The sequence below is a fragment of the Streptomyces antioxidans genome, assembly GCF_000968685.2.
Classification (GTDB): Bacteria; Actinomycetota; Actinomycetes; order Streptomycetales; family Streptomycetaceae; genus Streptomyces; species Streptomyces antioxidans.
This window is the reverse complement of sequence record NZ_LAKD02000053.1, coordinates 1-46,040: the sequence shown is the minus strand read 5'-3', so window position 1 is coordinate 46,040 and position 46,040 is coordinate 1. Positions and strand designations below refer to the sequence as shown.

At 72.3% G+C, this 46,040-nt stretch carries 35 protein-coding genes; 7 read left to right on the top strand and 28 right to left on the bottom strand.

The genetic code is table 11. The features are described 5' to 3' along the window. From VT50_RS38550 to VT50_RS21525, 26 genes are all read right to left on the bottom strand, one after another. On the bottom strand, positions 1–179 hold a 179-nt coding region (locus tag VT50_RS38550; RefSeq protein WP_476714337.1), incomplete at its 3' end, for a flavodoxin-dependent (E)-4-hydroxy-3-methylbut-2-enyl-diphosphate synthase. 4 nt (positions 180–183) lie between these two features. After that, on the bottom strand, positions 184–1,206 hold the full coding sequence (gene hpnH / locus VT50_RS21645; RefSeq protein WP_046086065.1) for an adenosyl-hopene transferase HpnH: 1,023 nt from the start codon (positions 1,204–1,206) through the stop codon (positions 184–186). Continuing rightward, the gene (locus VT50_RS21640; protein ID WP_046086066.1) at positions 1,157–1,897 is read right to left on the bottom strand and encodes a phosphorylase family protein; all 741 of its coding nucleotides are present in this window, start codon (positions 1,895–1,897) and stop codon (positions 1,157–1,159) included. Before VT50_RS21640 ends, hpnH begins: the two co-directional genes overlap by 50 nt. Further along, positions 1,897–3,843, bottom strand: a complete 1,947-nt coding sequence (shc, locus tag VT50_RS21635) for a squalene--hopene cyclase (protein ID WP_046086067.1) — start codon at positions 3,841–3,843, stop codon at positions 1,897–1,899. Before shc ends, VT50_RS21640 begins: the two co-directional genes overlap by 1 nt. 110 nt (positions 3,844–3,953) lie before the next feature. Continuing rightward, positions 3,954–5,051, bottom strand: coding sequence for a polyprenyl synthetase family protein (locus VT50_RS21630; RefSeq protein ID WP_046086068.1), 1,098 nt, complete (start codon positions 5,049–5,051; stop codon positions 3,954–3,956). After that, a complete protein-coding gene (gene hpnE / locus VT50_RS21625; protein ID WP_078840699.1) occupies positions 5,048–6,532 on the bottom strand; it encodes a hydroxysqualene dehydroxylase HpnE in 1,485 nt (494 codons plus the stop codon). The genes VT50_RS21630 and hpnE overlap by 4 nt, the downstream gene beginning before the upstream one ends. Further along, positions 6,529–7,491, bottom strand: coding sequence for a presqualene diphosphate synthase HpnD (hpnD, locus tag VT50_RS21620; protein WP_206269453.1), 963 nt, complete (start codon positions 7,489–7,491; stop codon positions 6,529–6,531). Before hpnD ends, hpnE begins: the two co-directional genes overlap by 4 nt. Beyond that, positions 7,488–8,351, bottom strand: coding sequence for a squalene synthase HpnC (gene hpnC / locus VT50_RS21615; protein WP_046086069.1), 864 nt, complete (start codon positions 8,349–8,351; stop codon positions 7,488–7,490). Before hpnC ends, hpnD begins: the two co-directional genes overlap by 4 nt. A 436-nt stretch (positions 8,352–8,787) precedes the next feature. Next, complete coding sequence (locus VT50_RS21610) at positions 8,788–9,528, bottom strand: TetR/AcrR family transcriptional regulator (RefSeq protein ID WP_044568732.1); 741 nt, start codon at positions 9,526–9,528, stop codon at positions 8,788–8,790. 732 nt (positions 9,529–10,260) lie between these two features. Further along, positions 10,261–11,685, bottom strand: a complete 1,425-nt coding sequence (locus VT50_RS21605) for a cytochrome P450 (RefSeq protein ID WP_053048550.1) — start codon at positions 11,683–11,685, stop codon at positions 10,261–10,263. Beyond that, on the bottom strand, positions 11,682–12,608 hold the full coding sequence (locus tag VT50_RS21600) for an SDR family NAD(P)-dependent oxidoreductase (RefSeq protein WP_046086070.1): 927 nt from the start codon (positions 12,606–12,608) through the stop codon (positions 11,682–11,684). Before VT50_RS21600 ends, VT50_RS21605 begins: the two co-directional genes overlap by 4 nt. Continuing rightward, on the bottom strand, positions 12,605–13,042 hold the full coding sequence (locus tag VT50_RS21595; protein ID WP_046086071.1) for an ester cyclase: 438 nt from the start codon (positions 13,040–13,042) through the stop codon (positions 12,605–12,607). Before VT50_RS21595 ends, VT50_RS21600 begins: the two co-directional genes overlap by 4 nt. Next, positions 12,985–15,477 carry an SDR family NAD(P)-dependent oxidoreductase gene (locus VT50_RS21590; protein ID WP_053048551.1) on the bottom strand — a complete coding sequence of 831 codons (2,493 nt, stop codon included), beginning with the start codon at positions 15,475–15,477 and terminating at the stop codon, positions 12,985–12,987. Before VT50_RS21590 ends, VT50_RS21595 begins: the two co-directional genes overlap by 58 nt. Beyond that, on the bottom strand, positions 15,474–21,548 hold the full coding sequence (locus VT50_RS21585) for an SDR family oxidoreductase (protein ID WP_046086072.1): 6,075 nt from the start codon (positions 21,546–21,548) through the stop codon (positions 15,474–15,476). The genes VT50_RS21590 and VT50_RS21585 overlap by 4 nt, the downstream gene beginning before the upstream one ends. A gap of 48 nt (positions 21,549–21,596) precedes the next feature. Continuing rightward, complete coding sequence (locus VT50_RS21580; protein WP_046086073.1) at positions 21,597–23,147, bottom strand: acyltransferase domain-containing protein; 1,551 nt, start codon at positions 23,145–23,147, stop codon at positions 21,597–21,599. Positions 23,148–23,557: 410 nt separating this feature from the next. Then, positions 23,558–24,931 (bottom strand): NAD(P)/FAD-dependent oxidoreductase, encoded by a 1,374-nt coding sequence (locus tag VT50_RS21575; protein ID WP_075200333.1) that lies wholly within the window; start codon positions 24,929–24,931, stop codon positions 23,558–23,560. 81 nt (positions 24,932–25,012) lie between these two features. Then, positions 25,013–26,479, bottom strand: a complete 1,467-nt coding sequence (locus VT50_RS21570) for an MFS transporter (protein WP_046086074.1) — start codon at positions 26,477–26,479, stop codon at positions 25,013–25,015. A gap of 91 nt (positions 26,480–26,570) precedes the next feature. Beyond that, entirely contained in the window at positions 26,571–26,873 is a 303-nt protein-coding gene (locus tag VT50_RS21565) for a response regulator transcription factor (protein ID WP_240529247.1), read from the bottom strand. Positions 26,874–27,063: 190 nt separating this feature from the next. Then, positions 27,064–27,837: an IclR family transcriptional regulator gene (locus VT50_RS41010; protein WP_276207317.1), complete on the bottom strand. Its 774-nt coding sequence runs from the start codon at positions 27,835–27,837 to the stop codon at positions 27,064–27,066. 227 nt (positions 27,838–28,064) lie between these two features. Further along, positions 28,065–28,898 (bottom strand): ABC transporter ATP-binding protein, encoded by an 834-nt coding sequence (locus VT50_RS21555; RefSeq protein ID WP_046086076.1) that lies wholly within the window; start codon positions 28,896–28,898, stop codon positions 28,065–28,067. Further along, positions 28,891–29,826: an ABC transporter permease gene (locus tag VT50_RS21550; protein WP_046086077.1), complete on the bottom strand. Its 936-nt coding sequence runs from the start codon at positions 29,824–29,826 to the stop codon at positions 28,891–28,893. The genes VT50_RS21555 and VT50_RS21550 overlap by 8 nt, the downstream gene beginning before the upstream one ends. A 79-nt stretch (positions 29,827–29,905) precedes the next feature. Further along, the gene (locus tag VT50_RS21545) at positions 29,906–30,778 is read right to left on the bottom strand and encodes a glycosyltransferase family 2 protein (protein ID WP_046086093.1); all 873 of its coding nucleotides are present in this window, start codon (positions 30,776–30,778) and stop codon (positions 29,906–29,908) included. Positions 30,779–30,792: 14 nt separating this feature from the next. Continuing rightward, positions 30,793–31,584, bottom strand: a complete 792-nt coding sequence (locus VT50_RS21540; RefSeq protein WP_075200335.1) for a CDP-alcohol phosphatidyltransferase family protein — start codon at positions 31,582–31,584, stop codon at positions 30,793–30,795. Next, positions 31,550–32,623: an iron-containing alcohol dehydrogenase family protein gene (locus tag VT50_RS21535; RefSeq protein ID WP_046086079.1), complete on the bottom strand. Its 1,074-nt coding sequence runs from the start codon at positions 32,621–32,623 to the stop codon at positions 31,550–31,552. Before VT50_RS21535 ends, VT50_RS21540 begins: the two co-directional genes overlap by 35 nt. After that, positions 32,611–33,348 (bottom strand): phosphocholine cytidylyltransferase family protein, encoded by a 738-nt coding sequence (locus VT50_RS21530; protein ID WP_046086080.1) that lies wholly within the window; start codon positions 33,346–33,348, stop codon positions 32,611–32,613. The genes VT50_RS21535 and VT50_RS21530 overlap by 13 nt, the downstream gene beginning before the upstream one ends. Beyond that, positions 33,345–35,288 (bottom strand): DUF5941 domain-containing protein, encoded by a 1,944-nt coding sequence (locus tag VT50_RS21525; protein WP_063893215.1) that lies wholly within the window; start codon positions 35,286–35,288, stop codon positions 33,345–33,347. Before VT50_RS21525 ends, VT50_RS21530 begins: the two co-directional genes overlap by 4 nt. Positions 35,289–35,694: 406 nt before the next feature. Here VT50_RS21525 and galE point away from each other — a divergent pair, with 406 nt between their 5' ends. From galE to idi, 3 genes are all read left to right on the top strand, one after another. After that, positions 35,695–36,681 carry a UDP-glucose 4-epimerase GalE gene (galE, locus tag VT50_RS21520; protein ID WP_046086082.1) on the top strand — a complete coding sequence of 329 codons (987 nt, stop codon included), beginning with the start codon at positions 35,695–35,697 and terminating at the stop codon, positions 36,679–36,681. Between the two features lie 170 nt (positions 36,682–36,851). Continuing rightward, positions 36,852–37,775 carry a cation diffusion facilitator family transporter gene (locus VT50_RS21515; RefSeq protein WP_046086083.1) on the top strand — a complete coding sequence of 308 codons (924 nt, stop codon included), beginning with the start codon at positions 36,852–36,854 and terminating at the stop codon, positions 37,773–37,775. 64 nt (positions 37,776–37,839) lie between these two features. Then, the gene (idi, locus tag VT50_RS21510; protein ID WP_046086094.1) at positions 37,840–38,451 is read left to right on the top strand and encodes an isopentenyl-diphosphate Delta-isomerase; all 612 of its coding nucleotides are present in this window, start codon (positions 37,840–37,842) and stop codon (positions 38,449–38,451) included. Here the strand turns inward: idi and VT50_RS21505 are convergent. Next, positions 38,426–38,932 carry an ATP-binding protein gene (locus tag VT50_RS21505; RefSeq protein ID WP_046086084.1) on the bottom strand — a complete coding sequence of 169 codons (507 nt, stop codon included), beginning with the start codon at positions 38,930–38,932 and terminating at the stop codon, positions 38,426–38,428. The two genes, idi and VT50_RS21505, sit on opposite strands and share 26 nt — an antisense overlap. A gap of 277 nt (positions 38,933–39,209) precedes the next feature. Between VT50_RS21505 and VT50_RS21500 the strand changes: the two genes are divergently transcribed. The 4 genes from VT50_RS21500 (at position 39,210) to VT50_RS21490 (ending at position 43,907) form a co-directional block, all read left to right on the top strand. After that, complete coding sequence (locus tag VT50_RS21500; RefSeq protein ID WP_046086085.1) at positions 39,210–39,968, top strand: enoyl-CoA hydratase/isomerase family protein; 759 nt, start codon at positions 39,210–39,212, stop codon at positions 39,966–39,968. 148 nt (positions 39,969–40,116) lie between these two features. Further along, a complete protein-coding gene (locus tag VT50_RS21495) occupies positions 40,117–40,980 on the top strand; it encodes an SCO6745 family protein (protein ID WP_046086086.1) in 864 nt (287 codons plus the stop codon). Between the two features lie 257 nt (positions 40,981–41,237). Next, positions 41,238–41,378 (top strand): LPFR motif small protein, encoded by a 141-nt coding sequence (locus tag VT50_RS39340; protein WP_020867265.1) that lies wholly within the window; start codon positions 41,238–41,240, stop codon positions 41,376–41,378. A gap of 141 nt (positions 41,379–41,519) precedes the next feature. Beyond that, complete coding sequence (locus VT50_RS21490) at positions 41,520–43,907, top strand: Tex family protein (protein WP_046086095.1); 2,388 nt, start codon at positions 41,520–41,522, stop codon at positions 43,905–43,907. Between the two features lie 204 nt (positions 43,908–44,111). Here the strand turns inward: VT50_RS21490 and VT50_RS21485 are convergent, their stop codons facing one another. Next, positions 44,112–45,749 (bottom strand): ABC-F family ATP-binding cassette domain-containing protein, encoded by a 1,638-nt coding sequence (locus VT50_RS21485; RefSeq protein WP_079343869.1) that lies wholly within the window; start codon positions 45,747–45,749, stop codon positions 44,112–44,114. Between the last annotated feature and the right edge of the window lie 291 nt (positions 45,750–46,040).

Here is a 46,040-nt window from a genome sequence, read left to right as displayed (position 1 = left end):
TGCTGCAACGTCGCACCGATGTCCGCCGTCACCGCCGTCGTCATCGACTGCACCGAGATCGGCGCATCACCACCCACGGCCACCGACCCGACCTGGATCTTCCGGCTGACCCGGCGCCGCGCGAGGGGCCTGCCCGGCACGGCGGGCAGGCCGAGTGCGACAGGTTCCGCTGCGCTCATCACGTCACCTGCCTCCGGCCGCGGTCTCGCGCGCGGCGCGCAGCGACTCCTTGAGGGAGCCCATGGTCGCCAGGACCGCGGTGGGCTCATAGCCGCAGTGGGCCATGCAGTTGTCGCAGCGCGGGTCCTTGCCGCGGCCGTAAGCGTCCCAGTCGGTCTCCTCCACCAGCTGGCGGTAGGTCGGGACATAGCCGTCGCTCATCAGATAGCAGGGGCGCTGCCAGCCGAAGAGGGAGTAGTTGGGAATTCCCCACGCGGTGCACGGGAAGTCCGTCTTGCCCTCGAGGAAGTCGAGGAAGAGCGGGCTGTGGTTGAGCCGCCAGCGGCGCCGGTTGCCCCCGGCGAACGCCTTGCGGAACAGCTCCCGGGTCTGCTGGACGCCCAGGAAGTGCTCCTGGTCGGGCGCCTTCTCGTACGCGTAGGCGGGCGAGATCATCATCTCGTCCACCTTGAGTTCGTCATTGAGGAAGTCGAGCACGTCAATGACGGTCTGCGGGGTGTCGGTATTGAAGAACGTGGAATTGGTGGTGACCCGGAAGCCGCGCCGCTTGGCCTCCTTGATGGCCTCCACCGCCTCGTCGAACACCCCCTCCTTCGCCACCGATTCATCGTGCCGCTCCCGCAGCCCGTCGATGTGCACCGCGAAGGCGAAGTACGGAGAGGGCGTGAACAGGTGCATCTTCTTCCGCAACAGCATCGCGTTGGTGCAGAGGAAGACGTACTTCTTCCGCGCCACCAGCTGCCGTACGATCTCGTCGATCTGCGGGTGCATCAGGGGTTCGCCGCCCGCGATGGACACCATCGGCGCGCCCGACTCCAGCACCGCGCCCACGGCCTGGGCGACCGGCATGCGCTGCTTGAGCACTCCGGCCGGATGCTGGATCTTCCCGCAGCCCTCGCACTTGAGGTTGCACGCGAACAGCGGCTCGAGCTCGACGATCAGCGGGAACTTGTCCCGCCGCTTGATCATCTTCTGTTCAAAGAGATACGTCGCGACCCGGATGGTCTGGCGGAGAGGCATGGCCATCTAGCTCACCTCCTGGGAGCAGCGAAGAATGGTGCCAGTGAAAGAAAGCAGGAAGAACGGTCCGAAGAACCCGGAAAGCCGATATTCCACCGCGTAGTGTGCCGATGCGGACGAGTTCATGTTCAGGAGCGTCCACGACCACCCGGACGGCCGCAACCGGACGGACGCCGTGGCCCACGGCGGTGCGCAGGGTCGCGGCGGACTCCATGTCCACCGCGATGGCACCGGTGCTGTGCAGCGCGGCCCGCTCCGCGCCGCGCACCACATGGTCCGAGCCCACGACCGGGCCGGTGTGGACCGCCCGGCGGGGACCGCCGGGGAGGGGGTGTGACAGGGCGTCGGCGAGGATCCGGGTGCCGGTGCACATAGTGCGGCCCGCCCGGTCGCGGGTCTCGTCGGCGACAACGATGTCCCCCGGATGCATCCCGGGGGCGAGACCGGCGCAGAAGCCGGTGGCGATGACGGCGGTGCGCCGCCCCCCGGGCTCCCCGGGCCCACCGGACGACCGCGCCGTCAGCGCCCGGGTCACCGCGCGCTCGGCCGACTGCGGCCCCATGCCCGTGCGCAGCACGGTCACGGCCCCGGCGGCGGCACCGAGACCGGCGCCGCGCAGGGCGAACCGCTCGATGCCGAGCGCACAGGCGATCAGCAGCGACTCACCTCCGGCCGCCGCGGCCGGATCGGCGGACATCAACCGCTCCGCGGTCGCGCCCCGGTGGGCTCGCCGTGGATGTACCGGCCCAGTGCCGTCACCGGGAAGACCTGCCGGTAGAGGTGGTAGTTGATGGAGAAGTCCCAGGGGAATCCGGTGCCGGTGAAGTACGGCTCGTCCCAGGAGCCGTCCGGCCGCTGGGTCCCGGCGAGCCAGGTGACCGCCCGCTCGACGGCCTCGCCGTCCCGCTCCCCCGCCGCCAGCAGCGCGAGCAGCGCCCACGCCGTCTGCGAGGCGGTGGAGGCGCCCCGGCCCATCCACTCGGCGTCGAGGTAGGAGCGCTGGTCCTCGCCCCAGCCGCCGTCCTCGTTCTGAACGCTCTCCAGCCAGCGGACGGCCCGGCGGACCGCCGGATGGGAGGCGGGGACGCCCGCGGCGATCAGCGCGGGGACGACCGAGCCGGTGCCGTAGACGTAGTTGGTGCCCCAGCGGCCGAACCAGGCGCCGCTCGGCTCCTGCTCGGCCAGCAGCCAGGAGATGCCGCGCCGGGTGCGGGCGTCGTACGTCCGCCCCTCGTGCGCCAGCATCTCCACCACATGCGCGGTGACATCGGCCGACGGCGGGTCGATCACCTCGCCGAAGTCGCAGAACGGCAGCTTGTTGGGGAGCGGGCTGGTGTTGTCGACGTCGAACGCGCCCCACGCCCCGTTCTTCGACTGCATGCCCAGCGTCCAGCGCATGGCGCGCCGCACGGCCGCCTCGATCCGCTCGGGCTCGGGGTGGTCGACCCGGCGCAGCGCCAGGATGACCTCGGCGGTGTCGTCGATGTCGGGGTAATTGTCGTTGTGGAATTCGAACGCCCAGCCGCCGGAGGGCAGCCCGGGCCGCCGGACCGACCAGTCGCCCGGCCGGTCGATCTGCTCGGTCAGCATCCAGTCGGCGGCCTTGACCAGCGCCGGGTGGTCCGGGGCGAGACCGGCGTCGGCGAGCGCGATGGCGGCCAGACAGGTGTCCCAGACCGGGGACTGACAGGCTTCGATCATCCGGCTGCCGTCCTCGCGCCACACCGCGAACCGGTCCAGCGACTCCAGACCGGCGCGCATCACGGGGTGGTCGAGGTCGTAGCCGAGCAGATGGAGGGCGATGACGGAGTAGACGGCGGGTGGCTGGATGCCGCCCCAGCAGCCGTCGTTCTCCTGCCGCTCCACGATCCAGCGGGCGCAGGAGCGCAGCGCGGCCCGGCGCAGCGGGCGGAAGGCGACCTTGTGGTAGGCGTGCAGCGCCCGGTCCAACCGTTGGAAGGCGCCGTCCCAGGAGGCAACGGGGGCGAGCGGGCGCGGCGGATGGGGTCTGCGGGGGTCGGTGTGGAGCTCGCCGAGGGGGAAGGGGGCCGGGCGCACGGGGCGTTTGGCCGAGACGACGGTGAGGGGCACGATGGTCTGCCGGGCCCAGCAGCCGAAGTCGTAGATGTTGAGCGGAAGCCACTTCGGGAAGTAGATGATCTCCGGTGGCAGTTCGGGCAGGTCCTCCCAGCGCCACCAGCCGAACAGGGCCAGCCAGATCCGGGTGAACACCCGACTGCTGGCGATCCCGCCGCGGGAGCGCACCCAGGCGGAGGCGGCGGCCATATGGGGCGCGTCGGGCTCGTCGCCGGCCAGCCGCAGCGCGACGTACGCCTCGATGGTGGTGGAGAGCTCGGGCGGACCGCCGTGGAAGGTGGCCCAGGTGCCGTCGGTGGCCTGCTGGGAACGGAGGTAGCGGGCCGCGGCGTCGAGGGTGTCGGGGTCCTGGACGCCGAGGAACTGACGGAGCATCAGGTCCTCGGCGTCCATGGTGACGTTGGTCTCCAGGTCGCCCTTCCACCAGCCACGCTCGTCCTGTTGGGACAGCAGGTGGTCCACCGCGCGGGCCGTCGCCTCACGGGCGACGGTCAGGGTCTTGGGCTCGGATGACTCGGAGGGTTGGACGGTCGGTGTCGCTGTCATGGCTTCCCCTCTGCAGTGTGCTCAGCTGCCGTCTTTGGGGCTTCCGTCGGCCGGCACCCCGGCTGGGTGCCGGCCGGCGACTGCGAACGCGAACTAGCGGTCCATGGCGATCATCTCTCTCGTACGACGACGAAGTCGGCGAGCGCCACGAACCGGGCCCGGATCTCGGCGGGCATGTCCACCGAGTCCAGCGCCGCCATGGCGGTCGCATGCTGTCTGCGGGCCTCCTGGGAGGTCCAGTCCCGGCCACCCGCCTGCTCGATCAACGCGGCGCGGACGGCGAACTCCTCCTCCGAGAAGTCGGCGAACTCCTCCTCCGGCTTGTGCGCGTCCGCCGCGAGGATCTGAGCCAGCCGCTCGGAGTCGGGGCCGCCGGCGTCGAGCGCGGCGACCACGGGGAGGGACTTCTTGCGCTGGCGCAGATCGCTCCAGGTCCGCTTGCCGGTCGCCTCCGGGTCGCCCCAGATGCCGAGCAGGTCGTCGACGGCCTGGAAGGCGAGGCCCAGGTGGTGGCCGTAGCGCTCCAGGGTGTCGGCGGTGCGGTCGTCGGCGCCGCCGAGCACGGCGCCGATGGAGGCGGCGCAGGCGAGCAGGGCGCCGGTCTTGTTGCCCTCCATCTCCAGGCACTCCTCGACGGTGACCCGCTCGCGGTGCTCGTAGGAGATGTCCTGGGCCTGACCGTCGATCAGCTTCCGGGTGGCGGCGGTGAGCCGCCGGGTGGCCCGTCCGGCCTCGACGGTGCCGATCTCCAGCAGTATCTCGTTGGCCAGCGCGAACAGGGCGTCACCGACCAGGATGGCCTGGGCCGGGCCGTGCACCTTCCAGACGGTGTCGCGGTGGCGGCGCTGCTCGTCCCCGTCCATGAGGTCGTCGTGGAGCAGCGAGAAGTTGTGCACCAGCTCGACCGCGACCGCGCCGGGCACCCCGGCCTCCGGGGCGGCGCCCGCCGCCTCGGCGGACAGCAGGGCGAGCGCGGGGCGGACGGCCTTGCCGCCGTCGCCCTCGGCCGGGTTGCCCTCGGCGTCGATCCAGCCGAAGTGGTACGCGGCGACGGTGTTCATGGGCGGGGCCAGCCGGTCCACGGCGGCGCGCAGCACCGGCGTGGCGAGCGTACGGCCGCGCTCCAGCAGCGCCATGACGCCTGCCGTGTCGACACCTGGGGTCGCCGGGGTCACGGTCTCTCCTCTGTTTTTGGTGGTGGTGCTCATGCCGCCTCCTTGGGCGTCCCCCCGCCCGCGGCGGGGAGAGGGTTCACATGCGGGCGGCCGAGGCCGGTGAGGGCCGCGCGGGCGGCGGAAAGGCCGCTGCGCACGGCGCCCTCCATGGTCGCGGGCCAGCCGGTGGCGGTCCACGCACCGGCCAGGTAGAGGCCGGGCGCGTCGGTCGGCGCGGACGGCCGAAGGAGCCCGACGCCGGGGACGGGGGCGAAGGTGGCGGTGCGCTCCCGGGTGACGAAGAAGTCGCGCACCCGCGCCCCGCGGGCGACCGGGAGCAGCCGCTCCAGCTCGGGCAGATAGCGGGCGCGCAGCTCGGCCACCGGGCGGTCGATGTCGTCGTACGCGGCGGACTGGGACACCGCCAGGTACTGGCTGTCCCCGGCCCCGGGCGCGTCCCTGAGCCCCGAGGCGTCCGTACGGTCGAAGACCCACTGGACGGGGGAGCCGATCGCGGCGAAGAAGGGGCGGCGCAGCACCGTGCGGTCGTAGATCACATGCAGGTTGAGGATGGGCGCGGTGGACATGCGCAGCAGCCGGCCGGGGTCCTCCAGGGCGCCGTCGGGCAGCAGGGCGTGCGCCTCGCGCTGCGGTACGGCGAGCACGAGTACGTCCGCCTCGGCCCGGGGCTCCTCCCCCGGCCGCCCGGCGGTGGCCATGCTCCAACGGCCCCCGGGGGTACGGAGGACGGCGGTCACCCGGGTACGCAGATCGGTCCGCACACCCGCCGCGTCCAGGGCGCGCTGGGCGTGGGTGTGGTGCAGCTCGCCGAGCGGGGCGCGGGCCCAGCCGATGTCGGCGGCGCCGGGCCGGGAGAGCAGCCCGGTCTTGAAGACCATCGCGGCCAGGCCGAGCGAGGCGTCGGCGGCGGTGGCGTTGAGGGTGGCCACGCCGACCAGGTCCCACAGCGCCTCGACGGCGCGCGGCGACTGGCCGTGGCGGCGCAGCCAGCCGGCGAAGTCCACCCCGTCAAGCGCCGGGTCCTCGGGGTCAAGACGCCCCAGGGCGAGCGCGGCGCGGCCCACCTGGGCGCGCTCGGCGAGGGAGAGATGGGGGTAGGTGGCCAGGCTCGCGGACAGATGGAGCGGCACCGGCAGGGCGGTGCGGCGCAGCCGTCCGAGCCGCCGCCCGTCGCGCCCCCGGGCGTCGAGGACGGGGACGTCCAACCGGCCCTGGAGCGGGGCGAGTCGGGCCGCGCCGACCCGCTCGAGGAACCACTGGTAGGCGGTGCAGCAGCGCAGATACACATGCTGGCCGTTGTCGACGCTGAGCACGCCCGCCGGGGAGGAGCGGTGGAAGGAGAAGGCGAGGCCGCCGAGGCGGGGGCGGCCCTCGACCAGGGTGACCCGCAGCCCGGCGTCGGCCAGCGCGAGCGCGGCCGTCGTACCGGCGAGCCCGCCGCCGATCACCAGGGCGCTGCGCCCGGCGGGGCGTGGCTCGGCGGCCGGGGCCGGGTCCAGGGTCGAGTGGGTCACACCGGCCTCCCGGTGCCGCGGCGCTCGACGGCGCGGGCGTCGAGACCGGCGAGACCCCGCAGCGCCACATACGCCTTCTCGTGGCCGGGCAGCGAGACGCGGCCGCGCAGGACGGCCGCGGGATCCCTGGCGATCCGGTCCAGCAGTCTGCGGTAGATGCCCGCCATGGCGGACACGCACGCGCCGCTGCGCCGGTCCAGCAGCGGCAGCAGCCGGAAGCCCTCGGCGAACAGGGCCCTGGCCCGGCGCACCTCGAAGTGGACCAGCCCGGTGAAGTCGGCGTCCGGCGGAGGGGTGGAGCTGCGGAACGCGGCGGTGCAGCCGAATTTGGCCAGGTCGTCGGCGGGCAGATAGGTGCGCCCGGTGGCGGCGTCCTCACGGACGTCGCGCAGGATGTTGGTCAGCTGCAGGGCGAGCCCGAGGGTGTCGGCGTAGGCCGGGGCGTGTTCCAGCTCGTCCTCGCTGTGGCCGGTGCCGGGGGCGGTCCCGAAGACGCCGAGCGAGAGCCGGCCGATGGCGCCCGCCACGCAGCGGCAGTAGACCTTCAGGTCGTCCCAGGTCTCGTAGGTCTGCCCGGCCACGTCCATCAGCACGCCGTCGATCAGCTCGTCCAGCGCGTCCAGCGGGATCGGGAAGCGCTGTGCGGCATGGGCGAGGGCGACGGCGACCGGGTCGGTGTCGTCCTCCTCGATGCCGCCGCCCCGCATCCGGTCCAGCAGGGCGCGGGTGTCCGCCAGCCGGGTGCGCTTGGCCTCCGGGTCCAGGGGGCCGTCGCCGATGTCGTCGATCCGGCGGGAGAAGGCGTACAGGGCCGACATCGCATGGCGCTTCTCCGTCGGCAGCAGCCTGATGCCGTAGGCGAAGTTGCGGGCCTGGTGGCCGGTCACGGCCTCGCAGTAGCGGTACGCCGCGAGCACTGGTGCGGACGCGTGCGGAGATCCCTTCACGGTCCGGCTCACCCCTCTCTTCGCAGTGTCGCCCCCACCTCGCGCAGCAGGCTGAGCTTGGTGGGCCTGGGCGGTCCAGGGAGTACGTCATGTCCCGCGGCCGCGACCGCCCGCAAGGCGGCCCGCCCCCCGGCCACGAATCCGGCGAGCAGCACCTTGAGCCTGCCGTGGACGCTACCCACCAGGGGGGTGCCTTCATTCAGCAGGGCAGCGGCGCGTTCCGCCTCCTTCGCGACCAGCGCGCGCAACCGCACGCCGCTCCTGGGGGCGGCGAGGTCGGCCTCGGTCACGCCGAAGCGTTCCATGTCCTCGGCGGGCAGGTAGACGCGGTCCCTGCGGAGGTCCTCGGCCACGTCCTGAAGGTGCTCGACGATCTGCAGGGCGGTGCAGATGGCGTCCGAGTGGCGGATCCGCTCGGGGCTCGCGGTGCCGGTGATGCCGAGGACGAGCCGGCCGACCGGGTTGGCGGACAGCTCGCAGTATTCGAGGAGTTCCTGGTAGGTGGCGTACCGCCGGATCCGCTGGTCCTGGCGGTTGGCCTCGATCAGCCCCAGGAAGGGCCCTTGGTCAAGCCCATGGCGGTGGACGGTGGGGCGCAGGGCCCGCAGCAGCGGATGGCGCGGCTCCGCTCCGGGCCGGAAGACCCGGTGGAGGTCGGCCTCGAACGCGTCCAGCATCGCGAGCGCGTCGTCCGCCCGGTCGCGGTCGAGACCGAGCAGTTCGGCGTCGGCGCCTCCGGGGGCCAGATCGCCGTCGCCGATGTCGTCGACCAGCCGGGCGTAGCCGTAGATGGCCATCAGATCGGTGCGCCAGGCGCGGGGGAGGAAGAAGGGAGCCACGGGGAAGTTCTCGTGGGCGGCCTTGTCGAGCACGGTGCGAGCGGCTTCCTGCCCGCCGCTCCGGCTGCTCGACGTGGTATGGGACCCGCTGCGCTCGTCCTCGACGGTCACCGTGGACAGCCAGGCGTACGGGCGAGACCCAGGACGCCACGTGGGTCCCGGCGACCGGGCCCCTCGGGAGCGCTGGAGATGGGCCGTGTAGCCAATGCCGTCACATCCCCCGTTCTACACCGGTTACCAGGGTCCGCACGATCCGGACACGCCGCTCCGTCTTGTCAACGGGCCCCGGCCCCTAGCCCCCGAACAGGCGACAAGGGCCCGGCTCCGGCATGATCCGGACGGGCATTGCCTCAGCTTACGCCTGTCGGTGTACATGTACGGAGCGATATCCCGATGTGACCTTCGACGGGGCGCGGGGCGTGGACCGGCGAACGCCCCCGGGCCGGTGGCCGGGGGCCTTCGGATGGCGTCAGACGACCTCTTCGTAGAACTCCGAGATGTCCAGCACCCGGCACAGGTCGCGGAGCTCGAACTCGAAGAAGTGCTGGCCCTCGGAGAGCGCGAAGGACATATGGCCAAGCGCCTCCATGGAGATCACCCCGTACAGCCGCACCCAGCAGCGGAGCATGACCGCGATGGCTCCGGGGGGCATGTCCACGTCCTGGTCCTCGCTGAGCGCGGTGAGGGTCCGCGCGAGGCCGGGGTCAAGCTCCTCGACCTCGGGGGCCGGGAAGCCCCGCACCCGCCACAGATCGGCGACCAGATCCGAGAAGACGGAGCCGAAGACCCAGCTCATATGGCGCTCGGGCTTGGTCTCCTCGCGGCCGAGCCCCGGGGCCCACGGGCCGAGGATGAGCCCGAACTCATGGGGGTGCTTGATCGCCCAGACCCGCAGCGCACGGGCGCCGCTGATCCACCGGCGGCCCGGCTCCTCCTCGGGGTGCTGTCCGAGGACGCCCCGCATAAAGCGGGCCATCTCCTCGAAAATGTCCACGCGCAGCTGAAGGATCAGCGCATCCCGGCTACTGAAGTAGCGGTAGACGGCCGGTGCGGTCATGCCCATCTCGCGGGCGATGGCCCGGATGGTCACATTCTCCGGGCCCTCCTGAACCAGGAGCGTCCGGGCGACGTCCTTGATTTCACGGATGGTCGCGATGCGCAGCCGCTCGCGCCGTGAGTACGGTGCGACGTGCGCTTCCCCTGGCGACACGCGTCCCCCTCCCTGATGCTGCGCCGCTCGACAACCCGGCGTACACGCACACGATACAGCGCCTCCGTTTAGTGAACAGCGGCGGTGACAGTGCCTCTGGTTCAACTGCTAGCCCCCTGACCCTGCCACAGATCCGCGGGGATGCCCCGCCAGATGGCTCAGCGACCACCATCCGGGTCACCCGCAGGCGTAGGGGAGCGTCCGTACGTGCGTCGGACATTCATTCGGGGACATTGTGCGCGAGTGGTCCCGGGAGCGGACGGGGGGCGGTGGACGGCCGCACTCGGCGCGACCTGGGAGTAAACGGCCGTAGCGATCGTGAAATGACGTTCTCGCATGCCCCGGCGCTCCTGGGGAAAGGGGCCGTCCCACCCCTTCCACCAGGAGCGTCAAGAAAACCGACCGGTCGGCGCGGTGGATTCTCCGATCCGGCCCGGGGACGGATTCCACGGCTCGCCGCAGGGCGCCGCCCCGGTGCCGGAGCGCTGCCGCGCGGTCGGCCCGGGCCTCGCCCTTCGCGTCCCGCCGCACATCTTCCGCATTCTCGTCCGCACCGTCGCCGGACGCGAATTCCCTCAAATGGGCCCGCGTCCCGTGGATAATGATCCACCACCACGAACCGCTGCTTCCGGCGGTGTGCCGGGTTTCCCCGACCGGGCGCCGGGGACGAAATCGGGAAAGGCGATGGCGCCGTTCCGGGGCGGAACTCCCATTCCGCTTCCGCCCCGCGGGCTACGGATGGTGGGGGCAGGCGGCGGGGGCGGTCCGGCGGGACGGGCGGGGCGCGCCGGTGGACCGCTCGCGCGGAGTCACCGTCACCATCACGTCCTTGAGCGGCCGCAGCGAGATCACCGGTGAGCCGTACCGCAGTTCGGTCCCCGGGATCCGGCTGATCCGGAAGCGCTGGTTCACCATGGCCACGATGATGCGCAGCTCCAGCAGCGCCATGAAGTTGCCGACGCACTGCCGGGGCCCCGAGCCGAACGGGAGGTACGCCATCCGCGGCCGTTCCCTGATGGCCTGCGGGGTGAACCGGTACGGGTCGAAGGCCAGCGGGTTGTCCCAGTGGCGCGGGTTGTGGTGGGAGACCAGCGGGGACAGCAGGACGGAGGAGCCCGGCTCGATGTCATAGCCGCCGAGGGCGTCCGCCTCGACCGCCGCCCGGGGGAAGATCCAGATGGGCGGGTGCATCCGCAGGCTCTCGTCGACGACCATCTTGGTGTACGTAAGCCCCTCGGCGCTCCGCGCGTCCGGCGCCCCACCGCCGAGCACCGTGGCGATCTCGGCGTCCAGCTCCTCCTGGACCCCGGGGTGGGCGGCGATCGACAGCAGCGTCCAGCACAGCGAGACCGCGGTGGTCTCGTGACCGGCCAGATAGACCGTCAGCAGCTCGTCCTTGATCTGCTGGTCGGTCCAGGGCTCACCGGTGGCCGGGTCGGTGGCCCGCTCCATCAGCCCGATCAACGGCCCCTCCCCGGTCTCGGCGTAACTCCGCCGCACATCGGCCACGATGCGGTCGAAGACCCGGTGGATCCTGAGGATCTTGCGCTGACGGTCCGTCGGCACCCAGGAGGGCAGCATCTCGGTGGCGGTGCCGCGACGGAACATCACCTCCACCACATCGTCCACGATCGTCTTCAGCAGCGCCGAGTCCGGCTTGATGTCATAGGCGAACAGCGAGCGGGAGAGGGTGACCAGGGTCAGCCGCAGCATGTCGGTCATCAGGTCGACCGGCTCACCGGCGGCGGCCTTGCGCTCCCAGGTCTCCAGCATCTCCTCGGTGGCCCGGATGATGTTGGGGATGATGTCGGTGATGGCGTTCTTGAGGAAGACCGGCTGCACCGCCCGCCGGTGGGCCCGCCAGAACTCGCCGTCGGTGGTGAGCAGCCCCTTGCCCATGACGACGCCGAACTGCTCGTAGAGCGGGCCGCGGACGTAGTTGCCGTTGTTCTCCACCAGCACCCGGCGCACCGCCTCGGGCTCGGTCACCTGGTGCACCAGGAACGGGCCGAGCCGCATCCGGACGATCTCGCCGTGGTCACGCTGCAGACCGAGCAGGAATTCGGCGGTGTTCCGCTTCCAGGGGCCCAGACTGCCCAGCAGCGGGGCGCCCTTGGGGCCGGGTGCGAGGTGCGGTGCGGAGGTCGCTGTGGTCATCGGTGGTCTCCTTGCTTTCGCGGCCGCGGTCCGCGGGGCACCGGAAACAGGCGGCGCACGAAGAGATGGTCGAAGAGGACGTCGGAGGTGAGGCGCCGCAGGGCGATCGTGCTGTGGGCGAGGAGTCCGACGGGGTAGCGGGCGCGCGGCCGGGCGCCGCGGGCTCCCTTGGCCACCACCTTCGCCACCCGGCGGGCCACATCGTCCGACTGGATCGCGAAGGTGCCCGCCAGGGTCCGGCGGCTGCCGGTGTAGATCGCCTCGAAGTACTCGGCGCTCTCCCGGCGGAAGGTCTCGTAACTCCGGCTCACCGGCCGCAGATTGGCCACGTAGGTGGCGCCGAAGCGGGTGGTGCGCACCGGGCCCGGCTCGACGAGGACGACCCGCACCCCGAAGTCGGCCACCTCGTTCCGCAGCGAGTCGCTCAAGCCCTCCACGGCGTGCTTGGTGGCGTTGTAGAAGCCCGAGCCGGGGACGGCGTAACGGCCGAAGATGGAGGAGATGTTGACGATGGTGCCGCCGCCGTGGGCGCGCATCGCGGGCAGCACCAGCTGGCTGAGCCGGACCAGGCCGTACACATTGGTCTCGAACTGCTCCCGCACCTCGGCCAGGGCGGCCTCCTCGATACAGCCCGACATGGCGTAGCCCGCGCTGTTGACCAGCGCTCCGACCGCCCCGTGCGCCGCCTCGACCTTGGCGACCGCGGTGGCCATGGACTCCTCGTCGGTGACGTCGAGCGCCATGGTGTGGACGCCGAGCGCCGCGAGCTCCGTCAGCGTCTCGGGCCGCCGCGCGGTGGCGTACACCGTGTGCCCGGCCCGGTGCAGCCGCAGCGCGCAGGCGCGGCCGATCCCGGACGAGCAGCCGGTGATGAGGACCGGGATGCCGGCCCCGGAGCCCGGGGCCGGCTCACGGCCGGTCACGCGGGGGGCGCGTCGAACGCCCCGAGCTGGGTGGCGAGGTCATAGGAGTCCATGGAGAACCAGCTCTCCACGATCTTGCCCTCGTCGTTGAACTCGTCGATGACGATGCCGGGGATCTCCAGCTTGCGGCCCTGCGCCGGGATGAGACCCGCGTAGTCGTCACCGGTGTGGGTGCCGCGCGCGGTGAAACGGCTGACGACCTTGTTCCCCTCCAGGATCCAGTCCTCCACGGTGACGTGGAGGTCGGGGAAGGAGGCGCGCTGGAGCCGCACCCACTCCTTCAGGTGCTCCACGCCCTCCTTGCCGTTGGCGGCGGTGCCGTGGCTGATGTGGTCCTCGGTGGCGCCCTCGTAGATGACGTCGAGATTGCCCTTGTTCAGGCACTCCTCGTAGTAGCGCTCGAGGACGGCCTTGTTCTGCTCGGGAGTGGACATGAACTGCCTTTCTCTTCCGTGGTGTTTCCCAGTGGGCCGGGGAGTCCCGAGACGGTCGCCACGGGGTCCCCGGAGTCCGCGTCGGTGATCCGCCAGACGCCGAGCGAGGGATCGCCCTCGACACGGGTGGGTCCGCGCTCGGCGGAGTGCGGTGCGATCCGGCCGAGGATCAGGGGGTCGGCGGTGACCGAGAGGCCGTCGCCCGGGGTGGTGCACCGCCGCACCACGTTCTCCAGCGCGGCGACCGGAAGCGCCGTCCCGGGTACGTACGGCGCCGCCCACAGGTCGGTCGGCGGGCAGCGCGGGACCTCGGCCACCAGGCGCCCCTCCGGCCCGGCCGTCCACATGGAGAGCGGCAGCACGGCGCCGCGCCAGTGCAGGAAGGGCGGCCCGGAGCGGAGGGTGGTGGTCTGCCGGACGCCGGGGCGCGGCGGTACGGGCGGGCGTGGCGCGCCGGTCTCATGGACGATGCGCAGGCTGGCCTCCGGGCCGTCCCCGCGGCCCTCGTGGCGGTAGCGGACCTCCACGATCCAGTCGTGCCCCTCGTGGAAGCCGCGGATCTCGCGGACCAGCCGGATCGCGGGGCCGTCGAGGCGCAGCAGCGCCAGCGGCACCACGATCTCCTCCAGCGCACCGGCCCGCAGCGCGGGGAAGTCCTCGGGGACGATCCACTCGGCGGCCCGCAGCGCGTTCTCCAGCAGCAGCGAAGGCGGCAGCGCGGGAACGCCGTCGATACGGAAGTCACCGAGCGCGGGGGTGTGTTGGGGGTCGAGGACGATACGCGCGGTCAGCTGGGCGTGCGGCTGGTAGGAGGTCACCTCGCCGAGGTGGAAGACCTTCGGATAGGCGGTGGCGAAGCCGGGCAGCGCGGGCACCACGGGATAGCCGATGGCCTGTCCCGGGTCGATGGCCTGGCCCAGCGGCCCGACGAAGGTGACCTCGCCCTCCGACCCCGCCAGCAGCTCGGCCCGCCAGCGCTCGAGGCCGTCCGCCACGTCGATCGCGGCCATGTAGCGCAGCGTGGCGGCGAAGTTGGCGATCAGCCCGATGCGGTCCCAGGTGGGCCAGGCGAGGGTCATCACGGGGAACGCGGCCCGGCGGGCGGCCCACTGGCCCAGCCGGGCGAGGCCGTCGTTGGCCGCCGCGTATTCGAGCTGGCCGACCATGCCGCCGAGCCGTCCGGTGAGGGAGCCGACGCTGCAGAAGAACTTCAGGTCGCGGTCCCGCACCTCCTCGAAGACGTTGAGGAAGCCCTCGATCTTGACCTCGACGGTGCGCAGGATCTCCTCGTCGGTCTTCTTCGGCAGCCGGGCGGAGGTGTCCACCCCGGCGTTGTGCACCACCCCGGCGAGCCTCCCGCCCGCCAGCGCGTCCTCGCGCCGGACGAGCCCGCGCACCTGGGCGCGGTCGGTGAAGTCGCAGCGCGCGTACTCGATGCGCAACCCCTCGCGGTGGGCGGAGGTCACATGGGTGGCGAGCTCCCACAGCCTGCGGGTACGGGCCAGCCGGCCGCGGACCACGGCGGGCGACTCGCCCTTGGTGCGGCCCGCCCAGACCTGCTTCTCGTAACGCTTCCACCCGGCCTCGTCCACGCCGTACCAGGGCTCGTCCCCGCTGGGGAACGGCTCCCGGCCGGTCACCACGACCCGTACGCCGTGCCGTGCGGCCAGCGAACGGGCCAGCTCCCAGCCGATGCCCCGGCCGCCGCCGGAGATCAGCACGGTGTCCCCGGGGCCGAGGGTGAGGGCCGGCGCGGCCACGGGCCGGTCCTCGGGGGTGAGGGTGTAGCGGCGGCCGTCGCGGTAGCCGACCTCGATCTCACCGGTGCGGCCGAGCTCGGCGGCGACGATGCCGGGCAGTTCGGCGGAGGCGGCCAGGTCGATGTCGACGACGCGGGCGGCCACATTGGGGAACTCCCGGTGCAGGGTCTTGGCGAGCCCCGCCCAGATGCCGCCGAGCGGCTGCTCCAGTCCGTCCCGCGGATGCTGGCCCATCCCGCCGCCGAGGTAGCTGACGGCGAGGTAGCACAGCCGGTCCGCGGCGGTCTCGGCCGCCCAGTCGTCGTAGCTGCCGCGCAGCGCGGTCACGGTCTCGGTCAGCGCCCGCCGCCAGGACCCGGCGGAGTCGGCCCGGTCCGGGTGGTACGCCCGGCCCACGGTGAGGTCGACGATGGCGTCCACGGGGCCGGGTCCCTCCGGCTCCCGGCGCACCAGGGCGCCGTGCTCCTTCAGCTCGCGCTCCACCCCGGCGGCGACGGCCTCCTCGCCGCCGATCAGCAGCACCCGCAGTCCGGCAAGCCGGGGGCGCGGCCCGGCGGGGCGGGGCAGCTCGGTGAGCCGCCACACCATCCGGGCCACCGGCTGGACGGGGGCGTCCTCCCGGGCCGCGGCGGTGTCCGGCTGAGGTGTGGTCATGTCCGGCTGGGGTGTGGTCATTCCCGGTCCTCCCCCGCCGGTGGCTGTTCCAGGGGAACGGCCTCGCCGGTCTCGGCGTCGACATGGCCGATGAGGGTCGCCCGCATGTCCTTCATCTGGAGCAGCATCCGGCCGTCGGGCCGGACCGCCACAAAGCGGTTGCTGATGGTGTCGGCCGTCAGATCGAAGCCGGGCGGGGTGACGAAGAGGTCGATGTCCTCCCCGGACGCGGCCAGGTCGTGGTCGCTGATCTCCTCGTACAGGTCGATCCGGCGGATCGACAGCGGGGCGGCCACCGGCACCAGCTGCCCGTCGACCAGGTCCAGCACCCCCACCCGGGCCAGCCCGTCGAGCAGGATGCTCGGCACGGTGAAGCGGGACCACACCGGGTCGCCGGACGGGACGTCGGGCACGTAGCGGGCGCGCTTGCCCCGGGGGTGGATCCGGGTGTCGGTGGTGGAGACGAAGGGGCCGGTCAGCCGCACCGGGGAGCCGGGCTGGTGGTACGGGTCGGGCACCGGGGTCTCCTCCCCCGCGGGCCACTCCTCCCAGCGCGGCGCGGTGGGCGCCTCGGTGTCGAGCAGCACCCGGGCCAGGAAGTGCACCCGGTCCTTGACCAGGACCACTCCGCTGGGCGCGACCACGTCCTCGGTGATCCGCACCTGGACGACGGTCACCTCCCCGGGGCTGTCCACCAGTTCGGCGCGGATGCGCCGGGGACCGGCCGGGATGTCCCGGTAGACCCGCAGGAAGTGCTCGAACCGCAGATCCTCGAAGGCGATCACCCGCTTGCCGGGGACCAGGGCCCGGGCGGCCTCGGCGGCCAGTTCGGTGACGAAGGTGCCGGGCAGGGTGGCCTCGCCGCGCACGGTGTGGTGTTCCAGGTAGCCGTCGGTGTCCAGGTCGAAGGGGCACTCGTAGACCACGGACCGCTCATCGGAGGCCACCAGTCGGCGCAGGAAGAACCCGGGCCGCTGGTCCAGGTAGCCGGGGTAGAAGCGCTCCACCGTGGCGCGTTCGGCGTCGCCGAGGTGGACCACGGAGGGGCGCCGCACGGGGGCGTGGAGCTCCTGGACGAAGTGGTGGATGCCCTCGGCGATGGCCATGTTGCTGTACGAGCCCGCGCGCTCGTAGTACGCCTTGGTGAGCTCGTTGGCGCCCATGCCGACGCCTTCCCACAGCGTCCAGCCGATGGTGAACTCCTCCGTCCGCCGGTCGGTGGCGCCGGTGTGGGTCGCGGCGGCGGCCAGGTAGTCGTTGGCCGCGGCGTAGTCGGCCTCCCCCAGCTGCCCGAAGTAGCCGAGCAGCGAGCCGAAGTTGCACCACAGCCGGGGCGGTGCGGTGCGCAGGGCGCGCTTGAGGTGGAGGTAGGAGTCCAGCTTCAGATCGCGGATGGAGGTGAACTCGGCGAAGCTCTTGTCCTTGATCAGCCCGGAGCGCTGCAGCCCGGCGGCGTTGACCAGCAGGTCGATCCGGCCCGGCCCGTCCAGGACCCGGCCGATCGCCCGGTCCACCGCCGCGCCGTCGCGCATGTCGCAGGCGAGGTAGGTGATCCGGCCCGTGCCGCTGTGGGCGGCCATCTCGTCCAGGTTCCGCTTCGCCCGGCGGGCGTTGACCATCCGGTCGAAGGCGCGGTTGATGTCGGCCACGGTGCGGCCGTCGCGGCGGGCGAGCTCCGTCCTGATGTATCCGGCGCGGCGGGCGGCGAACTCCTCGTCGCTGCCCTGGTACGTCTCCGGCGGATGGTCGTCGAGGGAGTTGCTGCCCAGGACGTAGATCCGGGGCCGGAAGTGCTCGGCCACCGCCTTGACCACCTCGGCGGTGATGCCCCGGGCGCCCCCGGCGACCACCACGACCGAGTCCGGGCCGAGGACGGCGGGCGCCCCCGCGCCCGGGTCGTTCGGCTCGTCGGTGAGCAGATACGCCTTCCGCACGCCGTCGAGGTCGAACACCGCGGGGAAGACCCGCTCGGCCGCGCTCTCCTCCTCGGCGCGGGCCATCGCCTCGGTGAGGTCGGTGGCCGAGGTGCACAGCGCGAAGGCGAGGCAGGCGTCGCGCTCCAGGGCCGCGGTCTTCCACAGCCCGGTGAAGAGCCCGGTGTACGGGTGCGGAGTGCCGCCGGGCGCGGCGCCCAGCAGCAGCGCCACGGCCGAGGAGCCGGGGTCACCCAGATCGTCGTAGAGGTGCTGGAGGGCCAGATAGGCCGCGTCGTGCAGGGCGGTGAGGGCGGGCACGGGGCGGTCCGTGGACACGGGGCCGTCCAGGGGCACGGGGCCGTCCAGGGGCACGGGGCCTTCTGTGGCCGCCCGGCCGAGGTCACCCACCACCCTGAGGTGGGTGACCCCGGGGCCCGCGCCCGCCAGGGCCCGGCGGACCGACTCCTCGGTGACCTCGGGCAGGTGGTGCCAGCCGGGGCGCGGGGCCGGGAGCGGCGCCGTGGACAGGACGGTGAGGTCCGCGTCCGGCGGCGCGGCGGCGGCGAGCGGTTCGGGGGCATCGGTGAGCACCACGGCCCCGGCGGGCAGGAACGGGACACGCTCGCGTACGGTGCGCGCGGGCAGCTCGGTCAGGACGGGCACCTGGCGGCGCACCCGCAGCGGGGTGCCGTCCGCCAGCCGTCCGTCGGTGGTGAACGCGGCGGGCAGCGCGGCCGGAACCGCCTCCCGGGCCTCGGACTTCCGGCCCCGCGACTCCCGGTCCTGGGACTCCGGGGCTTGGGACCTCGGGGCCTCGGACTCCCGGCCGTGGGGCTCGGGGCCGTCGCCCGGGATGGTCAGCCGGAGCCGGGCCCCGGCGGCGCCCTCGCTCTCGTCGGTGGCGATCTCCACCGTCCCCGCGGGCCGGTGCAGCGCCCTGAGGACGGCGAGGCCCCCCGCCGCGCCCAGGTAGCGGGCGTGTTCGGGCGCGGGCGCACCGCACAGCAGGATCTCGTCCGCGACCGCGTCCCCGCGCCCCGCCTCGACGGCGCCGAGCGGTTCGTCCACGTACGCGAGCACTTCGAGCCCGGCGGCGCGGGCCCGCTCCTCGGTGGTCAGGGCGAACAGGAAGGCGCCCTCGGCGAGTTCGCGGGCCTCCGGCGGCAGCAGTCCGCCGATCAGCGTCCGGTACTCCGGGAGGCTGTTGCCGTTGATCCCGCCCGCGAGCGCGAAGTCCAGCTCGCCGGTGCGCAGATAGCGGCCCGCGGAGGTGATGGAGGAGACGGCGGAGGCGAAGCCGGAGTCCATCGTCATGTTGGGGCCGTTGAGATCGAAGTAGTTCGCCACCCGGGCCGAGATGATGTTGGGCATCTGGCCGGGGAAGGAGTCCTCATTGGAGGCCGGGATCATGCCGCGCACACGGTCGCCCAGCCGCTCCAGGACCCCGGGCAGGGCGTCGGAGTCCAGCTCGCCCAGCGCCTCGGCGATGTCGTCGAGATAGCAGCGGTTGGCGTAGAGCATCGCGGCGCGGGTCGGGCCCATGTGGCCGACGAACACCCCGGTCTTGAGCGCCCGCTCCTGCCAGAAGTCCGGCATCTGGTCGCGCAGTTGATGGGCGCACTCCACGATCATCAGCTGGCAGCGGTCCAGGGCGCGGATGGTCTTGGGAGGCAGTCGCACCTTGCTGAACGGCGGCGCCGGGTACTCGTCGCCGAAGCTGTCGCGGGGGCGCGGACCGCCGCCCAGCCAGCGGGTGACCTCCTCGCGGCCCGCCAGCCCCGGCAGATGGGCCGACCAGCCGACGATCGCCACCCGGCTGCCGGTGTCCGGGACCTTGGTGACGGTCGCGGGGGCCCGGTCGGTGGCATGGGCGGTGGCGTTCGCGGCGGCAGGGCGTGCCCGGTGCTCGGAGACGATCAGATGGGCGTTGGTGCCGCCGAAGCCGAAGCCGGACACCGCGGCCAGCCGTGGGCCACCGGGCCGCTCCGGCCAGCCCTTGTGCTCGGGAGTGATCTCCAGTCCGGTCTCGGCGAGCCGGAAGTCCTCGCGGGGCCTGGAGAAGCGGAACTGACCGGGGATGGTGTGCTCGGCCAGGCCCAGCAGGTTCTCGATGAGCGAGACCACGCCCGCCGCCCAGCCGGTGTGGCCGATCAGGGACTTGTTGGAGGTCACCGCGGCGGGCCCGGCGGTGCCGTAGTACTCCCGCAGCGTGGTGAACTCGGCGAGGTCACCGGCCGGGGTGCCGGTGGCGTGGGCGTTGACCCAGCTCACCGCGGCGCCCTCGACCTCGCCCGCCTCCAGGGCGCGGCGCACCGCGAGGCTCTGACCGGCGGCGTTGGGAGCGTAGATGGCCTTGCCCTTGCCGTCGGACGACGAGCCGAAGGCGCGGAGCACCCCCAGTACCTCATCGCCGTCGGCACGCGCCCGGCTGAGCCGCTTGAGGACGACCAGCGCGGCGCCGTCGGCGAAGATCACGCCATCGGCGTCCTCGTCCAGCGCGTGCACCTCACCGCGCTTGGAGAGCCCCTGGAGCTTGGAGAAGAGCACGGTGCCGCGCGGCGCGAGCGCGAAGGCGCCGCCGCAGACGGCGATGTCCTGCTTGCCCATCAGCAGGCCCTTGGCCGCGATGTCGATCGCGTACAGCGACGAGGAGCAGGCGGTGTCCACCATGTGCAGCTCGGTGGAGGGCGGCAGCAGACCGCGCATCGCCAGCTCTCCGACGCGGTGCGGCAGGAAGCGCGAGCGGTCCTGACCGGCGCGCCAGTAACGGCGGTTCAGGGCCGCCTCGATGTCGCCGCCGAGGGCGGTGCGCTCGCCGTCGTCCAGCGGCAGGTCCCCGAGGATGTCGTGGGTCATCCGGGTGACGCTGTCCAGCACCCCGGCCTCTTCCAGGTGCTGGCTGCCGTCGGGGGTGTAGCCGACGACGAAGGAGCAGCGGTCGGAGTCCTGGTGGTGCACTCCGTCCAGGGCCTGGACCAGGCTGTGGCGCAGCCACATGGTGGTCAGCTCGTGGTCGCCCTCGGCCTCGGCCCCGGCCATGCTGTCGACGGAGCCGGGGGCGGCCTGGAAGCCGGTGATGAACACGCAGCGGTCGGCGTACGCCTTGTCCTCGGCGGCGGTGTCGGCGGCGTGGAAGTTCTCGTGCCGCCAGCGGTCCCGGGGAATCTTGACGAACAGCTCGTCACCGGTCGTACGGAGCTTCCAGAACTCCTCGGGGCTGTTCGCCCCGGCGACCGCCAGGCCCATGCCGACGACGGCGATGGCGTCGTCGGGGACGTCGGTGGGCAGGTCGGGGGCCGGGGCCTCCACGGTCTCGGCGACGGTGGCCGTCGTGGCGGCGGCCTGGAGCCGTACGGGCTCCGGCCGCGGTGTGGTCTCCTCCCGTACGGGGGCCGCCGCGGGCGGTGACATGAGGGCGGCACCCAGCGTCAGTCCCCCGTCGGCGAGCACCACCTGGCCGGTGATCCACCGCGAGGCGTCGGACGCCAGGAAGGCGACGACGTCGGCGAACTCCTCCGGGGTGCCCAGCCGTCCGAAGGGGGTCGCCCTGGCGATCACCTCCTGCATCTCCCTGGCCCGGGGGAACTTGTCCGCGACCTCGCTCTGCAGCATGGCGGCGGAGGCGGTGTTCACCCGGATGCCCAGCGGGGCGTACTCCACGGCGAGATAGCGGGTGGCCGCCTCGGCGGCCGCCTTGGCGGGGGCGCAGGCCGCGTAGTTGGCCATCACCATCTGCGAGCCGCCGAGCGCCGAGACGGTGACGATCGACCCGCCGCCGCCCCGCGCCATCAGCGGGGCCGCGGCGCGGGCGCAGCGCAGTCCGCCCTTGTAGTTGGTGTCGATGGCCTTGGCGATGTCCTCGTCGGTCACCTCGGCCAGGGGCAGCAGGGCCCCGTTGGCTGCGCTGTTGACCAGGATGTCCAGCCGCCCGTGGCGCTCCTCGAGCTCGGCGAACATCCGGTCCACCTGCTCCTGCCGGGCCACCGAGGCCCGGGCGAGCTCGACCCGGGCGCCGCTCGCCACCAGTTCGTCCCTGGTGCGCTTGGCCTGGTCGTGCGAGTGGAAGTAGTTGAGGACGATATCGGCGCCGCGGGCCGCGAGGGTCCGCGCGATCGCCTTGCCCACACCCTTGGAACCCCCGGTGACCAGGGCCACCTTCCCCGTGAGGTCATTCATCGGAACGACTGACTCCTTCTGCGACGGCTGCGACGAGGGGTGGGCGCTTCAGCCCGTGGCGGAGGCCGCTGCGTGGGCCCCTTGGTCGTTGAGCTGCTGGAGCACAAAGTCGGTGATCTTGCCCATGGTGTTGTAGCTGGCCAGCCGGAAGCCGGACTCGCGCGGCGGCAGCCCGTAGCGGCTGGAGACCCTGGACAGGAGCTCGACCTGCTTGACGGAGTCGACGCCCAGCTCGGCCTCCAGCTGCACCTCGTCCTCGAAGACGTCCTCGGGGTACTCAAGGGCCTCGGCGTAGAGGGTCCGCAGCTCCCCGAAGAGCTGGTCGCGGCCGTACGCTGCGGCCCGCGCACCGGACGCACCGGACGCGGTGGCCTCCGGGGCCGCCGGGGCTGCCGGGGCCTCCGGGGCTGCCGGGGCCTCCGGTGCGGGCACGGACGCGGCCTCGTCGCCCCGGCCCTCGGTGGACTTGCGGAAGGCGTCCAGTTCGGTGCGGACCAGCTCCAGCACCATGTGGCCGCGCTCGCTCCAGTACGCCGCGAAGACGTCCGCGGGCACCGAGGGGGCCAGCAGCTCGGCGAGCCCGCCGCGCTCGGGGGCGGCCAGACCGGCCTCGCGCAGCGCGTCCAGGGTGGTGTCGAGCGCCAGCCGCCCGCCGGTCAGCGCCAGCGTGGGCAGCGACCGCACCGCGGAGCTGCCGTCGGTCACCTTGGCGACCAGCTTGGAGAGCGCGGCGCGCCCGCCCGCCTCCACGAACACCTCGGCACCGGCCTCCCGCAGGTGCCGTACGGCCGCGGCGAACCGCACCGGCCGGGTGAAGTGCTCGGCCAGCAGGTCGGCGAGGGCGTCGCCCGGCTCGTAGTAGCGCTGCAGGATCGGCGAGTACACCGGGCGGTTCAGCGGGCCCTGGTCCAACTTCCTTACGTACGCGGCGAACTCGGGGGCGGCGGGGGCGAGCGCCGGGGTGTGGAAGGGGAAGGGGGTGTCGATCTCGATGGCGCCCACGTCCAGCTGCCCGGCGATCGCCACGACCCGGTCCAGGATCCCGGCGGGGCCGCTGACCACGGTCTGCTCGTCGTGGTTCTCGGTGGCGACGGCCAGCAGCGGCTCGTCCACCAGCTCCAGCAGCTTGCGCGTGCGCTCGGCGCTCGCGGCCAGGGCCACCATGCGACCGTCGACCCCGCCCTGCCGCTCGATCACGGCCACGCGCTGGGCGACGATACGGACGCCGTCCTCGACCGAGAAGGCCCCGGCCGCCACCAGGGCGGTGATCTCGCCGAGGCTGTGCCCGGCCAGGACGTCGGGGGCGGCGCCCTGGGCGGCGAGAATCTCGTAGGCGGCCAGACCGGCGCCGTAGATGGCGACCTGGGAGGCCCAGGGGTCCTTGTCGAGCAGCTCGCGCAGCTCGGCCTCGCGCTCGCCGAAGAGCACATCGGAGACGCGGCTGCCGTAAAGCTCCTCGGTCACGGTGTCGAGCCGCTGGAAGACCCGGCCGATCTGGGGATGGCGCTCCTTGGCGCGGCGAAGTGCCTCGCCGTCGAAGCCGCCTTGTCCGGGGAAGAGGAACGCCGTTGTGACGCCGGGGGACGGATTGCTGGACATGGCGATGCCTCCATGGCTGTGGTGGTGACGGTGGATGAGGTGCGCCACCCGCGCGGGTGGCGCGGCGCTGTGGGCGGCCGAAGGCCGTTATGAGGTCGCGGCCGTGCCCGGTGGGCGTGGCGCGAGGGAGTCCGGCTACGGGGTGTCCGGCGGACCTTTCCCCTCCCCGCCCCGTCCCGTTACAGGGGCTTCGCCCCTGGGCCCGGTACGCCCTTCGGACGTGTCCTCAATCGCCGGACGGGCTGAGATCAGCCCCTCCAGGGGACACCTCCCAGCGGTAGCCGGGGGAGATTGAGGAGCGGGGTCCGGGGCGGGGTCCCAGCCACGCGGCGGAGCCGCATATCGATGCTGTGGAAGGGGCGGGGAGGGGAGCAGCCCGCCGCAGGCGTACGCGTACCGTCGGACACCCCCTAGGCCGCGCGGGCGACCGGGGAGCCGAGCAGGAAGGTGCCCATGCTCCCGAGGTTGGCGGCGATCAGCCGGTCGGCGAGCCGGGTGGCCGGGGGCAGATGCCGGGGGGCGCCGCGGACGAGCCAGCGCACCATCCGGATCTTCCAGCCCGGCTCGGAGCCCGGCGGGATGTGGTCGAAGAGGGCGTGGATATTGGCCGGGGAGTAGAACTCGGCGGGCGGGACGATGGTGGCGAACATCCCGACCATGCCGCTGCCGTGGTGCGGGCTGCGTGCCATCGCCCGGATGAACTCCAGCTCCTCGCGGTTGTAGTCGGCGATCGTGGCGTGGTCGCGGGTGTACTGGAAGTGGCCGCTCACCAGGGCGTCGCGGCACCTGGCGTAGTCGGCGAGGGCGGGCGCGAGGTCGCGGTCCCCGGCCAGGGCCGGTGCCACGGCCTCCACGAGCAGTTCGGCCCCGCGCAGCGAGTCGGTGATACCGGCGGCGGTGATGGGGTCGCGGGTGTAGCCCGCGTCACCGGTCAGGGCCCAGCCGGGGCCGTGACACTGGCGCAGGAAGTTGGGGACCGCGCCGGTCATCCACGTGTCGGTGCGCCGGGTCTCCCGCAGCCGCGCGGCGAACTCCGGGTCGACCTCCTCGAAGGCGGAGATGACCGTGGCGTCGCGCTCCTGGTCGGCGGACGCCTTGAAGTCCCCGACCGGCAGGGCCAGTCCGACGATGGTCAGGCCGTCGTGGGTGGGCCAGGTGAAGGCGTGCTGATGGCGGTGGCGGTAGGTGCGCACCTTGCCGTCGTGCGGCAGATCGGCCCAGTACGACCAGTGGCTCTTGTTGAGCACCGGATGGGAGTCGTACTTCTCGGCCCCCACCAGCCGGGCGACGGTGGAGTTCGAGCCGTCGGCGCCCACGACCAGCCGGGCGTGCTCGACGACGGGGGTACGGTCCTCGGTCTCGGCCCGGACGCCGATGACGGTGCCCTGGGCGTCCGTCAGCAGTTCCCGCAGCGCGACCCGCTCCCGCAGCTCCGCCCCGGCCTTGACCGCGGCCTCCAGCAGGATCTCGTCCAGCTTGCGGCGCTCCGGGGAGTACGCCTCGGCCACGCCCTCGACGGCGGGCAGCTTGGCCATCAGCTGGACCGGGCCGCTCTGCAGACCGTAGGAGTGAATGGGCGGGCAGCCGGTGGCGGCCACCTCGTCCAGCAGCCCCCAGCGCTTCAGCCGGAGAATTCCCGGAGGGTGGACCAGATTGGTGGCGGCCCCCTTACCACCGGGGAATTTCGCCCGGTCGAGAAGAAGGACCCGGTACCCGGCTCTCGCCAGGAGCATCGCGGTCGCTGACCCGCTGATGCGCGCTCCTACCACAATGACGTCGTACATAGCGTCCCCCACACCCAGCGGTCACCCGGATTCCGGGGGCCGGTGGATCATCTTGTTCGCTCTGACTTCGCTCGGTCGAGATTAGTTGCGCGACTGGCTCGGGAGGTTTCCCTTATATGAATCCTCGACGGCTCCCGAAGAAATCACCTTGGTTTCGGCGGTCGGTGTGGTACCGCCGCGCGGTGCCAGGAGAATGGCCAGACAACCGAAGGCGGCGATTCCGGCGCCGATCCAGGCGGCGGGCCGCAGCCCGTCCACGAATTCCTGGGGCGAGCCGTAGCCGCCCAGTGTGGTGAATACGGAGGTGAGTACCGCGACGCCGAGTGCGCCGCCGAGCTCACGGAAGGTGTTGTTGGCGCCCGAGGCGATTCCCTGGTCGCGGGGTGCGACGACGTTCATCGCCATTTCCGCGACGGGCGAGAAGAACAGCCCCAGGCCGACTCCGCCGAGCACCAGACCGGGCACCTGGTCGGCGTAGGCGGTGTCGGCGCTCACCACGGACGCCAGCCAGCCGAGGCCCGCGGCCTCGAACAGCAGCCCCGCGGCGACCACCAGACGGTTGCCGAGCCGGGCGGTCAGCAGCGCCGCCAGCGGGGCGACCACGACCGGCATCGCCGTCCACGGCAGCATCTTCACGCCCGCCTCCAGCGGTGAGAAGCCCTGGATGTTCTGCATGAACTGGGTGAGCAGGAAGACCAGTCCGAACATGGCCGCGAACATCAGCAGGCTGGCCGCGTTGACCGCGCTGAACGCGCGGTTGGCGAACAGCCGCATCGGCAGCATCGGTTGGGCCGTCCGCAGCTCCCAGCCGACGAAGAGCGCGAGCACCACCAGGCCACCGGCCAGGAAGCCGAGCACCCGCCCGCTGGACCAGCCGTGTTCGGTGGTGGACACCAGCGCGTAGACCACGCCGAACACCCCGACGCTGACCAGGACGGTGCCCACCGGGTCCAGCGAGGTGTCCGGGCGGGTGGACTCGGCCAGCTTCCACAGGCCGAGCACCAGCACCGCCACGCCGATCGGCACATTGACCCAGAAGATCCACTCCCAGGAGATCTTCTCCACCACGGCGCCGCCGATCAGCGGGCCGAGCGCGACCGCGAGCCCGCTGAGGGCACCCCAGACGCCCAGCGCGAGACCGCGGCGGCGCTCGGGGACGGCCACGGTCAGCAGGGTGAGCGTCAGCGGCATCACCACGGCCGCCCCGAGGCCCTGTACGGCACGGGCGGCGATCAGGGAGTCCGCGCTGTCGGACAGCGCCGCGGCGGCGGAGGCCCCGGTGAAGACGACCAGGCCGGCCAGGAACACCCGGCGGCGGCCGAACCGGTCACCGGCGGCCGCACCGGCCATCAGGAAGACCGAGAAGGTGAGGGTGTAGCCGTTCACCGTCCACTCCAGGTCCTGGAGGCTGGTGCCCAGGTCCTGCTGAATGGCGGGCAGCGCGGTGATGACGACGAGGTTGTCCAAGGCGGCCATGAAGACGGTGAGTCCGGACACCACCAGCGTCCACACGGGGTTCATTCCGCTCGGGCCGGAACGGTCAGTCATGAATACCTTTCCTAGGACGGCGCGATTGCTGTGCGGCAGATTGGTTCACGTCGTTATCCGGCCGACGGATAAAGGGGCAGACGGGGCAACGCTAACCGGCCACGGCCCTTCCCGGAACTGTACTTTGGTACAGGTGGCGATAGCTGAGCGCGACCAGACCGGCCTGAAGCCGCGATTCCACCTGCAGTTTGGCGAGTATTGACGCCACATGCGCCTTCACCGTGCGCTCGGTCACTTGGAGCCGCAGCGCGATACGGCGGTTGGACCAGCCCGCGCCGAGCAGCGCAAACGTCTCGCCCTCCCTGGCTGATAACAACGGCACACGTTCCAGCTCCCGCGCCCAGTTGGGCGCCGGATTATCGAGTACGACGGCGAGACCGCCCCGGTCGGACACGGTGATATTTCCCCCTGGTGAGACGGCTCATCGAGCCGCCGAGCATGCAAGAATCAGACGAGATTGCCCTCTTGATTATTGCGGCCGCACGCCCGTATGAGTCAAGGATTTCCGGCCCTTTCTCGCCTCGCGAGAAAGGGCCGGTGAAGTGCGGAGAATGCGCTTCACGTTTACTGCTGTTACCGTAAATTTACTTCATTCTCGAATCATTGACATCCGAACCGGCGGGACGGCCCCGGCCCAGATCGGCCAGGTCCGCCGCCGTCCGCTCCACCGCCTCGATGACGGTCACCGGACACCGCGTCATGATCCGTTTGGGCTTCATCACCAGCACCGAGCCCATGACCAGCCCGTCCCAGGTGACCGGCGCCGCGCACTCGTTCCACCCCGCCGCGCACTCCTCGTGCCCCAGGGCGTACCCCCGGGCCCTGATCCGGTCCAGCGAGGCCAGGAGCCGTACGTCGTCCCGGAAGGCGCCGGGACCGGCCTCGGCCGGCACCGGCCGGTCCAGCACCTCCGCCTGGATGGTCTCCGGCAGATACGCCAGGATGGCCCGCCCCGCGGCCCCCACCCGCAGCGAGTGCTCGACGGTCTGCACCGCGCGCGGCGTCATCCCCAGCTCCGTCAGATCGGAGTCCCCGACGGCCATGTCGACGCACTGCCGGTGCGCGCCGCCGAACGGCGCCAGCAGATAGAGGAAGACCAGCCCCCCGGTGTCCCGGCGCAGCGCCTCCAGGAGGGCGTGGGCGGCCTCCGGCGCGGGCGAGTGGGCCAGGGCCTTCAGGCCGAGCTGCGGGGCCGCCGAACCCAGCCGGTACAGACCCCGGCCCTCGCGGACGAAGATGCCCTGGTGCACCCCGGACTGGAGGATCCGGTACACGGTCGAGTCGTCCAGATCAGCCGCTCTGGCCAGCGCCCCGGGCCCATGGGCCCGCCCGCCGAGCTGGGTGAAGGCCCGCTGCACGCGGAACACCCTCTCGGCATGACCGCTTCCGCCCACGGCACCGCTGTTGACCACCCCGTCAGCCCCCCGTGCAGATTCCCCCGTCGCTCTGCTCAACGTGCCACGGTGCCACGCCCATTCCCATCCGGGGTACATGGTCCGCTTGTGGACAACAAGGCCCCGCCGGGTTGCCCGGCGGGGCCTGATGGTCTATGGGAGACGGCTGGGGAACGGCGTTCGCGGAGCGGCTACTTGCCGGTCTCCTTCTCGTACGCCTTGATGACCTCGTCGGTCGGGCCGTCCATCAGCAGCTCGCCCTTCTCCAGCCACAGCACCCGGTCACAGGTGTCCCGGATGGACTTGTTGTTGTGGCTGACCAGGAAGACCGTGCCCGCCTCCTGGCGCAGCTCGCGGATCCGGGCCTCGGAGCGCTTCTGGAACTTCCTGTCACCGGTGGCCAGCGCCTCGTCGATCATCAGCACATCGTGGTCCTTGGCCGCCGCGATGGAGAACCGCAGCCGGGCCGCCATACCGGAGGAGTACGTACGCATCGGCAGGGTGATGAAGTCACCCTTCTCATTGATGCCCGAGAAGTCCACGATGCCCTGGTACCGCTCCCGGATCTGCTCGCGCGACATGCCCATGGCCAGACCACCGAGGATCACGTTCCGCTCACCGGTGAGGTCGTTCATCAGCGCCGCGTTCACACCGAGCAGCGACGGCTGACCGTTGGTGTAGACCTTGCCGCGCTCGGTCGGCAGCAGCCCCGCGACGGCCTTGAGCAGGGTCGACTTCCCCGAGCCATTGGACCCGATCAGACCGATCGACTCGCCCTTGTACGCCACGAAGGTGACCCCGCGCACCGCGTGCACCTCCCGCATGCCCGGGGCGCTCTTACGGCCCAGCAAGCGGCTGAGGGCGGCGGTGGCGCTGCCCTTCCCCTTGGGGCCGCCGTTCACCCGGTAGACGATGTGGACATCGTCGGCGATGACAGTGGGCACCCGCGCCGGCGCGGAAGCCGCCCGGACGGCCTCTTCGGCCTGCCCCGCCTGGGCACCTTTGTCGAGGGTTTGCTCAGCCACGGCCGTACCGCTCCTCTGCCTTCCAGAAGTACACGAATCCCCCGACGCCCAGCAGCACCGCCCACCCCAGCGCCAGCGCCCAGACGTGCGACGGCAGGTTCTCCCCGGAGTAGTTCTCGATCAGCGCGTACCGCATCAGATCCATATAGACCGCCGCCGGGTTGGCCAGCAGGATGTCGGAGACCCAGGAGTGAGCCCCCGCCTTCTGCAGCATGTGCTCCAGCGGGTACATCACACCGGAGGCGTACATCCACGTACGCAGGATAAACGGCAGCAGCTGCGCGAGGTCGGGCGTCTTGGCCCCCATCCGGGCCAGGACCAGGGCCAGACCGACATTGAAGACGAACTGCAGCGCCAGGACCGGGATGACCAGGATCCACGCGAAGGCGGGGAAGTGCCCGAACCCCAGCAGCACGGCGGCCAGCACGATCATCGAGAAGAGCAGCTGCTGGAGCTGCTGGAGCGCGAACGAGATGGGGAGCGAGGCCCGTGGGAAGTGCAGGGCCCGCACCAGCCCCAGGTTCCCGGAGATGGCCCGTACGCCCGCCATGGCGGACGCCTGGGTGAAGGTGAAGACGAACACACCCGTCACCAGGAACGGGATGTACATGTCGTTCTTCATTCCGCCCCTGCCGCCCAGCAGGAGACCGAAGATGAAGAAGTACACCGCCGCGTTGAGCAGCGGGGTCACCACCTGCCACAGCTGGCCCATCTTGGCCTGGCTGTACTGGGCAGTGAGCTTGGCCGACGAGAAGGCCACGATGAAGTGACGCCGGCCCCACATCTGGCGGATGTACTCGCCGAGGCCCACCCGGGCGCCGCTCACCGACAGCTCGTACTTCCGCGCCAGCTCGGCCGGGGACAGGCCGTCGTCGGCCGATGGCGGGCCACTCACGGCTACCGCACCGTCGTGCGTAGTCTCGCTCACAGTTGACACTTTCGTCTTCAGGGTGCGCTGAGCGGGGCCGCGCCCCGGGTCGCGCCCGATGCTCTACGTAACGAGCTTGTCAGATGACAGGAGGTCGGCCCAGTCGGGTCAGGCGCCATACCGTACGCCACTTCATGGGCCGCCGTGGACCACATGGAGTCTTCCAGCCTTCCCGGAACCCTCCGAACCAGGCCCGAAGTGCGGTTTTCGACGGACGCCTGGCCAGCGTGAGCAGCAGCCAGACGCCCAGGTAGACGGGGACGAGCAGCGCAGGAAGGTTACGCCGGGCCAGCCAGACCCGGTTCCGCGCCACCATGCGGTGGTAGATCGCGTGCCTGCTCGGGGCGGTGGTCGGATGGTGCAGCACCATGTCCGACCGGTAATCGATCATCCACCCGGCGTCCAGCGCCCGCCAGGCCAGATCGGTCTCCTCATGGGCGTAGAAGAAGTCGTCCGGCAACCCTCCGACCTGCTGGAACACCGTGGTACGCACCGCGTTGGCACCGCCCAGGAAGGTGGTCACCCGGGAGGACCGCAGGGGGTCGGAGGCACGCAGCCGGGGCACATGGCGACGCTGGGTGACACCGGTGTCGGGGTCGGCGATGCGGAACGAGACGATGCCCAGCTCCGGGTCGTCGGCGAACGCCCGGCGGCACAGCTCGGCCGTGTCGGTGCCCGGCAGCAGCCCGTCGTCGTCGAGGAACAGCAGCACATCGACGTCCGAGCCACCGGGTCCGAACGCCTCGATGCCCACGTTGCGGCCCGCCGGAATGCCCACGTTCTCCGGCAGCTCGACGGTCCGTACCCCCTCGGGGAGCGGAGGCAGCGGCGAACCGTTGCCCACGACGACCACCTCGACCGGGTCGCCCTCCTGCTTGGCGACCGAGTCGAGGAGCGCGCGCAGCTCCTCGGGGCGATTGCCCATCGTCAGGACGACCGCTCCGAGCCTCATCTCGCCGCCCATGCTCACTTGAGCCTGCTCGAGGCGAGGATGGACACCAGGTGGAGCAGGGTCTGCAGGAGGGCGATACCGGCCAGTACGGCGACGCCGAGCCGGGTGAAGAACAGATCGCCGCGCACCTGGTCCACCACCGCCACCACCAGGATGAGCAGCGACGCCTCGACCCCGAGGACCAGCCGGTGGAACTTCAGCGCCGCGGCCGCCCTGCGGGCCAGCGCCACACCGGACGAGCGCGGCTCGGCGGCCGCCTCCTTGACCGGCGGCAGACCGCCCTGGTGCCGGGCGACCCCGACGAGGTCGGTCTCGGCCTTGATCAGGATGGCGCCGAGCGCGGCGAGGGTGCCGAGGAACGCCCACAGCCAGTCGATCCGCCCGGAGCCCCACAGGTCGGCGGCGCGCAGACCGAAGCCGACGAGCACCGCGGCGTCGCACAGATAGGCCCCCACCCGGTCCAGATACACACCGCCCAGCGAGAACTGCTTCTTCCAGCGGGCTATCTCGCCGTCGACGCAGTCCAGCAGCAGATAGAGCTGGACCATCAGCACCCCGAGCACGGCGCCCGCGACCCCCGGCACCAGCAGGGCCGGGGCGGCGAGGGCGCCGAAGACGGTCATCAGGTACGTCAGCTGGTTGGGCGTGACCCTCGTGTTCACCAGGTGCCGGTCGATGCGCAGCGAGACCTCGCGCATGTAGAGGCGCCCGGCCCAGTGCTCACCGCTCCGCCGGTCCTTCACCCCCGCGGGGTGGACGACCGGGCGGAGTTCAGCCACTGATGGCTTGACTGACTGCTTTGGCATAGTCGGCGTATGCGTCCCTGATCGCGTCGGATGAGAGGTCGAGGTGCTCGAGGATCGTGTAGCGGCCGGGGCGGGTCTTCGGGGCGAACTGCACGACCTGGACGAACTCGTCCACCGTGAAGCCGATCTCCTCGGGCAGCACCGGCAGCCCGTGCCGGTGCAGCACCCCGGCCATGTGCTCCGACTCCTCGTGCGCCCCGCGCAGCCGCATCGCGAAGGCGGCGGCCAGGCCGCACTGCTCACCGTGGCTGGCGGCGCGCTTGGGGAAGAGGAGGTCGAAGGCGTGGTTGATCTCGTGGCAGGCACCGGAGGCCGGGCGGGAGTCCCCCGCGACCGACATCGAGATGCCGGTGAGCACCAGCCCCTCGGCCAGCACCTGGAGGAAGCCGTCGTCGCCGACCCCGCCGGGGTGGCGCAGCACGGCCTCACCGGCCTGGCGCGCCATCGCGGCCGCGAGGCCGTCGATCTGCTCTCCGGTCTCCCGGTTGGACAGCTCCCAGTCGGCGACCGCGGAGATGTTGGACAGGGCGTCGCCGATGCCGGAGCGGACGAAGCGGACCGGCGCCTCCCGGATCACATCGAGGTCGATGACCACGGCGATCGGGTTGGGCACCCCGTACGAGCCGCGGCCCGCGTCGTTGTCGAGGGTCGCGACCGGGGAGCACAGACCGTCGTGCGAGAGGTTGGTGGCGACGGCGACCAGCGGGAGGCCGATGCGCGCCGCGGCGAACTTCGCACAGTCGATGATCTTTCCGCCGCCCAGCCCCACGACCGCGTCGTAGTGCCCCGACTTCATGCGGTCGGCGAGCCTGATCGCGTCGTCCAGGGTGCCGCCGTCGACCTCGTACCAGCTCGCGCCCGGCAGCGCCGGCGCCAGCCGCTCCCGCAGCAGGGCGCCCGAGCCGCCACTGATGGCGATGGCCAGCTTGCCGGAGGCGGAGATCCGCTGGTCGGCGAGGACCCCCGCGAGATCGTCCAGGGCGCCCGCGCGGATGTCGACGACGAGCGGCGAGGGGATGAGCCTCGTCAGTACTGGCACGCGATCTCACGGCCCTTCGCCAGATCGTCGTGGTTGTCGATCTCCACCCACTTGAGGTCGCCGATGGGGGCCACGTCGACCTTGAAGCCGCGGTTGACCAGCTCCTGGTAGCCGTCCTCGTAGTAGAGGTCGGGGTCGCGCTCGAAGGTGGCCTTCAGCGCGTCCGCGAGGTCGGCGGCGGCCTCGCCCTCGATCAGAGTGACGCCGATGTACTCACCGGTCGCCTCGGCCGGGTCCATCAGCTTGGTGATCTTCTGGACGCCCTTGTCGGGGTCGGCGACGACCTTCATCTCCTCGTCGGCGAGCTGCTTGACCGTGTCCAGCGCGAGGATGATCTTCTGGCCATTGCCGCGCGCGGCCAGCAGGGTCTTCTCGACCGAGACCGGGTGCACGGTGTCGCCGTTGGCGAGGATCACGGAGTGCTGGATCGCGTCACGGGCGCACCAGAGGGAGTAGGCGTTGTTCCACTCCTCGGCCTTGTCGTTGTCGATCAGCGTGAGCTTGACGCCGTAAGCCTGCTCCAGGGCCTCCTTGCGCTCGTACACGGCCTCCTTGCGGTAGCCGACGACGATGGCGACCTCGGTCAGACCGACCTCCGCGAAGTTGCCGAGGGTCAGGTCGAGGACGGTGGTCTCACCGTCCACGGGCACCAGGGCCTTGGGAAGCGTGTCGGTGTAGGGGCGCAGACGCCGTCCGGCGCCGGCCGCGAGCACGAGGCCGATCATGCGGGTTCTCCTGATTCGTCGTGTACAGCGGGTGCTCCTGAGGACACCCAGAAGCGGATGCTCTCGATGAGCACCGCCAGCGCGAGGGCCGCCGCCAAAGCGGTCAACGCGATGGTGAAACCTTGGTTCCGGTGCAGCAGGGCAGCGGCGGCCGTGACCACCACCGTCCGCCCCTCGTGCCCGCCGATCGCCCGCACCAGCCGGGGCGGGGGCGCCCCCGTGCCGCCACGGATGCGGTACACCGTGTCGTAGTGATGGTAGGCGACCGCCGCAACGAGCCCGAAAGCCGCCGGCAAGGCGCCGTTCACCTCCGAGCGGGCCGCCAGGATCAGGATGGTGCCGTACTCGGCCGCGCGGAAGAGCGGCGGCACCAGCCAGTCGAGGGGGCCCTGGAGCGGCGCGGCCACGGCGACGCCCGCGAGCACCGCGTAGAGCACGGCGCAGCCGACGGGCACCCAGGAGCCGAAACCGGCGGCCGCGGTGGCTGCCAGCACGACCGCCGCGCCGAGGGCGGCCGAGAGCGGAGCGAGATACGAACTACGCCCCCGGGGCGCGGCCTTGGCCACCAGCTCGGCCAGCGGGCCGGAGTCGGCCAGCTCGGCGAGGGCGCGGGCGGCCCGGTCCGTGCGCTCCGCGCGCCGGGTCAGCGAGCGCAGCACCCGGCCCGCGGTGGTGTACAGGGCCGCCAGCGCACAGCCGATGAGCAGGGCGTAGAAGGTGATACGGGGCGTGGTGAACGCCGTCAGCACGGCGATCATCGCCCAGCGCTCGCCGATCGGCAGCACGATCATGCGGCGCAGCCAGACCGTCCAGCCGACGCTGTCGAGGCGGCCGGAGAGGGCCGCGGTGGGGCTGGTGTTGCCGGTGGCGTCGTGGTTGGCCTCGTTGAAGGCGAAGTCCACGACATGGCGGCAGGTCTGGAGCACCATCGCGCCGAGCGCGAGCGCCCACACATCGTCCCCGTCGGCGCGGGCGGCGCCGAGCGCCAGGCCCGCGTAGTAGGCGTACTCCTTGGCCCGGTCGAACGTGGCGTCGAGCCAGGCGCCGAGCGTGGAGTACTGGAGCGAGTAGCGGGCCAACTGCCCGTCGGTGCAGTCGAGCACGAACGAGGCGATCAGCAGCACACCGGCCGAGACGAACCCGGGCCGGGTGCCGGTGGCGGCGCAGGCCGCGGCGATGAGCGCGGTGAGGAGGGAGGCGGTGGTGACCTGATTGGGGGTCAGCCCGCGCCGGGCGCACCAGCGGGCGAGGTAGCGGGAGTACGGGCTGATGCAGAAGGTCGTGAAGAAGCCGTCCCGCGACTTCACGGCCGACCGCAGCCGCACCCGCTCGTCGTCCACCGCGTCCACGGCGTCCTGTGCCTTCGCCCGCGACAGCGCGTCCGCGGGCACGGCGGCCACGAGCACCCCGAGCTCGGGGCGGTGCACGGGGACGCCTTCGGCGTCGAGGGCGGCGGCGAGGTCGTCCACGAGGGAGTGGGCGCTGGCTGCGCCGGGCGTATCGGCCGCGCCGTGCGTGGTCGGCGCCTCGGCGGGGGTGGCGGACCGCGTCGGTGCGGCGGCCCCCGAAGCCACGGCCGCTCCGGGCGCGCCCGTGTCGCCGCTCCTGGCGTCCGGGTTGATGGGCGGCTGTGCGTTCCCGGCCCCGTCGGGCACGGTGGCGGGCACCACCATGGGCGCGGCCTCGCGCTCCGGGCTCCCGGCGGTGCCGAGGGCCGGGACGGCGGTAGCCGTTACGGCGCGGGCCAGGGCCGCTCGCGCTTCCGGCTGGGCCGTCAGCGCGCCGCGCACCGTGGCGGCGGGGAAGCGGGGGTCGGTGAGGGCCAGCCGCAGGGCATGGACATGGCCGACGAAGCGGGGGTCCACGAGGGCCACCCGCTCATGCGCCGGGACGGCGGCGAGCTCCGCCGTGACCCCGGCGGCGTCGGTCGCCGTACGCACGGCGAGGCCCAGCGACCGCAGGTCGTCCTCGAGGGACGATCCGGCGACCGGCGCACCGGTGAGAATCGCGGTCGACAGACGAACTCACTCCTTGGCAGCTGACATGGTGGCCGGGCCGCTGATGGCACTGGCCTGGAGCCCTCCGGGCATGGGCGTCGCACGCCCTGGCCCCGTGGGGCTGGCGGCACGTCCGGCAGAGGCTATCGGATCGATGGAAGCCGCCGTTCACCGCGCATTCACCACACGATCGGGGGAACGACCACTTCCGCGCGCCGCCGATCATCATGGTGGATGGCGGCTGTCCTCCACAAACGGCGATCGCCCCGCGATGGGGCCTGCGGTGGTTCCCGCCGTGGGTCCGGCGGCGGATCCCGCCGTGAATCCCGCCACGGATAGGGTGCGGGGCATGACGTGGCTGATCACAGGTGGTGCCGGATATATCGGGTCGCATGTTGTGCGGGCCATGACCGAGGCGGGCGAGTCCGTGGCCGTGCTCGACGACCTCAGCAGCGGCATCCGGGCGCGGCTGCCCGAGGACGTGCCGCTGGTGCACGGCTCCACCCTGGACCGCGCGCTGCTGGACCGCACCTTCGCCGAGCTGGGGGTGACCGGTGTGGTGCACCTCGCGGCGAGGAAGCAGGTCGGGGAGTCCGTGGAGCAGCCGCTCCGCTACTACCGCGAGAATGTGCACGGGCTCACGGTGCTGCTGGAGGCGGTGGTCGCGGCCGGTGTCGGCCGCTTCCTCTTCTCCTCCTCCGCTGCCGTCTACGGCATGCCCGATGTGGAACTCGTCACCGAGGACACCCCGTGCCTGCCGATCAATCCGTACGGAGAGACCAAACTGGCCGGAGAATGGCTGGTCAGGGCGGTGGGCGCGGCCCACTCCCTCGCCACGGCCTGTCTGCGCTACTTCAATGTGGCGGGTGCCACGCGCCCCGAACTGGCCGACACCGGAGTGTTCAACATCATCCCGATGATGTTCGAGCGGATCGCCGACGGAGAGCCGCCGCGGATCTTCGGCGATGACTACGACACCCCCGACGGCACCTGTGTCCGCGACTACATCCACGTCGAGGATCTGGCCTCCGCCCATCTGGCCGTGGCCCGTCGCCTGGCCGCGCGGCCGGAGCCGGGCGACCTCACGGTGAACATCGGCACCGGCCGCGGCGTCTCGGTACGGGAGATGTCCGATCTGATCGGCGAGATCACCGGCCGCCCGGAGCTCACCCCCGTGGTGGGCCCGCGCCGGGCGGGCGATCCGGACCGGGTCGTCGGATCCACCGAACTGATCGCCAAGGAGCTGGGCTGGAGCGCCAGACACGATGTGCGCGCGATGGTGGAGTCGGCCTGGGAGGGCTGGCGCCACCACCACCCCGAGGCTCGCCACGGCTGACCGCGGGGCAACCGGCCCCCGGGCACAGCCGCAGGCCGCCGGGGCGGGCGGCGCCCGCCCGGCAGCGGCGGCGCTCGTTGGGTGTCGGCGCGGCTGGCCGTGGGCCGACCCGGTGGCGTAGTTCACTGGTGAGCGGGGGACCGCGGTGCCGGGAGGAGGTCCCTACGCGTATGGGCGCAGGTCATGACCACGCCCGCGGTCGGCCCACCGCGGGCGCCGCCCACCGGTGGCGGCTGCGGATCGCCCTGGCCATCACGCTCACGGTGATGGCCGTGGAGATCGTCGGCGGTCTGCTCGCCGGTTCCCTCGCCCTGCTCGCGGACGCGGGCCATATGGCGACGGACGCGCTCGGGCTCGCGATGGCACTGCTGGCGATCCACTTCGCGGGCCGTCCCCCGAGCCCGCACCGCACCTACGGCTACGCCCGCGCCGAGATCCTGGCGGCCCTGGCCAACTGTCTGCTGCTGTTCGGCGTCGGCGGCTACATCCTCTACGAGGCGGTGCTGCGGTTCCTCACCCCGGCCGCCACCGAGGGCGGGCTGACCATCGTCTTCGGCGCCGTCGGCCTCGCCGCGAACCTGGTGTCGCTGGCCCTGCTCCGGGGCGGGCAGCGCACCAGCCTGAACGTCCGGGGCGCCTTCCTGGAGGTCGCGGCGGACGCGCTGGGCTCGGTCGCGGTGCTGGTGTCCGCCGGGATCATCCTCGCGACCGGCTGGCAGACGGCCGATCCCATCGCGTCCCTGGTGATCGGCCTCCTGATCGTCCCGCGGACGTACAAGCTGCTGCGCGAGACGCTGAACGTCCTCCTGGAGGCGGCGCCGCGGAATGTCGACATGGCGGCCGTACGCGCCCATATCCTCGGCCTGCCCGGGGTCGAGGGCCTGCACGACCTCCATGTGTGGACCATCACCTCGGGAATGCCGGTGCTCTCCGCGCATGTGGTGGTCGCTCCCGGGGCCCTGGACGCGCTGGGCCACGAGCGGATGCTGCACGCCCTCCAGGAATGTCTGGGGGAGCACTTCGACGTCGGGCACTGCACGTTCCAGCTGGAACCGGGTGGGCATGCTGATCACGAAGCCAAACTGTGCCACTGACACAGATGAAGGGCACATGTGCGGCAGACTTGGACGTTCATGAGTCGGAACTATGAGGATGGTCATGCCGATCACACCTGCCAACGGCGGCTCCGCCGAGACCGCCGAGACCGCCGCGCCGAGCGGTTCCGCAGAGCCGATCATGCTCGAGCTGGTCGACGAGAACGGTACGACGATCGGCACCGCGGAGAAGCTCTCCGCGCATCTCGCGCCCGGCAAGCTGCACCGGGCGTTCTCCGTCTTCCTCTTCGACGACGAGGGGCGGCTGCTGCTGCAGCGTCGTGCGCTGGGCAAGTACCACTCCCCCGGGGTCTGGTCCAACACCTGCTGCGGCCACCCCTACCCCGGTGAGCCCCCGTTCGTGGCCGCCGCCCGGCGCACCGCCGAGGAGCTGGGCGTGGCGCCCACGCTGCTGCGGGAGGCGGGCACGGTCCGCTACAACCACCCGGACCCGGCCTCGGGCCTGGTGGAGCAGGAGTACAACCACCTCTTCGCGGGGCTGGTGCGGGCGACCCCGCGCCCGGACCCCGAGGAGATCGCCGAGACCGCCTTCGTCACCCCCGACGAGCTGGCGAAGCTGAGCGAGGAGTGGCCGTTCTCCGCGTGGTTCATGACCGTGCTGGACGCGGCCCGCCCGACGGTCCGTGAGCTCACCGGGACGGCGGCGGGCTGGTGAGGGCGCCGGGCAGCGGCAGGGCGGCCCAGACCACCTTGCCGCCGCCCGCCGTGTGGTCCACGTCGTAGACCCCGCCCGCCTCCTCCGTGATCGCCGTCACCAGCAGCAGTCCCCGCCCGCCGGTCCCGCCCTGGTCCGCCAGCAGCGCGACCGGCCGGTAGGGATGGTTGTCCTCGACGGCGATCCGGACCCAGTCCCGGCTCAGGGAGACCTCGACGGCGATCTCGGGGGAGAGCAGCGCGGCGTGCCGTACCGCGTTGGTGACCAGCTCGGAGACGATCAGGAGCAGACTCTCCACCAGTTCCTCGTTCACCGGGGCCCGCTGATGGTCCAGCAGCTCGCGCACCGCGTGCCGGGCCTGTGGCACGGAGGAGTCCAGGGCCGGTGCGGTGAACCGCCAGGCGCCCTCGTAGCCGGCCGGGGGCGGCGGCGCGGGCGGGGCGTGTTCCGCCTCGGAGCGGACTCTCCCGACGATCTCCATGTGCGATACCCACCCCTCGCCGCGGCCCGACCTCTCGTATCGAGTGTTGGGAAGCTCTGGCGCTGACCGATGGACTATGCACAACTTGACGCTTATCGAGCGTTTTTGATCGTTGGCGTATGCCAGAGTCACGCGCTCGACTGTTCCTGCTCGCGTGGATACCGAGCATTGACGCTATGCATGCGGGGCCTTGACTCCGCCGTGACCGGCTCGAACGGCCGGGCGGCGGCCGGGACACGAGCGGCCCGGGGACTGGCGGCCCGGATACGATCCGCGCATGGAGCCCTCTCTGGAACACGAGGTCGCCGGCGGCATAGCGACCATCGTCATCCGCCACCCCGCCAAGCGCAACGCCATGACCCCCGGGATGTGGCGGGCCCTGCCCCCGCTGCTGACCCGGCTCGCCGCCGACCCCGCCGTACGGGCGCTGGTGCTCACCGGCGACGGCGACACCTTCTGCGCGGGTGCCGACATCGGCTCGCTGAGCGCCACGTACGAGGAGACCGCCGAGATCGCGCTGCCCGCCGAGGAGGCGCTGGCCGCCTTCCCCAAGCCGACCCTGGCCGCGGTGCGCGGCTACTGCGTGGGCGGCGGCTGTCAGCTCGCCGCCGCCTGCGACCTGCGGTTCGCCGAGGAGGGCGCCCGGTTCGGGATCACCCCGGCCAAGCTGGGGATCGTCTACGCCCCCAGCTCGACCCGCCGACTGGTCGAGCTGGTGGGACCGGCCACCGCCAAGTTCCTGCTGTTCTCGGGCGAGCTGATCGACACCGAGCGGGCGCTGCGCACCGGTCTGGTGGACGAGGTGCTTCCGACGGGCGGACTCGACAAGCGGGTGGCGGAGTTCACGCGGGTGCTGGTCTCCCGGTCGCAGCTCACCCAGGCGGCGGTCAAGGAGTTCGCGGCCGGGCCCGTCGAGCCGGACCGGGTCGCGTACTGGCAGGAGCAGGCGGCGGACAGTAAGGAGGCCGCCGAGGGCATCACGGCCTTCTTCGAACGCCGCCCACCGCGGTTCCCCTGGACCCCACCGGCCCCCTGACCGGGACGCCACGCATCCGGACCGGCCGGGCCCATGAGACCCGTAAGGACACCACCGCGGCCGGGTGTGGCCGGATCCGGCGGGGGTGGATCCGGACGGGTGGGCCCCGGCCTGTCGGGGGTGACTACCTGTCGGTAGCGTGCGGCCCATGACCACACTTCCCGAGCTTGCCGCCCGTCGCTGTTACAGCGTCGTCAACCCCCTCCACTCCGCCATCTACTTCTCCCCCGACTTCGGCGAGGAACTCGCCCAGCTGGGGCTGAAGGACGGCGCGGCCACCTACTTCGTCGGCCGTGCGGCGCCCCTGGGACGGGTGGGCGCGGGCATCGTCACCGCGACCTTCTTCAACTTCAGCCATGACCTGGTCGCCCGCCACATTCCGGCCGCGTGGGATGTGGTCTCCCCCGAGGTCGCCCTGGAGGCCCGGGTGCGGGCCGCCGACTCGGTGCTGCGGCGGGTGCTGGGCGAGGAGGTCATCGCCTCCAAGGAGCTGGCCGAGGCCGCGGAACTGGCCCTGCGCGCCACGGAGGCGTGCTCGCGCCTCGCGCGGCCCCTGTACGCCGCCCACGCCGACCTGCCCGTCCCCGACGCCCCGCACCTGGCGCTGTGGCACGCCGCCACACTGCTGCGCGAACACCGCGGCGACGCCCATCTGATGACCCTGGTCGGCGCCGGGCTCGACGCGGTCGAGGCGCTGGCCTCCCACACCGCGACCGGTCAGGGCATGTCCACCAAGTGGATCCTGCGGACGCGCGGCTACAGCGCCGAGGAGTGGGAGGCGGGCCGCCAGCGGCTGCGCGACCGCGGCCTGCTCACCGCCGAGAACGAGCTGACGGAGGCCGGTGAGCGGCTGCGCCAGGACCTCGAGGCCGAGACCGACCGCCTGGACGCGGCACCGTACGAGCACCTGGGCGCCGAGGGCGTGTCCCGGCTCACCGAGCTCGCCACCGCCTTCTCCAAGACCGCCCGCGAGAACGGCGCCTTCCCCGCGGACCTCCGCAGCAAGGACTGACGCCCCCCGGCCCGCCCGTCCGGGGCCCGAGTCACCGGGAAGGCTCAGGGCCCCGGCCAGCGGGGGCAGCGGCCCCGCCGGGGGGTTGCGTTTGGCAGGGGCACATCGGGATACCCGCCTTATTGTGCGCGATCGGCCGTCTGACAACCGGGCGCCCACACCGCGCGCCGCGTACGCAGGCAGCAGCCCGTGCGCCGCGTAGCGAGCGGTGCCCGGCGGCCGCCGCCGAGCCGCCAAGGACCGACAGGAGGTATCCCGTGTTCCGCGCCATCGCCGACGTGCTCCGTGCCATCGGTGCCGCCATCGCGACCGTGGTGACGCTTCCCTTCCGCGCCGTGGCCCGCCTCTTCGGCGGTGTCTCCGACGCGGCGAGCGGACCGCGCCGCAGGCGGGTGTGATGACCGTTTCCGGCTGATACGGGTGTCCGCCCGGTCCCGTACCCGGGCCGCCCGGCCCGCCGAAAGCGTCGGCCGCGACCGCTTCGTCAGTGCCACCTGCCACAATGCAGGAGCAGTGCAGACCGAAAGCGGAGCGTGATCGTGACGACGTCCATCGAAGGCAGGATCGCCGAGGAACTCGGCGTACGGGAACGGCAGGTCAAAGCCGCCGTCGAGCTGCTCGACGGCGGCTCCACCGTGCCGTTCATCGCGCGCTACCGCAAGGAAGCGACGGAGATGCTCGACGACGCGCAGCTGCGTTCCCTGGAGGAGCGGCTGCGCTATTTGCGGGAGTTGGAGGAGCGGCGCACCGCGGTCCTCGAGTCGATCCGCTCCCAGGGCAAGCTGGACGAGGCCCTTGAGGCGCAGATCCTCGCCGCGGACTCCAAGGCCCGGCTGGAGGACATCTACCTCCCCTACAAGCCCAAGCGGCGCACCAAGGCGCAGATCGCCCGCGAGGCCGGGCTCGAGCCGCTCGCCGAAGGGCTGCTGGGCGACCCGGCCGTGGAGCCCACGGCCGCCGCGGCGGCCTTCGTGGACGCCGAGAAGGGCGTCACGGACGCCGCCGCCGCGCTGGAGGGCGCGCGGGCCATCCTCGCCGAGCGGTTCAGCGAGGACGCGGACCTCATCGGCGAGCTGCGTGAGCGCATGTGGGAGCGCGGCCGGGTGGCCACCAAGGTGCGCGAGGGCAAGGAGGAGGCGGGAGCCAAGTTCGCCGACTACTTCGACTTCGCCGAGCCGTTCACCGAGCTTCCCTCGCACCGGGTGCTGGCGATGTTCCGCGGTGAGAAGGAGGAGGTCCTTGACCTCACCCTGGAGCCGGAGGAGCCCTCCGAGGAGACCGGCCCCACCTCCTACGAGCGCTCCATCGCCCAGCGCTTCGGCATCGCGGACCGCGGCCGCCCCGCCGACAAGTGGCTGGCGGACACGGTGCGCTGGACCTGGCGCACCCGTGTCCTGGTCCACCTCGGCATCGATCTGCGGCTGCGGCTGCGCCAGGCCGCCGAGGACGAGGCCGTCCGGGTCTTCGCCGCCAACCTCCGCGATCTGCTGCTCGCCGCCCCGGCCGGGACGCGCGCCACGATGGGCCTGGACCCCGGCTTCCGTACGGGCGTGAAGGTGGCCGTGGTCGACGCGACCGGCAAGGTGGCGGCCACGGACACGATCTACCCCCACGTCCCCCGCAACCAGTGGGACGAGGCCATCGCCAAGCTGGCCCGGCTGGCGCATGAGCACAAGGTGGAGCTCATCGCGATCGGCAACGGCACGGCGTCCCGCGAGACCGACAAGCTGGCGGGCGAGCTGTGCGGCAAGCACCCCGAGCTGAAGCTCACCAAGGTGATGGTCTCGGAGGCGGGCGCCTCCGTGTACTCGGCCTCCGCCTTCGCCTCACAGGAGCTGCCTGACCTCGATGTCTCGCTGCGCGGCGCCGTCTCCATCGCGCGGCGGCTGCAGGACCCGCTGGCCGAGCTGGTCAAGATCGATCCGAAGTCGATCGGCGTCGGTCAGTACCAGCACGATCTGTCCGAGGTGAAGCTCTCCCGCTCGCTCGACGCGGTCGTCGAGGACTGTGTGAACGGTGTCGGGGTGGACGTCAACACGGCATCCACCCCGCTGCTCAGCCGGGTCTCGGGCATCGGCACCGGCCTCGCGGAGAACATCGTCTCCCACCGCGACACCAACGGCCCGTTCCGCAACCGTAAGGCGCTCAAGGACGTGGCCCGGCTCGGCCCCAAGGCGTATGAGCAGTGCGCGGGCTTCCTGCGCATCCGCGGCGGTGACGACCCGCTGGACGGATCGAGCGTGCACCCCGAGGCGTATCCGGTGGTGCGGCGGATGGCCACCACGGCGGGCGGCGACGTCACCACCCTCATCGGCAACACCTCGGTGCTGCGCGGTCTGCGGCCGGACGAGTTCGTGGACGACGCCTTCGGTCTGCCGACCGTCACCGACATCCTCAAGGAGCTGGAGAAGCCGGGCCGCGACCCGCGTCCCGCCTTCAAGACGGCGACCTTCAAGGAGGGCGTCGAGAAGATCGGCGACCTGTCGGCCGGGATGATCCTGGAGGGCGTCGTCACCAATGTCGCGGCGTTCGGCGCGTTCGTCGACATCGGTGTGCACCAGGACGGTCTGGTGCACGTCTCCGCGATGTCCAAGACGTTCGTCAAGGACCCGCGGGACGTGGTCAAGCCCGGTGACATCGTGCGGGTGAAGGTCCTCGACGTCGACATCCCGCGCAAGCGGATCTCGCTGACGCTCCGGCTCGACGACGAGGCGGGCGCCCCGTCCGGCGGCGGCCGTGACCGCGGCCGCTCCGACGAGGGCCGCGGCCAGCGCGGCGGGGGCCGTCGCGGCGCGCCCCAGCAGCGCCAGGGCGGCAGTGGCCGCGGCGGCCAGCGCGGCGGCGGGAGCCGTGACGCGGCCCCGGCGAACGGCGCGATGGCCGACGCCCTGCGGAGGGCGGGCCTGCTCGACCCCAAGAAGCGCTAGCCCTCCGGGCGGGGTGCGGCCCTCCGGGCTGAGCCCCGCCCCCGGGCTCGTGAGTCCCCCGGACCACGCCAGCTCCCCCGGACCACGCCCGGTGGCCGGACCACGCCCGGTGGCCCCGCCGCTCGGAGGTCCTGGCCCCAACCGGGCTGCGGGTGCCGCGCGTTGTGGCCCTCGGCCCGGCGGGCCGAGGCCGGGGCCCGGTGGTCAGGACTCGGTGACGCGGCCTTCGGAGACCGCCAGGCGGCGGGTGGTGTGGACCGCGTCGAGCATCCGGCGGTCGTGGGTGACCAGGAGCAGGGTGCCGGTGTAGGAGGCCAGGGCCGACTCGAGTTGTTCGATGGCCACCAGGTCCAGGTGGTTGGTGGGCTCGTCGAGCACCAGCAGGTTGACCCCGCGCGCCTGGAGGAGCGCCAGTGCCGAACGGGTCCGTTCCCCGGGGGACAGCGTGGCGGCGGACCGCAGCACATGGTCGGACTTGAGGCCGAACTTGGCCAGCAGCGTCCGTACGTCCGCGGGCGCCAGCTCCGGCACCGCGGCGCCGAACGCCTCCAGCAGCGACTCGCGCCCGAAGAAGAGCGCCCGTGCCTGGTCGACCTCGCCGACCACCACACCGGGCCCGAGCGCCGCCGCGCCCGCGTCCAGGGGGAGGCGGCCGAGGAGGGCGGCGAGCAGGGTGGACTTGCCGGAGCCGTTCGCTCCGGTGACCGCGACCCGGTCGGCCCAGTCGATCTGGAGGTCGACCGGGCCGAAGCGGAAGTCGCCGCGCCGTACCTCGGCGCCGCGCAGGGTCGCCACCACCGCGCCCGCGCGCGGCGCCGCGGCGATCTCCATCCGGAGCTCCCACTCCTTGCGCGGCTCCTCGACCACGTCCAGCCGCTCGATCAGCCGGTCGGTCTGGCGCGCCTTGGCGGCCTGCTTCTCGGTGGCCTCGACCCGGGCGTTGCGCCCGATCTTGTCGCCGTCGGTGGCCTTGCGGCGGGCGTTCTTGACGCCCTTCTCCATCCAGGCGCGCTGGGTGCGGGCGCGGGCCTCCAGGGTGGCGCGGGTGTCCGCGTACTCCTCGTAGCGTTCGCGGGCGTGGCGGCGGGCCGTCTCCCGCTCCTCCAGATACGCCTCGTAGCCGCCGCCGTAGAGGTTCACCCGCTGCTGGGCGAGGTCGAGTTCGAGCACCTTGTCGACGGTGCGGGCGAGGAATTCACGGTCGTGGCTGACGAGCACCGTACCGGCGCGCAGCCCGCCCACGAAGACCTCGAGGCGCCGGAGTCCGTCGAGGTCGAGGTCGTTGGTGGGCTCGTCGAGCAGGAAGACGTCGTACCGGGAGAGGAGGAGCGAGGCGAGCCCGGCGCGCGCCGCCTGTCCCCCCGAGAGCGCGGTCATGGGGCGGTCCAGGGAGACGTCGAGCCCGAGCGAGGCGGCGACCTCGTCGGCCCGCTCGTCGAGGTCGGCGGCGCCCAGGGAGAGCCAGCGCTCCAGGGCGGTGGCGTAGGCGTCGTCCGCGCCGGGCGCGGCGTCCACGAGTGCCTGGGTGGCGGCGTCGAGTTCGGCCTGCGCGGCGGCGACCCCGGTGCGGCGGGCCAGGAAGCCCCGTACGGTCTCCCCCGGCCGCCGCTCGGGCTCCTGCGGGAGGTGGCCCACCGTGGCGTGCGGCGGGCTGAGGCGTACGGCCCCCTGCTCGGGGTCGGTGAGACCGGCGAGCAGGCGGAGCAGGGTGGACTTGCCCGCGCCGTTGACGCCGACGAGCCCGATGACGTCGCCGGGGGCGACGACGAGGTCGAGCCCGGCGAAGAGGGTGCGGTCGCCGTGTGCGGCGGCGAGGTCCTTGGCGACGAGAGTGGCAGTCATCAGAGGGCCGATCCTAGCCGCCGCCGAATGCCGCCCACGGCGGGATTTCCGGGGCCGCCCGTGCCGGTGGCCGCCCCGCCGCACGGTATGGCACGGGCCGGGGCCGTCCCTGTGCGCCGGCCTGTCGTGGCCACCGCCGCACGACCTGGGCCACGGCCGCGGCTCCGCCCCGCTCCCCCACCCGGGCTTCCTCCCTCCCCCAACCCCCGCCCCTCAACCGGCCAGTGGAACGGACGCGCTCCCGGCCCCCGGGATGGGGGCACGGCCGCGGCGGCGGAAGCGGGCCCGGGG

What these genes read in the sequence shown, in the direction of transcription:
- hpnH (WP_046086065.1), bottom strand. Translation starts at nt 1,206, where the DNA reads ATGGCCATGCCTCTCCGCCAGACCATCCGGGTCGCGACGTATCTCTTT.
- VT50_RS21640 (WP_046086066.1), bottom strand. Translation starts at nt 1,897, where the DNA reads ATGTCCGCCGATCCGGCCGCGGCGGCCGGAGGTGAGTCGCTGCTGATC.
- shc (WP_046086067.1), bottom strand. Translation starts at nt 3,843, where the DNA reads ATGACAGCGACACCGACCGTCCAACCCTCCGAGTCATCCGAGCCCAAG.
- VT50_RS21630 (WP_046086068.1), bottom strand. Translation starts at nt 5,051, where the DNA reads ATGAGCACCACCACCAAAAACAGAGGAGAGACCGTGACCCCGGCGACC.
- VT50_RS21605 (WP_053048550.1), bottom strand. Translation starts at nt 11,685, where the DNA reads ATGACCACAGCGACCTCCGCACCGCACCTCGCACCCGGCCCCAAGGGC.
- VT50_RS21595 (WP_046086071.1), bottom strand. Translation starts at nt 13,042, where the DNA reads ATGTCCACTCCCGAGCAGAACAAGGCCGTCCTCGAGCGCTACTACGAG.
- VT50_RS21590 (WP_053048551.1), bottom strand. Translation starts at nt 15,477, where the DNA reads ATGACCACACCCCAGCCGGACATGACCACACCTCAGCCGGACACCGCC.
- VT50_RS21585 (WP_046086072.1), bottom strand. Translation starts at nt 21,548, where the DNA reads ATGAATGACCTCACGGGGAAGGTGGCCCTGGTCACCGGGGGTTCCAAG.
- VT50_RS21580 (WP_046086073.1), bottom strand. Translation starts at nt 23,147, where the DNA reads ATGTCCAGCAATCCGTCCCCCGGCGTCACAACGGCGTTCCTCTTCCCC.
- VT50_RS21575 (WP_075200333.1), bottom strand. Translation starts at nt 24,931, where the DNA reads ATGTACGACGTCATTGTGGTAGGAGCGCGCATCAGCGGGTCAGCGACC.
- VT50_RS21570 (WP_046086074.1), bottom strand. Translation starts at nt 26,479, where the DNA reads ATGACTGACCGTTCCGGCCCGAGCGGAATGAACCCCGTGTGGACGCTG.
- VT50_RS21545 (WP_046086093.1), bottom strand. Translation starts at nt 30,778, where the DNA reads ATGAGGCTCGGAGCGGTCGTCCTGACGATGGGCAATCGCCCCGAGGAG.
- VT50_RS21540 (WP_075200335.1), bottom strand. Translation starts at nt 31,584, where the DNA reads ATGCCAAAGCAGTCAGTCAAGCCATCAGTGGCTGAACTCCGCCCGGTC.
- VT50_RS21530 (WP_046086080.1), bottom strand. Translation starts at nt 33,348, where the DNA reads ATGATCGGCCTCGTGCTCGCGGCCGGCGCCGGACGGCGTCTGCGCCCC.
- galE (WP_046086082.1), top strand. Translation starts at nt 35,695, where the DNA reads ATGACGTGGCTGATCACAGGTGGTGCCGGATATATCGGGTCGCATGTT.
- VT50_RS21515 (WP_046086083.1), top strand. Translation starts at nt 36,852, where the DNA reads ATGGGCGCAGGTCATGACCACGCCCGCGGTCGGCCCACCGCGGGCGCC.
- idi (WP_046086094.1), top strand. Translation starts at nt 37,840, where the DNA reads ATGCCGATCACACCTGCCAACGGCGGCTCCGCCGAGACCGCCGAGACC.
- VT50_RS21505 (WP_046086084.1), bottom strand. Translation starts at nt 38,932, where the DNA reads ATGGAGATCGTCGGGAGAGTCCGCTCCGAGGCGGAACACGCCCCGCCC.
- VT50_RS21500 (WP_046086085.1), top strand. Translation starts at nt 39,210, where the DNA reads ATGGAGCCCTCTCTGGAACACGAGGTCGCCGGCGGCATAGCGACCATC.
- VT50_RS21495 (WP_046086086.1), top strand. Translation starts at nt 40,117, where the DNA reads ATGACCACACTTCCCGAGCTTGCCGCCCGTCGCTGTTACAGCGTCGTC.
- VT50_RS21485 (WP_079343869.1), bottom strand. Translation starts at nt 45,749, where the DNA reads ATGACTGCCACTCTCGTCGCCAAGGACCTCGCCGCCGCACACGGCGAC.